Source organism: Rhizomicrobium sp. (assembly GCA_037200985.1).
In the GTDB taxonomy this organism is placed as follows: domain Bacteria; phylum Pseudomonadota; class Alphaproteobacteria; order Micropepsales; family Micropepsaceae; genus Rhizomicrobium.
Genome location: JBBCGJ010000001.1, coordinates 2257965 through 2313217 on the forward strand (window position 1 = coordinate 2257965; position 55253 = coordinate 2313217).

The following is a 55253-nucleotide window of genomic DNA, read 5'->3' on the forward strand; positions in this document are numbered from 1 at the left end:
GCACGCTGCGCCAGCCCCTGCGCTACGGCGAGAACCCCCACCAGGAGGCGGCGTTCTACGTCACCGGCGATCCGCGCCCAGGCGTCGCCTCCGCGACCCAGCTCCAGGGCAAGGAGCTCTCCTACAACAACATCAACGACACCGACGCGGCCTATGAGCTCGTCGCCGAGTTCGCGCCCGAGGCGTCGGCGGCCTGCGCCATCATCAAGCACGCCAATCCCTGCGGCGTCGCGCTCGCGCCGACGCTCGCCGAGGCGTACCGGCGCGCGCTGGCCTGCGATCCGGTCAGCGCCTTCGGTGGCGTCCTCGCCTTCAACCGCGCGCTCGACGGCGAAACCGCGGAGGAGATCGCCAAGCTCTTCACCGAAGTGATCATCGCGCCCGAGGCCGACGCGGATGCGCGCAAGATTCTCGGCGCGAAAAAGAACCTCCGCCTGCTGATCGCCGGCGGCCTGCCCGATCCCGACAGCGCCGGCCTCACCTTCCGCTCGGTCTCCGGCGGCTTCCTCGTGCAGACGCGCGACAACGGCCGCGTCGGGCGCGAGCAGTTGAAGGTCGTCACCAAGCGCCAGCCGACCGAACGGGAAATCACCGACATGCTGCTCGCCTTCACCATCGGCAAGCATGTGAAGTCCAATGCGGTCGTCTATGTGAAGGACGGCGTCACCGCCGCGATCGGCGCCGGCCAGATGTCCAGGGTCGATTCCGCGCGCATCGCCGCGATCAAGGCGCGAGACGCGGCAAAGCAGGCGGGTTGGCCCGAGCCGATGACGAAAGGCTCCTCGGCCGCGTCGGAAGCGTTCTTCCCGTTTCCCGACGGATTGCTCGCCGTCGCCGAGGCGGGTGCCACGGCGGTGATTCAACCGGGCGGCTCGATCGGTGATCAAAAAGTAGTCGATGCTGCCGACGAAGCGGGCCTTGCCATGGTTTTCACGGGAATGCGCCACTTTCGGCACTGAGCGATTCGCGTTAACCGTAAAATATTCACAGCCCGAGGAACAAAAGTTGCAACCGGCGCTCTGTCGGAGCGTTCCAGTTAACGATAAGCTGTTCCCGTATCAAAACTATCAGCCATTCGTTGGGTCTTACGGTCGGGGGATATGGCCGTGTCAATGTCAGGCGTCCGCCGCGCGATTTGTCGTGCGGCCCTAGCGGTATTTCTCGCCGCGGGCATCGCGCCCGCCGCCCTTGCCGCCGACTATGCGGACGGCAATTACGCGTTCAATCACATCAGCCTGGAAGCTGCGGTGAAGGTCTGGCGCCAGGCTGCCTGGCAGTTCGACGATTTCCTCGCACAGGTCCGGCTCGGCGACGTCTATTCGAATTCCTCCGACAGCCGCTACTACGATCCGGTCGAGGCGTATGTCTGGTACTACCTCGCGAGCAAGAACCGCATGGGCCGCGGCCGCATGTGGGACGACGAAGTGGCCGACGTGGTCCGCGGCCGCCGCGGCATCGCGATCGCCAAGCAGCAGGAGCTCCTCCTCGAACTGTCGACCGACCAGCGCACCGAAGCGCGCGAGCGCATCACCTATATCCTCTCCTGCCACGGCGCCAACGGATACCTGCTGCTCGGCCGCATCAGCGAAACGCCGCATGCCCGCGACGACGACGAGGACGACGACTATGGCCGCCGCTATAACCGGCGCGGCGACAGGCGGGGCTACCGCCCGCCGGCCTATGGCCCCCCGCCCTCGGTGATGTCGCCCAACGATTCCGACGCGCTGGTCTATTTCCACATCGCCGACGCGATGGGCAATCCCCTGGGCCGCGGCTATCTCAACACCGTCGAAAGCTCGCTGCGCGGCAGCTATTTCGGCGCCCGCCTTGTCGAGAAGCAGGCCAAGGCCTTCCACTACTGGTTTCCGCCCTTCGAGTTCTATCCGACCGGCACCTCGGCCGGCGGCGTGCCGCTGACCGACGAATGCGTGCCGACGCTGGAGCGCCAGCGCGCCCTCGCCATGGCCGCCGCGATCCCGGCGGAGGCGGTGCGCCACGCGCTCTTCTTCCTCGGCTGGAAGGGCCCGCAGGCCGTCATCCAGTACCAGGCCTCGATCCCCGACGAGTCGACCGGCCGGCTCACCGCCGGCCAGCTCGTGCGGGCCATTCAGACCGCGGCGGTGAACGGCGACGCCGCCTCGCAGAACACCCTGGGCGTGATGTACGCCAAGGGGCTGGGCGTGGTGACGAACTACGCGCGCGCCGAGTACTGGTTCGCCAAGGCCGCCGACCAGCGCTTCCCGGCGGCGCTTTATCACCTGGGCGTGCTCTACAAGGTCGGCCCGCCCGGCATCGATCAGGACCTGCACAAATCCAACGACTACATCACGAGTTCGGCCATCGCCGGCTTCCGGCCGACGATGAACCAGCTCGGCTCGCTCCTGAATGCCGCGGCGAACGAGCCGTCGCATCCCGGCCAGAATTGAAAGGTGCTCCGATGAACGTCATCACCCTTGCACGCTCCACGCTCCTGGGCGCACTCGGCCTGGTCCTTGCGGCGATCGCCGCGCCCGCCCAGGCGGGCGTCGCGACCTCGGGCGCGGTGCTGCTCGATCCCTTCGATCCGGTGCCGGAGATCCAGTTCCACCATTTCGGCGGCTATGGCTGCACGTACGGCTGCGGCTATGGCTGCGACTATGGCTGCGGCGCGGGCTATCGCGGCTGCGGCGAGGTCTGCGGCCGCGGCTGTTACGACGGCTGTCGCCGTCACTATTACCGCCGCCATCGCGATTGCGACGACGGATGCCGGCGCTATGTCCGCGACGATTGCGACCGCGACTGCGGCCGTCGCGACGACTGCCGCGACGATTGCAGGCGTTATGTGCGCGACGACTGCGACCACGATTGCGACCGCCATGACGAGCACGACGGACATGACGGCCCGGTCGCGCCGCCCTGCACGAGCGATCATTGCTACAACGCGGAGCATTATGAGCGCCGCTGGCGCGACGGCGACCATGTCGGCCAGGAATGGCTCGATCGCGGCACGCGCGAGCGCACCATGCGGGACTCCGACTATGGCTGGTACGGCCGCGGCGATCCGGTCTGGCACGACGACGGCCCGCCCCCGTCGCCGCCGTCCGACCATGATCATGATCATGACCACGATCACGACCATCATTAACGGCGCAAACACCTCTCGGGAGGTGTAATCGATCCTTCATTTGCCCCTGGCGGGGCCGGCCACTAGGTTGCCGGCCTCGCGAAAGGGACCGCGCATGCGTTTTCGTCTTCCATTGTTGGCGCTGCTTGTCTGGACGGCATCGTTCGAACTCGCGCTCGCCTGGGGCCAGGAAGGCCATTCCGTCGTCGCCGAGATCGCCCAGCGCCGGCTGAGCCCCGCCGCGGCGGCGGCCGTGGAGGCCATTCTCGGCAAGGGTCATTCGCTCGCCTCGGTATCGAGTTGGGCCGACGACCAGCGCACCGCCCATCCCGACACCTACAACTGGCATTTCGTCGACATCCCGCTCGCCGACCAGACCTACGATCCGGCGACCGAGTGCAAGCCCGATCCCAAGGGCGATTGTTCCATCGCCGCGCTCGAACGCCTCAAGCAGCAGCTCCGCTGCGGCGACGCGGCCGCGCGGCTCGACGCGCTGCGTTTCGCGGTCCACATCGTCGGCGACATCCACCAGCCGCTGCACACGGTGGCCGAAGCGCGCGGCGGCAACGACATTCCCGTCAAGGTCACCTTCAAGGGCGCGGTCTGCTCCAAGAACTGCGACCTCGACACGAATTTCCACGCCGTGTGGGATTCGACCCTCATCCAGCGCACCGTGTGGAACTGGGGCTCTTATGTCGACCGGCTCGAAGCCGGCTGGCTGGCCACGCCCGAGGCCGCCGATCCCGCCGCCGTCGCCGGCACCCCGACCGACTGGGTGCTGCAGACCCACGCCGCGGCGCAGATCGTGTGGAACGACAAGCCGGCGAACGACGTGCTCGACGAAGCCTACTACCGGCAGGTGTCGCCCATCCTCGAAAAACAGCTCGGCCTCGGCGGCCTGCGCCTCGCGGCATGGCTGAACGACGCCTTCGCGTCGACGGAGTGCACGCCCGCCAGCTAGAGCGTGATGAAGTTAGGTTACTCATACCCCGAGTTCTCGAAGTAGTTTTTGCATTCTGTCGGCGTGACGGTGTCGAGGACGTGGCCGATGGCGTTGCAGACGGCATCTTGAGAACGGCGCGCGGCCTTTCGCAACCAGTGCTTGAGCTTTGAGAAGAACTGCTCGATGGGGTTCAGATCGGGGGAGTATTTGGGCAGGAAGAAGAGCTTTGCGCCTGCCGCTCGGATGGCGGCGCGTACGGCTTTGCTTCGGTGTGATCCGAGATTGTCCATGACGACGATATCGCCGGGCTTGAGAGTGGGGACGAGCACCTTCTCGACATAAAGCAGGAAGCGCACGCCGTTGATCGGCCCGTCGATGAGCCAGGGCGCATCGAGGCGATCCTGGCGCAAGGCGGCGAGGAAGGTCATGGTCTTCCAGCGCTTGTGCGGAACCTTGGCGCGCAGCCTTTCGCCGACCGGCGCCCAGCCCCGCAACGGCGCCATATTGGTCTTGGTCCAAGTCTCGTCGATGAACACCAGACGGGAGGGATCGACCCAGCCGCGGTACTTCGCCCACTGGGTACGCCGGCGCGCCACGTCCGGGCGATCCTGCTCGGCGGCGATCAGCGTCTTTTTTTGTGACTGAGCTTCTCGGCGTGGACGAACGCCCACACCGAGCGATAGTCCACCTTCAGGCCGCGCTCGCCCAGTTCCGCCACCAGCCCGCGCAGCGTGAAGTCGCCAGACCGGCAGCGCTGTACAAGCCAGTCCCGCCAAGCACCGGAAAGCGTCTTTGGCTTGTGGCCGCCCATCTGACCGGGAGCGAAGCTGCCCGTGGCATCAACCCGCTTCAGCCAGGCGATCACGGCACTGTAGCTGACGCCAAAGCGCGCCGCGGCCTGGCGCCGCGAAAGTCCCTCGCGCTCAACCGCCGCAACAACCCGTTCGCGAAGATCCATCGAATAAGGCTTGCCCATCCATGCCGGCCTCCTTCCCAGCCAGCATCTTGAATCAGACTCGCGACCCCGTGGGAATCCCAAATCCGACTCAGCCTGATGTCATCCCGCTCTAGCCTCTTCCGCCAATCCTACCACTGTCATGGCCCGCGAATGCGGGCCACCCAGTTGGAGCAGTGCTCGATGACGGACGAGTCGGCTGTTCTCAACCTGAAGCACGGACGCGAAGTGTCGCCTGGATGGCCCGCATCGCGGGCCATGACAATCGCTTTTGATGCAGCCGCCAATGCAGAACGCTTTCGAGAGATATTTTTCCCGCAACAAAATATCGTTCGCCGCACCGCACCGAAAAAACTTATCCACGCAGCAAATCCGAATTCCCCGCGTCCTCCGCGGCTCCGCGTGAATCCTTCGTCGGACAACCGCCTCTAAACGCGCCGCGAGAAAAATTTTCCGCGGGCCCTTGAACCGAGTCGGTCCACGCACCAAATCCCTCATATCCCCACAATTGCGAATAGAGGAATTCAAGCGGGTGCGCCGCGCGCGTCTCAGATCGCTTCCGCGCGTTCCTCACGCACGAAGCAGAGCCACACCAGCCCGCCGATCAGGAAGAGCGTGATCGCGACCATGCCGCCGCGCTGGCTCGCGGTCCAGGCGGTCATGAACGTCACCGAGACATTGGCGAGAAAGGTCGTCGACGTGCCCGACAGCGACATCAGTCCGAAGAACTCCGTCATCTTCTCCGGCGGCGCCAGCCGCGTCATCATCGTGCGCGCATTCGCGTAGCCGGCGGTGATGAACATCGCGACGCCGTTGACCGTCATCAGATAGATCACTTCCGGCCAGGTGTTGAAGAACGGCAGTCCGTTGATCCGCGCCGCGTGAAGATCGTAGGGAATGACCCAGAAGATCCGGTCGGGCGCCATCGTCAGGCCCAGGATGAAGAAGAACAGCGTGCCGCCGACGCTCACGAACAAGGCCCGCTTGGATCCGAAGCGGTTGTCGAGCCAGCCGCCGAAGAAGCCGCCCACGACCGCGAACACGCTGAGCTCCAGCCCGTATACGATCATCGTCAGCGCGCCCCAATGGAACGTGCCCGCCGCATAGATGCCGCCGAAGGTGAGGACCGCCGTCATGCCGTCGTTGAACAGCATCCGCGCTCCCAGATAGTGGCCGACATTGCGGTAGTGGCGGAGACTTTTGACCGTCCGCCACACCGAGCGCGCGCCGCTCTTCACGGCCTGGCCGACGCCGAGGCCGACGCTCGGCCGGTCGGGCGTGAACAGGAACAGGGGAATGCAGAACAAAAGCAGCCAGCCGCCCGAGATCGGCCCCGCGAGCCGCTCGGGCTCGTGCGCCGCCTGGTTCACGCCGAACAGCGTATGCGCCGGCACGAAGCTCCAGTCGACGAGGCCGGGCAGCGCGAAGAAGATCATCATGAAGCAGAGCATCAGGATGCCGGCGAGATTGCCCAGCGCGAGTCCGAGGCCCGACAAGGGGCCCACGCGTTCATGCGGCGCGATGGTCGGCAGCATGGCGCTGTGGAACACGGTGGAGAATTCATAGCCGAAATTGGCGACCGCGATCAGCACGCCGGTGAGCAGGATGCCGTTCCACGACGCGTGCGGCTCGGCGCTCCACATCGCGAACATCGCGCCCGCCATCAGGATCGTATAGAAAGCGATCCACGGCTTGCGCCGTCCGCCGACATCGGCGACCGCGCCCAGGAACGGCGCCGCGATCGCGACCGCGAAGCCGCCATAGGACGAGAACGCCGCCCACAATTCCTGGCCCTTCACCGCGTCGCCGACGACCTGCGTGGTGAAATAGGGCGCGAAGAGATAGATCGTGACGAGGAGCACATAGGGGATGCGGGCCCATTCGAACACCGCCCAGGCGATCTGGCCCAGCCGGCTCGCGATCGGCCCGCCGGTGGCGGATGTGCCGGCCGGCCGGTGCAGCCAGGCGGCGAGGCCGGTCGCGGCGATCGCCGCCGAAGATGCGGGATCGCCGGACTCACCCGCGGTCGCCGCTTCATCGTCCACCATACGCGACGCGGATTGCGCGTCATTGGAAGACTTCACTCGACTCCACTCCCCAGATGTTGCGCTTGTCGACCCAGCCTTCCGTTCCGGAGGCTTGCACTTCGCAGGCGGCAAGCTCGCATGCCTTGAGCCATGCGACAACGCCGGGCGCCGCATAGGCGACAATCTTGCTCTTCGGATCGCTGTCGGCGCGAAGCGCTGACTTTGTAAATCCAACGAACAGCACGCTGCGCCGGTCGCTCAATTGCGTGCGATGCATCCAGCCGACGGAACCGTCGACGTCCTTGACGCGGCGCCATGCATCGAAGCTCGCCAGGATCTTCACCGGATAGTCCTTGCGCTTGTAGATCCACAGGATGCGATGCGCATAGGACGGGCCCTGCCGCAGGAAGGCCTGGTCGCGGCGGATGCTGGCGAAATGCGGCTGCACCGCGATCGCCTCCGGCGCCGCGGCGGCCGACACGCACAACGCGCAGAGCAGCGCCAGGGCGGGAAGAAGGAACCGCGAATCGAACATCCCGCGCATCATACGAAGCGCGTCCGGCTTTTCGAGGGCGGATCGGCGCGCATTGACGCGGCGCAGCAAACCGACCTAGGTTCCCGGCACGCGCTTGGTTTTGGGAACGCGGTTCAATACCGCGGCTGCCCCCGCAACTGTAACCGGCGAGCGGACCGTCCAACGGCCACTGGGATTTCGATCCCGGGAAGGCGGACGGGAAGCGTTCGAGCCGGGAGCCAGGAGACCTGCCTCGCGCCGTCGTCCTGTTTCCGCACGGGGTGTTGGCGGGGACTGCGGGGGAAACCGCCGTGGCGACAGTTGGAGTCGCGCGGGGTCCCGTCTTATGGGGAATTGTATTTTCACGTCGGTACGCCGAGCGCGGCTCCTGAACCCTCAGGAGAACGCCATGACCAGATCCATTCTGCTTTCCACCGCGGCCTTTGCCGCATTGTGCCTTCCCGCATCCGTCAGGGCCGAAACCGCCATGACCTCGACCGAAACCGTTGTCGTCAGTGCAACCCGCACCGCGCAGCCGCTGGACGTCACCGGTGCGTCGGTCACCGTGATCGACGCCCAGGACCTTCAGGCGCAGCAGACCGTGGTGCTGACCGACATTCTCAGGCAGGTGCCGTCGCTCGTGGTGACCCGCACCGGCGGCGTCGGCCAGACCACGACCGTCTCGCTGCGCGGCGCCGAGCAGGGCCAGACCGTGGGACTGATCGACGGCATCCGCATCAACGACCCCTCCGACGTCTCGGAAGGCGCGATCTTCGGCGACGTGCTGGCCAACAACATCAACCGGGTCGAGGTCCTGCGCGGGCCGCAATCGACGCTCTATGGCAGCGATGCCATCGGCGGCGTGGTCGACATCATCACCAATCGCGGCGGCGACACGCCCATCGCGCTCAATGCGACGGCGGAAGGCGGCTCCTTCGGCACCTTTCACGTCAATGCCGCGGCGAACGGCACGACGGGCGATCTCGAATACGGCGCCGCGCTCAATCTCTTCACCGAAACCGGCACGCCGGCGGCCGATGTGCGCAACGGCAACCCGGAAAACGACGGCTACACCAATTTCGGCGCCAGCCTGAACACCCGCTACCACATCAGCGACACGGTCAGCGCCGATCTGCGCGGCTACTACACCCATGGCCATGCCGATTTCGACGACAATTTCGGCGGCCCGCCGCTGTTCGCCGTCGCCGATTCCGGCGCCAACAACACCAATGAGCTGAAGGCCGGCTATCTCGGCATCAACGCCGACTTTTTCGGCGGCATGTTCCACAACCGTCTGGCCGTGATCGCCACCGCCGGAGCGCGTCAGTTCTTCGACAGCGCCTTCGACACGATCCATCTGAACTCCGACGATTTCGGCAATGCCGTGCGTGTCGAATACCAGGGCATCGTCGACATCGACCCCGAGGATCAGGTCACCTTCGGCATCGAAAGCCAGCGCAGCTCGTTCCGCGGCGACAGTTTCTCGTCCTTTTCGCCGCCGTCGGTCACCACCGGTTCCGACACCATCACCGGCTATTACCTGCAGGGCCAGACCACGCTGTTCGAACAGCTCACCCTCACCGGCGGCGTCCGGCTGGACGACGACGACGCATTCGGCACGCACACGTCCTACAAGTTCAACGCGGCGTGGCAGATTCCATGGCTGGACGCGACGCTGCGCGGCAATGTCGGCAACGGCTTCAAGGCGCCGAGCCTGTTCCAGCTCTTCTCGGCCAATTCCAACCCCGTCGACACGCTCAAGCCCGAGACCGCGACCGGCTGGGAAGTCGGCTTCGACAAGGCGTTCTGGGACGGCCGCGCCAAGGGCTCGCTGACCTATTTCGAGCGCGACACCCACAACCAGATCGACTTCCAGAACTGCTTCTCGCCGACCGACGCGCCGGGCTGTCCGTTCCGCCTTGCCGCTTTCGGCTACTATATCAACCTCGACAAGACGCGCGCCCGCGGCGTCGAAGCCGCGTTCGAGGTCAAGCCGACCGACGATCTCGACATCAGCTTGAACTACACCAACATGTCCGCGATCAACACCGTCACCCGGCTCGCCCTGGCGCGCCGGCCGCAGGACCTCGCGAGCGCCGTGGTCACCTGGCTGCCTTTCGCGGGAACCAGCCTCGGCGCCTCCGTCACCTATGAAGGGCCGCGCTTCAACGACACCGGCAACTTCACCCGGCTGACCTCGAGCACGCTGGTCAACCTGTTCGGTTCCTACGACCTGACCGAGCGGTGGCAGCTCTTCGGCCGCGTCGACAACCTCTTCAACGATCGCACCGAGCAGGTTTCCGGCTATGGCGTGCCGGGCATCGGCGCCTTCGGCGGCGTCCGGGTCACTTTGTAAGCCTCGGACGGCCATGGCAGTGTTCGGGGATCGCCATCCCCGGACACCGCCCATGAGCTTCGACAGCATACTGATCGCCAATCGCGGCGAGATCGCCGTGCGCATTGCGCGCGCGGCGGGCGATCTGGGGCTGCGCAGCGTCGCGATCTATTCCGACGACGATGCGACGTCGGCACATGTGAAGGCTGCGGATGCGGCGCAGGCGCTGGGCGCCAGCGGACCCGCCGCCTATCTCGACATCGCCCGCGTCATCGCCACCGCCAAGGCCGCCAAATGCCAGGCGATCCATCCCGGCTACGGCTTCCTGAGCGAGAACGCCGAATTCGCCGCCGATTGCGAGAAGGTGGGGCTGGTCTTCATCGGCCCCTCGCCGCATGTGCTGTCGATCTTCGGCGACAAGGCGCGCGCCCGCGCCCTGGCCGAGCGCTTCGGCGTGCCGGTCCTTCCGGGCACGCCGGGGCCGGCGACGCTGGAACAGGTCCGCGAATTCCTCCGCGCGACGCGCGGCCCGATCGTCATCAAGGCCATCGCCGGCGGCGGCGGCCGCGGCATGCGCATCGTGGCGCGCGACGCCGAACTCGAAACCGCCTATCTGCGCTGCCGGTCCGAGGCCCGTGCCTCCTTCGGCAACGACGCGGTCTATGCCGAGGCCCTGATGCCCGATGCGCGCCATATCGAAGTCCAGGTCGCCGGTGACGGACGCTCGGCGAGCCATGTCTGGGAGCGCGATTGCACCTTGCAGCGCCGCCACCAGAAGATCGTGGAGATCGCGCCCGCGCCGCGGCTCGATCCGCAGCTTCGCCGCCAGCTCTGCGACGCCGCGGTCTGGCTTGCGGACGACGTGAACCTGAAAGGCCTCGCCACCTTCGAGTTCCTGATCGACCCGCATCCGGCGCGCCACGCCTCCGCCTTCGCCTTCATCGAGGCCAATCCGCGCCTGCAGGTCGAGCACACCGTTACGGAGGAAGTCACCGGCATCGATCTCGTCGGCGTGCAGATCGAGCTCGCGCGCGGCCGCACCCTGCGCGACATCGGCCTCACCCAGGACGTCGTGCCGGCGCCGCGCGGCTTCGCCGTGCAGCTGCGCATCAACATGGAGAAGATCGAGAGCGACGGCACGATCAAGCCCTCGGGCGGAACGCTCAGCGCCTTCGCTCCGCCGTCCGGCCCCGGCGTGCGCGTCGACACGTTCGGCTATGAGGGTTACGCGACCAATCCGGCCTTCGACCCGCTGCTCGCCAAGCTGATCGTGCACGGCCCCGACTACGCCACGGCGATGACCCGCGCGTCGCGCGCGCTGAACGAATTCGTCATCGGCGGCGTCGCCACCAATCTGGCCTTCCTGCACGAATTGATCGGGCGCGCCGATGTTCTCAAGGGGCGCGCCCATACGCGCTATGTCGAAGAGCACACCGCCGATCTCGTCGCCGCGGCGGCGGATTGGCACCCGCAACACGCCGGAGCGGTCGCCGCGCCGCAAACCGCAGACGCTGCGCCGACGACCGTCGTCGCGCCGGCCGGCACGGTCGCGGTGACCGCGCCCATGCAGGGCAAGATCGTCTCCGTCGACGTGAAACCGGGCGATGCCGTGCGCCGGGGTGCATCCGTCGCCGTGCTGGAAGCGATGAAGATGGAGCACCTTGTCGCCGCCCCCGTGTCGGGCCGCATACATTCCCTGGCGCGGGCGCCGGGCACGGTGGTGTTCGAGGGCGATCCTCTGCTCTTCCTGGCGCCGCAGGAGGTCGCGGGCACCGAAGAAACGCGGGCGGTCGAAGCAGATCCGGATTTCATCCGGCCGGACCTGGCCGAATCCAATGCGCGCCACGCCTTCGGCTACGACGCCAGCCGCCCCGAGGCCGTGGCCCGGCGGCGCGGAACCAACCAGCGCACGGTGCGCGAAAATATCGCACAGCTCTGCGATCCCGGCAGTTTCATCGAATACGGCGCGCTCGCCTTTGCGGCCCAGCGCCGCCGCCGCGAGCTCGACGACCTGATCGCGAACACGCCCGGCGACGGGATCGTCACCGGGCTGGGCACCGTCAACGCGAAGCACTTCGGCGAGGCCAAGGCGCGCTGCGCCGTCATGGCCTATGACTACACCGTGCTCGCCGGTACCCAGGGCGCGATGAACCATCGCAAGAAGGACCGCCTGCTGACGGTCGCCGAGGAGTGGAAACTGCCTGTCGTCTGCTTCACCGAAGGCGGCGGCGGCCGGCCGGGCGATACGGATTTCCCCAGCGTCGCCGGCCTCGACACGCCGACCTTCCGCCAATACGCCAGGCTCTCCGGCCTGGTGCCGCGCATCGGCGTCAATTCGGGCCGCTGCTTCGCGGGCAATGCCGCACTGCTCGGCTGCTCCGACGTCGTCATCGCGACCGCGAATTCGAATATCGGCATGGGCGGCCCGGCGATGATCGAAGGCGGCGGGCTCGGCGTCTTCAGGCCCAGGGATGTCGGGCCGATGTCGGTTCAGGTGCCCAATGGCGTGGTCGACGTCGCGGTCGCGGACGAGATCGAGGCAATAGACGTGGCCAAGAAATATCTCGCCTATTTCCAGGGTCCGGTCGCGGCCTGGGACTGCGCCAACCAGAAGGAACTGCGCCATCTCATTCCGGAGAACCGGCTGCGCATCTATGAGAGCCGCAAGGTCATCGAGACGCTGGCCGACACGGGCTCGGTGCTCGAATTGCGCCGGGACTTCGCGCCGGGCCTGATCACCGCCCTGGTACGGATCGAGGGCGCGCCGTTCGGCCTCATCGCCAACAATCCGATGTTCATCGCCGGCGCGATCGACGCGCCTTGCGCCGACAAGGCAGCGCGCTTCCTGCAGCTCTGCGACGCCTTCGGCCTTCCCATCCTGTCGCTCTGCGACACGCCGGGTTTCATGGTAGGCCCGGACGCGGAAAAAACAGCGCTGGTGCGCCGCGTCAGCCGCATGTTCGTGGTCGGCGGCGCGCTCAGCGTGCCGATCTTCACGATCGTCCTGCGCAAGGGTTACGGCCTCGGCGCCCAGGCGATGGCGGGCGGCAGCTTCCACGCGCCGTTCTTCATCGTCTCCTGGCCGACCGGCGAATTCGGCGGCATGGGCCTGGAAGGCGCCGCCCGGCTCGGCTATCGCCGGGAGCTCGAAGCCGAACCGACGCCGGAGGCCCGCGAGGCGCTGCTCAAGAAGCTCGCGGCGCAGTCCTACGCCCGCGGCAAGGCCATCAACATGGCGGCCTATCTGGAGATCGACGACGTCATCGATCCGGCCGACACGCGCCGCTGGATCATGCGCGGCTACCGCTCGCTGCCGCCCTGGGACGCAAGCAAGCGGCGGACTTTTATCGATACCTGGTGATCAGCCCGTCGCGGCGAACCGCTGCGCCGCGGCCTTGCCTTTGACGAAGATGCCCGGCGCGTGGTCGACCGGCACGAAGACGCTCGACAGCCCGCGCACCGATTCGGCATGGCCCAGCACCAGCGCGCCGTCCGGCACCAGGACGTCGGCGATCTTGTCGAGCACGTCGATCTTGGTCTTGCGCTCGAAATAGATCAGCACGTTGCGGCAGAACACGATGTCGAGGTCGTCTAGCCAGCCATAGGAATCGAGCAGGTTGAAGGCACGGAACGTCACCATGCGGCGCAGGTTCTCGTGGATGCGCCAGCTCCCGCCCTCCTGGGCGAAATGCGAGACGAGGCGGCGGATCGCAAGCCCGCGCTGGACCTCGAAATGGGTGTAGAGGCCCTCCTCGGCGCGCGCGATCATCTCGGTGCTGAGGTCGGTGGCGATCAGGTCGATGTTCCAGCCTTTCGACACCAGCTTGGCGTCATCGAGCAGCATGGCGATGGAATAGGGTTCCTGGCCCGCGGCGCAGGCGGCGCACCAGATGCGCAGGCGCTTTGTCTGGGCGCGGTCCTCGATGAGGCGCGGCAGGATGAGGTCGCGGAAATGCTCGAACGCGGCCTTGTCGCGGAAAAAGGAGGATTCGTTGGTCGTCATTGCCTCGGTGACGGCGCGCGCCAGCGTATCGCGCCCGTGGCGGAGTTCCGCCATCAGGCCGTCGATCGAGCGGAAGCCGAAGCGGCGCATCACGGGGCTGAGCTGGCCCGCGACGAAGCGCGTCTTGGTCGGCGGCAGGATGAGACCCGACCGCCGGCGTACGATCCGCGAGAGAAAATCCAGGTCGTCTTCCGTCATCTTGCGTTACATCAAGCCCACTTCGGCGAGCTTGGCCTCGATGATGCCCCGGTCGAAAGGCTTCATGATGTATTCGTTGGCGCCGGCGCCCAGCGCCTCGGTGATGTGGGCCACGTCGTTCTCGGTGGTGCAGAACACGACGATGGGGCGGGCGCCGTCGCGCTCGCGGCGCAGCGTCTTGAGGAATTCGATGCCGTTCATGTTCGGCATGTTCCAGTCGAGCAGGATGAGTTCGGGCATCCGGGCGCGGCAGGCGACCAGCGCGGAGAGGCCGTCATCGGCCTCTCCGGTCTCGAACTGCAGATCCTGCAGGATGCGGCAGGCCACCTTGCGGATCACGCGGCTGTCGTCGACGACGAGGCAACTTCTCATGGCTCGGTTGTCCAAAAAGCGGCCGCAAGGACGCAGCGGCCCACACTCGATTCCGGACAGAGCCTAGGACGAACGTGTGAATGAGGGGTTTAGAGGGTTAACCCGCGACCAGTTCGACGGCGCCCTCGCGCGCGGTCAGCGTCAGCCCGGCGTTCAGATCGCGCGACAGCTTGTGGGCGAGATAAGGCTGGATGCCGCGGGCGTCGAGATGGGTTTCCTCGCCGCGCACCGCGTTCGCGACGTCGTCCAGCACGCGGGCATAGGGGCTGGTCGCGACGATCTTGAAGGCGGGCGCGGCCGGATCCGCACCGACCATGACGGAAAGCTGGCCGCCGCGCGGCAGGCAATCCGCGCCCAGAAGCGCCGCGTTCATCAGGAGTTTCGCCCAGTTCTTGGGCCAGTTCACATGACCGCCCTGCCAGTTGAGCTGGACCTTGCCGCCCTCCAGCAGGCCGGCGACCAGCCGCCCGATCTCGCCGACGTCGAGTTCCGCGCCGGCGGAACCCGCCGCGCCGAAGGCAATGCGCATGAATTGGAGCCGGGCCAGCGCCTGCAGGGCGCTCGACGTGACGATTTTCAGCGCGTCGGCGCGCATTGCCGCGTCGCGCTCGTCCTCCATCACTTCGAGGCCGTTGACGACCGCGCCGAGGGGGCCGACCAGGTCGTGGCAGACCCGGCTGACCAGGAATGCGGCAAATTCGATGTCATCCATGGCCGGGCGGTCTCCGCTGGGGACGAATGGTTTGCGAACGGTAACCATGCGGACCGCCTCTTAAGGAATGCTTAAGGGTGGCGCAACCGCAATCGCCGGAAGGCTCAGTTGCCCGAAGCAATGTTCGCGCGGAGCTGGTCCATATAGGCGGACAGCGCCGGAACGCCCCCGCCGTTGCGGCCGAGGAAGGCCACGAATTCGTCGTGCTCCGCCGGCGCCAGCCAGATGCCGGCGACGCTGAAATCCACGATGACCGGCTTGCCGATATCGGACCGCACGCGGAAATCGACCTCCAGCGGCCTGCCCGACTGTTCCTTGGGATCGACCAGCAGCGTCGTGACGATATCGTCGGCCGGCCCGTTCACGCGCGACCCGGTGACCTTGAGCGTCTGGCCGGAATAGCGCTGGAAATAGGACTGGTAGACCGTGACCGCGTAGCGCTGGAAGGCGGCGGCGAAGGCGTCGCGATCGGCCGGGGTCGCTTTGACGGCATAGTCGCCCAGGGTGAAGACGGCGACACGCTTGAGATCGGTGATGCCGAGCAGGAAGTCCTCGAACGCCGCGCGCCGCTGGTCCTGGGTCAGATGGACGTCGTTGAGAATCTCAAGGCCCTTGTGGATGTTGTTTGCGACAAGGTCTTCGGCGGGGGTCGCTGCGGCGGCGGGCGAGACGATGGCGAATGCGAGAACGGCGAGCGCCGCGGTCACAACGCGACGGATGGCTGCAAGGCGCATGGGGTTCCCTTCTGTCGAGCTTGTCCGCTCTCGCCCTTGCGGAATGGGCCGCGCCGTGACGCCGCATCGCGGCGCCGATAGGCTATGACACGGTTCTATCGCCGGAACGAGTTGAATCATGCGCAGTCGCTTTCGCGCCGTTTGTTGTGCTACGGGAACTTTGCCGCAAATCGCGGCTTTCCGCGGGGTTTGTCCGAGATGCCGTCACCCTCTCATCACCTGATCGCGCTCGCCGCTCTCGCGCACGAGGCCGGCGTCATCGTGATGCGCCATTACGAGGCGGGCACTGCGGCGCGCAAGAAGGCCGACCACTCGCCGGTGACCGACGCGGACGAAGAGGCGGAAGCCCATATCCTGCGGGGCCTGCGCGACGCGGCGCCCGACGTGCCGGTGATCGCGGAAGAAGAAGTTGCCGCCGGCCGGTTGCCGGCGATCGGGAACCATTTTTTCCTTGTCGATCCGCTCGACGGCACGAAGGAATTCATCAACCGCAACGGCGAGTTCACCGTGAACATCGCCGAAGTGCAGAACGGCATCGCGATCCGCGGCGTGGTCTATGCGCCGGCCAAGCATCGCCTGTTTCTCGGCGAGACGCCCGGCGGCGCCTTCGAAACCGAAACCGCGGTGGACGTGCCGCCGGACATCGCGCTGGCCAAGCCGATTCATGTCCGCAAGGCTCCGGCGGACGGCCTTATCGCCGTCGCCAGCCGCTCGCACCGCGACAAGAAGACGGAGGAATATCTCGCCGCCTATCCGGTGAAGGACTTCATCACCGCCGGCTCTTCGCTGAAATTCTGCCTGGTCGCCGCCGGCGAGGCAGACATTTATCCGCGCCACGGAACGACGATGGAATGGGACACCGCGGCCGGCCACGCGGTTCTCGTCGCGGCGGGTGGAACCGTCACGAAGCTCGACGGTTCGCCGTTTCTCTACGGTCGTGCAGCGGAAGGTTTTACCAACCCGCATTTCGTCGCGCGGGGCGGCCGTTAACTACCGGTCGTAGTCGTGCCGGCTGGAATAGAACATCAGGGCCATCAGCCCGCCGCCGACCGCGATGGTGAGCAGCGAACCCGCGACCAGCGCGAACCATCCGAAAGCGCTCATACGGACCGCGCCAAGCGTTCCCCAGGTGTAAGCTGCGTACCAGATCGAAACCCCGAGAAACCCGAGGAGAATCACCAAGGCAAGCCACCCCGCCCGCGAAAGGTGGGCGTGGTTGTCGTCGTCGCTGTTGCTCATGAAACCATCGCTCATGGATGCGATAACGCGAAAGGGCGCGGCTCGTTCATCTTTCGGTCGCGCCCTCGCGCCGCACCCTCGCAGAACCTAGGTCGCCGCCGCGCCGAGTATCGGGGAACCCGGGGGCAAGCTGGACCTTCAATTCCGCGCCATCCGCGCCGGAAACCCGCAGCATGTCACCCTTGATCGGAGACGAGCCGTCGACTGTGTTGGCGCACCAGCGGGTGTCGTCGACCCGCACCGCGCCGCGGCCATTGACGAAATTTTCCTCCGCCCTGACCATGCGCCCGACATACTGCGCGCTGCGGTCGTTGAGATTTGTGTGTGTGTTGCGTTCGGCGCGGCCCCAGGCCGACCGTTTCCAGACGGCGGTCGCCACCACCGCGATCACCGCGAACAGGAACACCGCCAGCCGCCCGTCGAGCGACGGCACCAGGAATTTCAGCACGCCGACCAGCAGCGCCGCGATCCCCGGCCACAGCAGATACTGAGTCGTGCTTGCGATCTCGAGCGCAAGCAGCACCGCGCCCAGCGCCCACCAATGCCAGGCGGCCTGGTTGTTCAGGAACTGAGTGATCGCATCCATGGCGTCCTCCTCAGGTACCGGCGGGCCGCGTCGGCGGCGCCACGTTCGGCACGGTGCCGGCGGCGTTCTGGCCGCGCGCCCGCGGCGCGGCGGCGGTGGCGACCTGGGTCGTGATCGCCTCGCGAGTCATCTCGGCGATACCGGCGATGGAGCCGAGCAGGCCCGCCGACTCCATCGGCACGACGACGAATTTCTGGTTCGGCGCATTGGCGAGCTGCGCGAAGGCGTCGACATATTTCTGGCCGAGGAAGTAGTTGAGGGCGTTGACGTTGCCGGCCTCGATCGAATCCGAGACCATCTGCGTCGCCTTGGCCTCCGCCTGCGCCAGCCGCTCGCGCGCCTCGGCATCGCGGAAGGCGGCTTCCTTGCGGCCTTCCGCCTGGAGAATGGCGGACTGCTTGGCGCCCTCGGCGCGCAGGATCGCGCCCTGCTTCTCGCCATCGGCCTGGGTGACTTCGGCCCGGCGGAAACGCTCTGCCTTCATCTGCCGCGCCATTGCTTCGGTAATATCGGTCGGCGGCGACAGATCCTTGATCTCGATGCGGGTGACTTTCACGCCCCAGGGACTGGTCGCCTGGTCGACGACGGAAAGCAGCCGCTGGTTGATCTCGTCGCGCTTGGACAGGACCTCGTCGAGGTCCATCGCACCGATCACGGTGCGCGCATTGGTGAGGCAAAGATTGGTGATACCGGCTTGCAGGTTGGCGACCTCATAGGCCGCCTTGGCTGCGTCGACCACCTGATAGAAGGCGATGGCGTCGGCGGTCACGGTGGCGTTGTCGCGCGTGATGACCACCTGGCTCGGGATCGTCAGGACCTCTTCCATCATCGAAAGCTTGCGCCCGATGCGGTCCACATAGGGGACGATCAGGTTGAGGCCCGGCTTGAGCACCTTGGTGAAACGGCCGAAGCGCTCGACCGTCCATTCGCGGCCCTGCGGCACGCTCTTGACGCCCGAGAAGATGGTGACGAGCGCGAGAACCAGCAGCGCGAGCACGAAAATCGTTGCGCCATCCATGGACGTTCTCCCCTTGCCGACCGTTGGCCGGCCGACGCTGCGAAACGTAATCCTCTTGGCCGGTCATCAAAAGGCCTTGAAAGGCCGAAAATGTCCCCTACGCCCCCTTTGTCGTGGCCGCTCCGATGGGGCATTGATGGCGCTCGCGGGGATGACGTGATTCGCTTGGGAGAATGACATGCGACATTTCCGGATTCTCGGCGCTCTGTTCGCCGCCCTTGCCGCGCTGGCGCTCTCGGTGGCCCCCACGGCCGCCGACGACCGCAATGCAAACGACGACACTTTCTCGCCGAACGAGATCGTACAGGCGGGATCGGACTTCTTCGGCGTCACCACAGAGGTGATGGCCAAGGCCGTGCAGCGCGTGACCGAGGATCTCGGCCTGCCCGACGGCTACATCAAGGGCGACGAAGGCTCAGGCGCCTTCATCCTCGGCGTGCGCTACGGCTCGGGCTGGCTGATCCGCAAGGGCATGGAGCCCACGAAGGTCTATTGGAAAGGCCCCTCGATCGGCTTCGATGTCGGCGGCAACGGCTCCAAGGTCTTCACCCTGGTCTACAATCTCAAGGAGGAGCGGCGCCTCTATCAGCGCTTTCCGGGCGTGGAGGGCAGCATCTATTTCATCGCCGGCATCGGCGTGAACTATCTGCGCTCGGGCGGCGTGACGCTGGCGCCGATGCGCACCGGCGTCGGCCTGCGCGCCGGCGTCAACGCGCATTACATGGTCTACAGCGACCGGCGGGACTGGTTCCCGCTCTAGGACCTAGGCGCTGGCGTCCGACGTCTCCGTCGCGATATTGCCGGCCGGCGCCGGCAGATAGAGCAGCAGCGCGGCCGCGACATAGATCGAAGAGAACGTGCCGACCACGATGCCGAACAGGATCGCGGCGGAGAAATCGAACAGCGACGGCCCGCCATAGAGCAGCAGCGGAATGATCGAGACCCCGGTCGCGACGCTGGTCAGGATGGTTCGCGTCAGCATCTGGTTGGTCGAAAGATTTATGAGGTCCGGCAGCGGCATGCGCTTGTATTTGCGGCGGTTCTCCCGAATCCGGTCGAACACGACGACGGTGTCGTTGATCGAATAGCCGGCAAGGGTAAGCAGCGCCGCGATGCTTGTCAGCGTGAAATCCAGATGCAGGATCGAGAACAGGCCGGCCGTCACCAGCACGTCATGGCCGGTCGCCAGCGCGGCGCTGACACCGTATTGCCATTCGAAGCGGAACGCGACCCACAACGCGATGGCGAGGACCGCCAGCAGCGTCGCCAGGATGCCGGCGTGGAACAGCTCCGCGCTGACCTGGGGCCCCACCACGTCGGTATTGCGGATCGTATAGGCGGTACCCAGCTTCGCCTTGATGGTCTGCGCCACGGCCTGGTTGGCTTCGTCGCTTTGCGGCTGCACGCGAATGAGGGCGCAGGAATTCGCGGGCGTATCGCACTGGCCGCCGCCGAAATAGGTGACCTGGACCTCCTTGAACCCCAGATTGCCGATGTCGGCGCGCATCTGGCCGATATCGATCGTCTGGGCGTACTTCACTTCGATCGCAACGCCGCCGGTGAAGTCGATGCCGAGGTTGAAACCGTGGACGGCGATTGAGATGATCGACGCCAGCAACAGCAGGCCGTCGATGGCAAAGGCGAAATAGCGCGCCCTGACGAAATTGATCTTGGTGGCTTCGGGCAGGAATCGCAAAAGGGGCATGGCGGGGTCCGAAAAGGCCCGGCAGACATATAGGTTGCGCCCGCGCCCGACAAGATAACCCGCCGATTTGCATAATTCCCTGTTTTTGCGACACTTTCATCCGAGAAAGGAGGACCCCGCCATGGCCGCCGCCCTGCATGGCCCGCCCGACGCGCCGAAAGTCGCGTCCGGCGAGACGGGTTTGCGCGAGACCGCCTATGCCTCGGTCGTCGCCGCCGTCGTGGTCTGCCTGATCTATTTCGGCCGGCCGCTGCTCGTGCCGCTGGCCCTGTCGATCCTGATGGCCTTCGCGCTGGCGCCGGTGGTCGAATTCCTGCGGCGGCTGCGGGTCGGCCGCATCGCCGGCGTGATCCTGACCGTGACGGCCGCGGTCCTGCTGATCAGCGGCATCGCCGCCTTCATCGGCACCCAGCTTGCCTGGCTCGCCGTCGGCATGCCGCAGTACCAGCAAAACATCGTCCACAAGATACAGTCGGTGGAGGGCTCGGCCGCAAACAACGGCATGGTGAAGAGCGCCGTTGCCTTCTTCGACAATCTGAACGAGCAGATCGCGAATGTGCCGCTCGCGCCGACAAACAACGAGCAGCTCCAGTCCAAGACCACGGCCCAGGTCAACACCGCCGCCGTGCCGGTCGTCATCCAGGAGCCGCCGGCCGATCCACTGACGCTGATGAAGAACGTCGCCGGACCGCTGCTGGAGCCACTCGCCAATCTGACGATCGTGATCATCTTCGTGATTTTCATCCTGCTGCAAAAGGAGGATCTTCGGGACCGCTTCATCATGCTGGCGGGGCCGCGCGACCTGCAGCGCACCACGCTGGCCATCGACGACGGCGCCGAGCGGCTGAGCCGCTACCTGCTGCTCCAGACCGCGGTCAACACGGCCTTCGGCCTCCTGGTCGGAGTCGGGCTATGGGCGGCGGGCGTGCCCAATCCGGCGTTGTGGGGATTGATCGCGGCGATGTTCCGCTTCGTCCCCTATATCGGCGTTCCGATCGCGGCGCTCTTTCCGCTGGCGCTTTCGATCGCCATCGATCCCGGCTGGACGGTGACGTTCTGGACGCTCGGCGTCTTCATCGTGCTGGAATCGATCACCGGGCAGGCAGTCGAGCCCTGGCTCTACGGCCGCAATATGGGACTGTCGGCGCTGGCCGTCGTCGTCGCGGCGGGCTTTTGGACTTTCGTGTGGGGTCCCGTCGGGCTCTTGCTGTCGACGCCGCTGACCATGATCCTGGTGGTGATCGGCCGCCACGTCGACCAGCTTCGCTTTCTCGACGTGATGCTAGGCGACGCGCCGCCCATGGCGCCGGAGGAAAGCTTCTACCTGCGCATGCTGGCTGGCAATTCCGATGAAGCGGCCGAGCAGGCCGAGTTGTTCCTCTCCGACCATTCGCTGCCGGCCTATTTCGACGAAGTCGCGGTGCGCGGCCTCGCCCTGGCGCAGCTCGACGTCAACCGCGGGGCGCTGACCGAGGAGGGACGCAAGCGCGTCGCCAGGACGGTCGAGGTCTTCGTCGACAATCTGGCGATGCATGAGGACCCGGAAGCCAGGGCGGCCGGCAACGTCTCCGCCGAGGTGCCGTCCGACTGGCATCGAAAGCCGGTCTTGTGCGTCGCCGGGCGCAGCGTGCTCGACCACGCCGCGGCGAACCTGCTCGCCCATCTGCTGGAGCGCCAGGGCATCGGCGCGCGGATCGCCTCCTTCGAAGAGGTTTCGCCGTCGAGCATCCACGACCTCACCGTCGATGGCGTTCGCGCGATCTGCGTGTCGTATCTGGAGCCGGGCAATCCGAAGAACGCCCGCTATCTCGCGCGCCGCTTACGCAAACGGATGCCCGGCCTGCCGCTCATCGCCGGCTTCTGGAGCGTCATCGAGGACGACACCCATTACCTCGACAGCTTCGAGGCGACGGAGTGCGACTTCCTCGCCAACAATCTGCGCCAGGCAGTCGAACAGATCATCACGCTGATGCGCCGGACCGACGGCCATTTCGTCAGCACGGTGGAACAGATCGAGGAAGAGGCAGTGACGGACTGACGGCGGTTAGCCGAAACCGCGCTGCGTAATCGTCACGCTATAGCCTTGCGCGCCGGTTTTGACCTGTACCGTCGCGTCCATCTGGCGGGCCAGCGACTCGACGATGCTCGTTCCCAGACCGGTGATTTGCTTTTGGCCGCCGGCCGAGGACGCGCCGCCGCCATTGTCCCGCACAGAGAGGCGCCAGCCCGCGGCGCCGGCCTCGTAGAGGACCTCGATTCGGCAATCCTCGTCGTCCGTCGCAAAGGCATGTTTGAGGGCGTTGATGACCAGTTCCGTCACGATCAGGCCTATGCTGGCCGCATGTTCCGCGCAAATCGCGCCGCGCTCGGCGCTGGCGCGCAGGGAAATGGGCCGCATGCCATCGATCAGCGTCGCATCGAGACTTTCGCAGAGGTCGGCGAGGTAAGGCCCGACGTCGACCTGCTCCCCGCTCTCCGAGACCTGAAGCCGTTTCTGGATCGCGGCGATCGACAACACCCGGCCATGCGCATCGCGCAGGTGACGGCGCGCCTCCTCCGACTGCACCATGCGCGCCTTCATAAGAAGGATGCTGGCCACGATCTGCAGGCTGTTTGCCACACGGTGCTGCATTTCCCGCAGCAAGATGTCTTTCTGGCGCAGCTGCTGAACCATGTCGCGTTCCGGAGGTGAAAGCGGGTCCATGGCCGCATGGGCGAGCCTTGCGCAATGACTGGCGCGGGCGAGACTGCTGTCCATTGAACCCCTCCAACGGTCGAACCAGATCGTGTGCGTCTACCAGTATTCGGGCGGCGAATTCTTCAAGGCGTGATTTTCGACCGACAATTGGGCGAGCACGTGCCGGAGCCGGTAGTTCTCCCGCGCGAGTTCCGATGCCGACTCGGCCGCCCGCCTTCGCTTGCCGTGGCCGGCGTTGCCCTTGCTGGCACGCCACATGAGCAGCCCGATCACAAGGAACCCGATGATCCAGAATATAGGAGCCATTTATTCACCCCGCACGCGTGTCGGATTGGGACACTTTGTCGGCTAACTGCGTTGTCTGTCCGCTAGCCGACATAGAACGCTACGCAGTATTCGGTCGAACGTCTGTTCAATATTGCTCATTACATGGGTTTTTTGGACTGTTCCGTCGAATGACCAATTTTCGTTTCTGGACGGTTGTTTGAAAGTCGAAGGGATCTGTGAAGAGAAAGAAAGCCGCCGCGAAAGCCGGCGGCAAGCAAGCGTTCGACCCCCGTGCCTTTCTCGCCGAGGCCGGCATCGGCCGCATGGTGTCGAAATATCGCAAGAACGAGATCCTGTTCTCGCAAGGCGATCCGGCGGACTCCGTCTTCTACATCCAAAAGGGCAAGGTGAAGCTTGCCGTCGTGTCCGCACAGGGCAAGGAGGCGGTCGTCTCGATCCTGGGTTCGGACGAGTTCTGCGGCGAAGCCTGCCTGACCGGACAGACGCGGCGCATGGCGACCGCTTCGGCCCTCACCGAGTGCGAGATCATGCGGCTGGAAAAAGCGGCCATCGTCCGCGTGATCCATCAAGAGCTGGCATTTTCGGAGATGTTCGTTTCGCACATCTTGATTCACTCGCTGCGCGTCGAGGAAGATCTGATCGACCAGCTTTTCAATTCGAGCGAGAAGCGTCTGGCGCGCGCGTTGCTGCTGCTCGCGAATTTCGGCAAGGAAGGAAAACCCGAGCCCATCATCGCCAAGGTCAGCCAGGCGACGCTGGCGGAAATGATCGGAACGACGCGCTCCCGCGTGAGCTTTTTCATGAACAAGTTCAGGAAGCTCGGATTCATCAAGTATAACGGCCATCTGGAGGTTCACAGTTCGCTGCTGAGCGTCGTGCTGAACGAGCACGCGCCGCGCGATCCCGGATAAGACCGGCCGGGTTCTACGGCGCGGTGCGCTTCAGCGGGACGGGCACGCCGCAGATGTCGAGCACCGGCGGCGGCTTGTGGAGATAGAACGGCGAGGTCGGATGTCGCCGCGCCTCAACCGCGTCCGCGAAGGATTGGGACTCGGTGCGCATGACCTGGAACGCCGGGCGCTCCGCCGCCGGCACGTCCACGGCCAGCCGGACACGGACGATCGGATCGCGCTTCGATGCATCGCCGATCACGCCGCTGTCGACATCGGGATCGCCGCGCTCCAGCTTCTGGATATATTGCAGACCGCTCAGCACCCGGCCGAAGGCGGTGAGATTGCGGTCGAGACGTCGCGGCGCCTGCCCGATCACGATGTAAAACTCCGTCGTCGCGGTGTCGGGATCGTTGGCGCGCGCGAAGGCAAAGGTTCCTGGACAATGGATCAGCCATTCGCGTCCGTCCTTGGGGTCGCGCGCGACCGGAAAGCCGTCCTCGAACCCGACCTCCGGTGCCACCGGATCGGCATTGCCGAGCGGGGTGAACGCCGGCGTCGCCGCCGAGACCCGGTCGAACTCCGCCTTGAGCGGCGGCCACTGTTTCTGATCTTTCGCACCCACGGCTTGGTCCTTTGTCGGACCCGTCTCCTCGCCGATGCCGCCCTGCGCCACGAAGCCGTCGATGACGCGATAGAAGGAAAGCCCGTCATAGAAATGGGCGCGGATCAGGGCGCGGACCCGTTCGGCGTGGTTCGGCGCGAATTCCGGCGCCAGTTCGACCGCCACCTGGCCGTAGCGGGTGTCGATCAGGACAAGGTTCTGCGGATCGACGTCGCGCCAGGCTTCGGGCGGCGGATCCGCCGCGGAAGCCGCCGTGACGGAAAGCAATGCAACCAGTGCCAGACGGGTTTTCATGAAATCTTCCCCCATGCGACCGGACGCACCTTGCCCGGCGCGGCGGTGTCACTATTAAGAGCCTACCGCCATGACCACCGACAAGCCCGACCGTTCCGCCGCGCAAGTCTCGCCGGCCGCCCTGCCGACGCTGCTTTCGGTGATGTTCATCAACCTCTTGGGCTTCGGCATCATCGTGCCGCTGCTGCCGTTCTACGCCAAGTCGTTCCAGGCATCGACCTGGCAGGTCGCCCTGATCTTCTCGGCCTATGCCATCGGTTCCTTCTTCGGCGAGCCGTTCTGGGGCCGGCTGTCGGATACGGTCGGCCGCAAGCCGATCCTGATCAGCACGGTGACCGGCAACTGCCTGTGCTATCTCGCGCTCGCCTTCGCGCCCAATATCTATGTCGCGTTCTTCGTGCGCCTGCTCGGCGGCATGGCCAGCGGCAACGGCGCGGTGATCCAGGGCTATATCGCCGATGTGACGCCGCCGGAGGAACGCTCCGGCAAGATGTCGTGGCTGGGCGCGGCCTACAATATCGGCTTCATCGTCGGGCCGGCGCTCGGCGGCCTGCTGGCGAACCCGGCCGCCGGCCATGCCGGCTTCCGCATTCCGCTCCTGATCGCGTCGAGCCTCTCGGCGATCTGTGTCGTCGGACTGGCGGTGTTCCTCAAGGAAAGCCGCGTGCGGCGACGCATCGGCCACAAGCCGAGTCGCTGGGTGGTCGTCGCCCATGCCGCCACCAATCCAGTGATCAGCCGTCTCATGCTGGTCACGCTGCTGGCCGGCTGCGCCTTCAACGGCATCGAATCGGTGTTCGGCCTGTGGACCCAGGCGCGCTTCGACTGGAACCCGTGGGATGTCGGCCTCGCCTTTGCCGTCACCGGCATCGTGGCCGCGTTTTGCCAGATATTCATCGCCGGCCCCGCCTCGAAGCGTTTCGGCGAAGCGCGAACGCTCGCCTTCGGCATGCTGCTCACCACGATCTGCGCCTCCCTGCAGCCATTCTCGTCGGGCGGGTTCATGATCGTGACGCTTTTGTCGATCTCCGCCTTCGGCCAGTCGGTGGCCTGGCCGAACGTCTCCGCGCTTCTGTCGCGCAGCGTCGATCTCGACCATCAGGGGCAGTATCTCGGACTGAACAATGCCGTCGCCGGCCTGGCGCGCCTGGTCGGCCCGCAAATCGCGGCCCTGACCTTCTCCAATATCGGCGTCGACGCGCCGTTCTATTCCGCGGGCCTGCTGGTCCTGCCGGCGATCTTCTTCGCCTGGTACGCCGCCACGCACAAGAGCCGCAGCACGTCGCCTCCCGAGGTCGAGGCGCCGGCCCTTCCCGAAAACTGACCGGGCGCGGGCTTATTTATGCACGGTCGCCTTGAGGTCGGCGGCCAGCCTCGCGTCCTTCAGATAGGGCGCGATTTCCGCCGGCGACAGCGTCAGCGGCGTCGCGCACGCCGCGATGACATGCGGAAAGTCCGGCTGCAGCACGACGCCGCCTTTGGCATCGAGCCAGACGATCGGCGCGCCGGAGAACGGGTCCTGGTCGTTGATCGCCTGGCGGCAGTCGGCATCGTCCTTGGCCTTGCTGTAGCGCGCCCGATAGAGCTTGGTGAGCGCGGACGGCGGCGTATGCTCGTCCGCGGTGTCCAGCGGCAGGAAGCCAGGCTTGAACATCGTGCTCCAGTCGATCTGGGCGCCGGCCGTCAGGTCGAAGGTCATCGGCGTTTCGGCGCCGTTGGTCGGATAGGCACCGGCGCAATAGTAGTTGGTGACGACTTCCACGCTGAAATAGTGCGCCGACAGATAGCGGACCGTGATGTCCTCAAAATAGCTGTCCTTGTCCGGCGTCATCTTCGCTTCTTTGAGCTGCGAAAGGCAGTCGGTATAGGACCCGCGATCCGTCTTCTCCTGCGCTGCGAGCAGGGCGTTGACGCGCGCCATCGCCCTGGCGTCGGCAAGGCCGGAAAGTCGCGGATACACCGCCTTCACGCCGGACGTGTGCAGCGGCGCGGCGGTCGGCGCGGCCGCCAGCCCCGAAATCCGCAGTCCCGCCAAAATCACGCCGAGCGCGGCGGACCCCAGGACTCTCGCGACCAGATTCATTTCAACGCTCCCTGCCACGTCATGTATCGACGCCCTTGTTTCTACGGCGCCGACATGGGTTCGTCCAGGAACCGTAGCGAAGGCGACGCGCCCTATGCCCTCGCCGTAACAATCCAGACGGCCGCGTTCAGCGCGACTTGGCCTTCGACGATCCTTGTTGCCAAAGCGGCGCGAAGGCGGCGCTCGACCGATTCCCGAATCTCCGGGTTCTCCCGGACGATTTTCCCGACGACTCCCACCTTCAGCAGAACCGTCACCATGGCCTCCAAGCCCCCGCTCGAAACGGTCCGGTCATAGGGCTGGACGACGATCTGCCCGAAACCGGCGGCGTTCAAGACGGTGCGTATGACCTTCGGATCTTCGAAGCTGAAGGGCGCCCGGTCGGCGCGTTCTTCCAATCCCGCTGCGCGAAGGGGCATGACATCCAATTCGTTCTCTTCCAACGAGCGCCAGCAGACGAACGCCAATCTGCCGGACGGCCGCATCAGCCGGTGGAAGTTGGAGAACGCGGCAACAGGGTCCGCAAATGCCATCACACCGAACCGGGAGAAGATCGCATCAACACTTCTGTCTGGAAGACGGAGCTGCGAAGCATCGCACGCGATAAAATTCGCCTGCCGCAGGCCGACGGCCCGCAATCGGGCACGGTCCAGCAGGAGCGGCGCGATATCGACGCCAACGACCTGCCCCTCGGGTCCAAGCCGTTCCGCGAGTTGCAGCACGGTCTGGCCGGCCCCGCAACCGACATCGACGATCACCTCCGATGGCCTGGGCGCGAGCGCATCCATGGCGCGCAGGCCAAGCGGAGAAAGCTGGAGGTCCACCAGATCGCAGACATCGAGCCAGGCCTCCGCCGCGAGCGCTCTCGCCTCCATCGAGGACCGGTCCGACACTGCCACCAAGCCCTTCCCAGACAACGCCGGCAACAGTGCATCACTTTCCAGTGCAAATTGGAAACCTTGCGGCGGTCCGGAAAGACCGGCGATCGAATCGTGACCACCAATATCGTCGTGACCCGGTCGAACGGTTCAGAGCACAGGCAGGAGACGCGGATGGGAAGACTGAGCGGAAAGGTCGCCGTGATAACGGGCGGCAGCAGCGGGATCGGGCTCGCCGCCGCAAGATCCTTCGTCCGGGAAGGCGCCTTTGTTTTCATCACCGGCCGCCGCCAGAACGAGCTGGATGCGGCGGTGGCCGCCATCGGCGCCAACACAATCGGCGTCCAAGGGGATATCGCGAACCTGGCCGACCTGGACCGGCTGTTCGCGCATGTAGAGGCCGTCAAGGGCCGCGTCGACATCCTGTTCGCGAACGCCGGACTGGGGGAATTCCTGCCTTTGGGCGCGATAACGGAGGCGCATTACGACAAGACCTTCGACGTCAATGTGAAAGGCACCCTATTCACGGTTCAGAAGGCGCTTGCACTGATGCCCAGGGGCGCGTCGATCATCCTCAACGGGTCCATCGCCTCCATCAAGGGACTTCCCGCTTTCAGCGTCTATAGCGGTACAAAGGCCGCGCTGCGATGTTTCGCCCGGGGATGGGCGGTGGACTTGAAGGATCGCGGAATCCGCGTGAATGTGCTCTGCCCCGGCACAGTCGTCACGCCCGCCTATGACAATCTCGGCCTCACGCCCGCGCAAATGGAGCGCTTCCTCGCCGAGCAGACCGCCGCGATACCGCTGGGCCGTTTGGGCACCACCGAAGATATCGCCCGGGCAGCCCTGTTCCTGGCATCCGACGACAGCGGCTATGTCAACGGCATCGAGCTCTTCGTCGACGGCGGACTGGCACAAATCTGACACGCGGGCTCACGCGCGGGGACGGCCTTTTCCCCTCGCCTGCGATAGCAGGAATGCATAGGTGTCGGCGGCTTCGCGATCCTGCTGGGCGCGCGTGGAGCCGATGCCGTGGCCGGCGTCGTAGTCCACGCGAAGAAGGACCGGCAGGCCCGAACTCGTCGCCGCCTGGAGACGCGCCGTCATCTTGGCCGCATGGAAGGGCGCGACCCGCGGATCGGTCACACCGGTCGTCAGGAGGACGGCGGGATAGGCCGTGCCGTCCTTCACCGCCTGATAGCTGTCGATGCTCTTGAGCGCGCGGTAACCCGCCTCGTCCGAGATCGCGCCCCATTCGGGCTCTTCGCCATAGCCGTTCTGCTCGACCACATAGCGCAGCGGATTGGACCAGCCGACGCCGTCAATGACAGCCGCGAAGAGATCAGGCCGCTCGGTCATGGCACGGCCGACCGTGATGCCGCCGGCGGAGCGTCCGCCGATGGCAAGATGCGCCGGGGACGTGACGCGCTTTGCGCGGAGGTCTTCGCAGACATCGATCAGATCGCGCCAGGTGTTCGGCTTGTTGGCGAGCTGGCCCGCCTTGTGCCATTCGCGGCCATACTCGCCGCCGCCGCGCACATTGGCGTAGCCGACGACGAAGCCCTGATCCATCAGCGCGAACAGCCGCTGCTGGAAACTGGGCGTGTAGGCCGCGGCGCCATAGGAGCCATAGGCGGAAATGAAGGCCGGTGCGGTGCCGTCGAGCTTAAGCCCCTTCCGGTAGATGAGGCTGTAGGGGACCTTGGTTCCGTCGCGCGCGGTCGCGAAAAACCGCTTGGCCTCATAAGCGCTCACATCGATGGCCGGTCGCGGCGTCAGCCCGGTATCGGCGACACGGCCGGCCGGATCGACAGACCACACCCCTGTCGGCGTCAGCCAGCCCGAGAGCTGCAACAAGACGCCCGAGGCGCGGGCATCGGCGAATACCGCGCCGATCGTGCCGTCGAAGGGGAGCGCGATCTCCGTCACCGTGCCGTCCGGCGCCAAGCGGCGAAGCCGGCTGATGCCGCCGTCCATGATCTGGAGATAAAGACCGTCCTTGGCGCGGTCGATGTCCTCGATCACCTGTTCGCCCTGCGGCACCACCACCGTGGCGGCGGCGATGCTGGGCGCGGCCAGCGGGGTCTGTACGATCCGGCCGCGCGGCGTGCCCTTGTTGACCAGAAGATAGAGGTCGCCGCCGTCGATATCGGCCCCCGTGACTTCGTCGGCGAAGTCGGCGACGGCGGTCCATGTCGCCTTGCCTGCGAGCACGTCGGCGACCGGAGCGACGAACATGCGCGATTCCGGGCGCACATCGGACAGCGCCAGCAACACATGATCGGCACCCTCGAATGTGAAGATGTAGGGCGCCTGGATCTTCTCGAAGGCGATTGCGGCCACGAGTCCCCGCTTCATCAGAACGGGATCGGCGGCCGGGTCGCTGCCCAGGCGGTGGAAACGTGCCTGGCTGTCGAGGAAGCGGTCGGGTGTATCGACGGCGCCCGTCAGCTGATTGTAGAAAAATCCGCTGCCGTCATCGAGCCATTGCGGATTGGCGCCCTGGGTATTGGGGATCGTCTCCGACAGGTTGCTGCCGTCCGCGACGACGAGAATGTGCAGGAGCGAATCCTCGCTGCCGTCTTTCGAAACCCCGTAGACGACGTGGCTGCCGTCGGGGGAAGCCCGCCACCAGTCGAGTGAATAGTGACCGATGCCGGCGGCGCTCATCGCCGTCGGATCGATAAGCACCCGATCGTGCCCGTCCTCGCGGACGAGGAGCTTGTAATTGTCCGCGCCCAGCGGCCGCTGCTGGTAGAAGGTACGATCACCGATCCTTTGGACCCGCGCGGTCAGGACGATGTCGCCCGAGAGCTGTTGGATGCGCGTCAGAAGTTCATCGCGATGCGGCAGATTATCGAGGATCGCGCGCGCATGCTCGTTCTGCGCCTTCAGGTAGGGCAGCCAGTCCGGGTCCTTGTCGTTTTCCATCCAGCGGTAGGGATCGCTCAGCGTCTCGCCGAAATAGGTGTCGTGAACGACGGCAACGCGCGCCACGGGCGCCGGCGGAATGGCCGTCGTCATGTCCGCCGCGCGCGCAATAGGAGAGAGAAAAGACAAACCAACGAGAGCGCCTCCATGGCCGAGCAACTGCCTTCGATCCACATTCTGCATCATAGCGCGCGCTTCCAGCATTCAGCGATCCCGAGCTTATTCGCGCCGGGCCAAACCGCCAACCGGAAGCGGCCGGCGGATGCGGGATTGAAGCGTCTGAAAATCGGCCGCACGTCGACGGAATGCGACCGGAATTGCCCTACATTTGGGAAATGGCGCTCCCACCGGGAATCGAACCCGGGTTTCAGCCTTGAGAGGGCCGCGTCCTAACCGCTAGACGATGGGAGCATGCGGTCGAGGCGGCGCTTATACCCTCAGGCCGCGCGTGGGATCAAGCGAGGCGCCGTCCGAAAACGCGAGCGGCACAAACGCATTCCCGTCAAAGATATAAGCCGCAATCGCGGCGCTGCCGCCGGCCGAAATAGCGGCGATGAGCCAGACGAAGCCGGTCTCGCCGGCGCCCGCGCGATCGTGCGCCGAGGGTTCGGACCGGCCACCGGGATGGGAGTGGTAGCAACCCACGACCTCGCTGCCCCGCCCCCGCGCCGCGCGCAGGATACGGAACTGATCGGCCGGATCGATCTCGAAGCGGTCGGGACAATCCGACAGGTTCCGCGCGGCATGGGCCGCCGCGACGACGACATGCGCGCCGTCCGTCGAGCCTTCGAGAAGGCCGCAACACTCGTTCGGATAGGCCAGGCGCGCTTCCCGCACGATCTGCTCCCGCAAGCCCCGAGGCAGGTGCAGCGCGGTCATTGCCGCGTTGCGATCCGCGCGATCAGGTGGCCGTCCTCGAGGCTGACGATGTCGACCTCCTCGCCCTTTTCCGTGCGCAGTTGGAGGACGAGGCGGTTGGGCGCGGTCTGGACGCTCAGGACCCGGGCGCCGGGCGGCAGCACGAACGCCGCGCCGCCCGCCGACGCGCTTCCGGGCGAATGTCCCGAGAACTTCAGGGCCATGCCGACGACTAGCCCCACGAGCGCCAGGATGATAAGCGCGGACAGCACGATGACGGCGAGCTTTGCCGCGCGATAGCTCATCGTGCTCTTGGGATCGACCGGCGCGTCTATGTCTGACACCAAATCCTCCGAGGAAGCTCCGCGCCGCGCCCTGGTCGGCGAGGATCAGGCGGGCTGGCGGCTGGACCGGTTCCTGGCCGCGTCGCTTGGCGATATCAGCCGCTCGCGCCTTCAGCAACTGATAGACGGCGGCGCCGTCACCCACACCCGGAAAACGATAAGAGACGCCAACCACAGGGTCAAACAGGGCGAGGCCTATACGGTTGCGGTGCCGCCGCCCCAGCCCGCGAAACCGCAGGGTCAGGACATCCCGCTCGACGTCGTCTACGAGGATCAGGACCTGATCGTGATCGACAAGCCGGCGGGCCTCGTGGTCCATCCGGCGGCCGGCAATCCCGACGGCACGCTGGTGAACGCTCTGATCGCGCATTGCGGCGCGTCACTGCAGGGCGTCGGCGGGGAGGCGCGGCCGGGCATCGTGCACCGCCTGGACAAGGATACGAGCGGGCTGCTGGTCGCGGCGAAGAACCAGCGCGCGATGACCAGCCTTGCCAAGCAATTCGCCAACCACACGATCGAGCGGGCCTATCATGCCGTCGTCTGGGGCGCGCCGCGGGCCGGCGAAGGCATGGTGGAAGGTCAGATCGGGCGCAACCCGTTCGACCGCAAACGCATGGCGGTGCTGCGCGGCGGCGGCAAGCTGGCGCGGACGCGCTATCGGGTAATCGAAACCTTCGGCGATCCGGCGCGGCCCTTCGCCAGCCTGATCGAGTGCCGGCTGGAAACCGGACGCACCCATCAAATCCGCGTGCATCTGACCCATCTCGGGCACCCGCTGATTGGCGACCCGTCCTATGGCAGGGCGCGGCTGGCGCCCCGGCCAAAAACCCCTGCCGAAGACGTGGCTTTCGCGGCAGCCGCGGGCTTTCCGCGCCAGGCGCTGCACGCCTATATTCTGGGTTTTCAGCATCCCAGCCTGCACAAGACCTTACGGTTCGAGTCGCCTTGGCCGCCCGACCTGGCGGCGCTGGTGGAGGCCCTGCGCGGCTTGAAAAAGTCTTAATCATTCCCATTTGTTTCGGGGGCGCGACCTTTCCAAAGGGTCGCATTGTCCAACTGCGGGCTCAGACGTTGTAGAGTGGGTCAGCAGCCGCCGAACGATGCGCTTGGGTATCGGGCTGGCGGAGGAAAGGGGTTCGTACATGAGCAGCCGCGGCCTGCCGGTCCTTCAAGGCGAAGGCGGCCTGTCCCGATATCTCTCCGAAATCCGGAAGTTCCCGCTTCTGGAGCCGGAAGAAGAATACATGCTGGCCAAGCGCTGGAAGGAACACGAGGATCCCAGCGCCGCGCGCAAGCTCGTCACCAGCCATCTGCGCCTCGTCGCCAAGATCGCCATGGGCTATCGCGGCTACGGCCTTCCCGTTTCCGAGATCGTCGCGGAGGGCAATGTCGGCTTGATGCAGGCGGTCAAGCGGTTCGAGCCCGACAAGGGCTTCCGCCTCGCCACCTATGCCATGTGGTGGATCCGCGCCGCGATCCAGGAATACATCCTGCGATCCTGGAGCCTGGTGAAGCTCGGCACAACGGCCAACCAGAAGAAGCTGTTCTTCAACCTGCGCAAGGCCAAGAACAAGATCGGCGCCATCGAGGAAGGCGATCTGACGAGCGAGCATATCGCGACTTTGTCCGACCAGCTCGGCGTATCGGCGCAGGAAGTGACGGACATGAACCGGCGCCTGTCGGGTCCGGATTCTTCGCTCAACGCGCCGCTGCGCTCGGATTCCGAGAGCGAGTGGCAGGACTGGCTGGCGGACGAGACGCTGGATCAGGAAACCCGCATGGCGGATCGCGAGGAGCTCGGCGAGCGGCACGCGCTGCTGACCGGCGCGCTGGGCGAACTAACCGAGCGCGAGCGCGACATCATCCAGGCGCGGCGCCTGCAGGACGAGCCGGCGACGCTGGAAGAGCTGTCGCAGAAATACGGCATCTCCCGCGAGCGGGTGCGCCAGATCGAGGTGCGCGCCTTCGAGAAGCTGCAGAAGCAAATGAAGAGCTCGCTCAACGACCGCCGGCCGGTGGTCGTCGAGGCCACGTCCTAGACATATCCGTTATGCGCCGCGATGCATTTCGCGGGGCGGCGTCGCGCGTCTAGCGTGGGCGCCTTCTCGAGGGGGCGTTCAATGACTCTCAAGCTCTGGCAGGTCGATGCGTTCTCGGACAAACCGTTCGGCGGAAATCCGGCGGCGATCGTGCCGCTCGACGCCTGGATCGACGATGCGCTGATGCAGAAGATCGCCAACGAGAACAACCTCGCCGAGACCGCGTTCTTCGCGCCGAAGGGCGAAGGCCGGTATCACCTGCGCTGGTTCACCCCGGAAGCCGAAGTAGAACTTTGCGGCCATGCGACGCTCGCCAGCGCCTGGCTGTTGTTCGACCGTCTTGCGCCGGACTTGAAGCGGATCGATTTCGAGACGCGCTCCGGCACGCTGACGGTGGAGCGCGGCCGCGATGGCCGGCATGTCATGTCGCTGCCCTCCGATGTCATTGCGCCGTTCGAGGTGCCCGGCCTGGCAAAGCAGATCGCCGAGGCGCTGGGCGTGCCCCAGCCGTCGTCGATCCTGAAAGGCCGCTATGCCGTCGCGGTGTTCGACGATGCCGCGATTGTGCGGACCATCGCCGGACCGGGCGACATCCAGAGGGTGCTGCATGCGCTGGGGCTCTGGGGCCTGATCGTCACGGCGCCGGGCGATCAGGGCTATGACTTCGTCTCGCGCTTCTTCGCGCCGGAGAAGGGCGTCCCGGAGGACCCGGTGACCGGCTCGGCGCATTGCGCGCTGACGCCCTATTGGTCCAAACGGCTGGGCAAGACGACGCTGAAAGCGCGCCAGGTCAGCCCGCGCGGCGGCGATCTGGTTTGCACCGACGACGGTACGCGGACCATACTGTCCGGACCTTGCGCGCTCTACATGACGGCGGAGATCGAAGTCTGATCCGAATAAGACCCGGAACGCGCGGCGACGACGAGGCGATCTGGAGGATCCTGGAGCCGACCTTGCGGGCCGCCGAGACCTATCCCCAGCCGCGCGACATTACGCGCGAACAGGCGCTCGCCTATTGGTGGAAGCCCGAGCACGCGATCTTCGTCGCCGAAGACGAGAGCGGACAGCTGGTCGGCACCTACTATCTGAAGGCTAACTCTACGGGGCCGGCGGCGCATGTCGCCAATTGCGGATACTTGACGTTGCCGCAGGCCTGGGGCCACGGCGTCGGCCGCGCGTTGTGCCTGCATTCGCTGGACGAAGCGCGCCGGCGCGGCTATCGGGCGATGCAGTTCAATCTTGTGATCGCCACCAACGCCCGCGCGGTGCATCTGTGGCAGGCTTGCGGTTTCGCGATTGTCGGCCGGCTGCCCGGTGCGTTCGAGCACCCGACTTTGGGTTTCGTGGACGCACTGATCCTCTACCAGACGCTCTAAAAAGTTCCTCGCCACGCTCGCGTTAACCGCGTTCGAACGCTTCATTGGCGATGCTGGAATGCACCATGCAGAACATCTGTGTGGCCGAGCGTTGCGTTCCGGCTTCCGACGATGGGCCGAGCACGTGGCTAAGACCCGTCGTCGACTTTTCTTAAGCGTTGTCGGTGTCCGGCGTCGTATCCCGCGTGTCGTCCATGTCCACGACGGATTCGCCGAAGGCGTCGAGGCCTTCCTCGAGATAATCGCCGAGCAGCGGCATTTCCATCAGGTAGTGCGCGGGACGATGGCCGTGCTCCTGCTGCGCCGTATCGAGCGCTTCCTTCCATTCCGCGAGGTCGTAGGTGCCGCGGCCGACCCAGGCCAGCGCGATCAGCTCGATACGCTGGTCGGCGTTGAGCGAACGGATGGCGTCGTATAGTTCCTGCCGCGTCGAATCGCCGGCCCCGTCTTCCAGAACGTCCGCCGAACCGTCATCGGTCGGGTTCGATCCGGAATCCGGGTCGCTGTCGCCCTCCTTGACGTCGTATTCCCGCGCCTTCTCGATGATGAAGCCGAGCTTGTCGGTCGGAATGCTCAGCGAGGGCGGTGTCGGCACGTCAACGATCTTGTTCGTCATAGCAGAGCCCCTTTTGGTTCCCGGTGGAAACGCCTCGCGCACCCGCGCCGTTCCCAGCCCTATTGCTTGCCGTCCCACCCATATTTGAGCTGAATCGAGAGGACCCACGGGTCGCCCAGCAGCGAGCGGACGTCGTCCAGCTTCCAGCCCTTCGCCGTCTTCTCGAAGTAGAAATGGATTTCGTTGGGCGTCTGCTCGTTCTTGAATTTCGCAACGACGATCAGGCGGCCGGGCGCGTTGTCGACGTCGATCTTGGAGATCTTGACGCCGCTGACCGTGCCGTCCTGGCCGTTCATCCAGAAATCGAAATCGACGCGGCCGACCTCGCCATGCGCCTCCTTGTTGTCGAGGCCCCAGAGCGCCTTGAGCCGGTCGCTATAGATGTCGTCAGGCTCCGGCTTCCTGCCGACGGCCGTCGCATAGAGCTGCGTCACGAACTTCACCGGATCGTCGATCCGTGTCGCCGCCCGGGCGGGAGAAAGCGCGAACGCGAGGGAAAGCGAAAGAATTGCGAATAGCGTCGAACGCATGTCGTGGCCCCAATGTGTCGCAGGCGGATGCTACGGAATTGACGGACGCGATGCGAATCCGTACATAGGGACCGGGCCACGCCTCCCCAACGAGGTGCGATCATTCTGAAAGGAATGAACATGACCGGGAATATGCCGGCCGTGCGACCCGCACGGCCTTTTTTTTCGTCCGGACCCTGCGCCAAACGGCCGGGTTGGACACCTGAAGCGCTGAACGGCGCGTTGCTGGGACGGTCGCACCGTTCCAAGCCGGGCAAAGCCAAGCTCAAAAACGCCATCGACCGCACCAAATCGCTGCTGGGCATCCCGGCGGATTATCGCGTCGGCATCGTGCCGGCGTCGGATACCGGCGCCGTCGAGATGGCGCTGTGGTCGATGCTGGGGCCGCGCCCCGTCGACTGCTTTGCCTGGGAAAGCTTCGGCGAGGATTGGGTCACCGACACGATCAAGCAGCTCAAGATCAAGGACAGCCGCATCTTCAAGGCGGCCTATGGCGAATTGCCCGACCTGACGAAGGCCGATCCGACGCATGACGTCGTGTTCCTGTGGAACGGCACGACCAGCGGCGTGCGCGTGCCGGATGCGGATTGGATTTCGAACGACCGCGAAGGCCTGACGATCTGCGACGCGACCAGCGCCGCCTTCGCGATGGACCTGCCTTGGGACAAGCTCGATGTCGCGACGTTCTCCTGGCAGAAGGTGCTGGGCGGCGAGGCGGCGCATGGCATGCTGGTGCTGTCGCCGCGTGCGGTGACGCGGCTCGAAAGCTACACGCCGCCCTGGCCGATGCCGAAGATCTTCCGCATGACCAAGGGCGGCAAGATCGTCGACGGCATCTTCGAAGGCGAGACCATCAACACGCCGTCCATGCTGGCGCTCGAGGACTATCTCGACGCCCTGACCTGGGCGGAAGGCATCGGCGGGCTGAAGGCGCTGATCGGCCGCAGCCAAGCCAATCTCGGTGTGCTGGACCGCTGGACCCGCGAGACCGGCTGGGCGGATTTCCTCGCCCGCGAGCAGGGCGCGCGCTCGAACACCAGTGTGTGCCTGAAGATCGTCGATCCGTGGTTCCAAGCCTTGAGCGAAGACGCCCAGGCCGACGCGGCCAAGAAGATCGCTTCGCTGCTGGAGAAAGAAGGCGTCGCCTATGACATCGGCGGCTACCGCTCGGCACCGCCCGGCCTGCGCATCTGGTGCGGCGCGACCGTCGACAAATCCGATCTCGAGGCATTGACGCCCTGGCTCGACTGGGCCTGGGGCCAAGTGAAGAAAGTCTAAGGCCATGCCCAAAGTCCTTATCGCCGACAAGCTGTCGCCCGCCGCCGTCGCCATCTTCAAGGAACGCGGCGTCGAAGCCGATGTGAAGACCGGCCTTGCGAAAGACGAGCTGCTCAAGATCGTCGATCAATATGACGGCATCGCCATCCGCTCCGCGACCAAGGTCACGGCCGAGGTCATCAAGGCGGCCAAGAACCTGAAGGTCGTCGGCCGCGCCGGCATCGGCGTCGACAATGTCGACATCCCGGCCGCGACCGCCGCGGGCGTCATCGTGATGAACACGCCGTTCGGCAATTCGATCACCACCGCCGAACACGCCATCTCGCTGATGCTGGCGCTGGCGCGGGAGCTTCCCGCCGCCAACGCCTCCACCCAGGCGGGCAAGTGGGAGAAGAACCGCTTCATGGGCGTCGAGATCACCGGCAAGGTGCTCGGCCTGATCGGCGCCGGCAATATCGGCTCCATCGTCGCCGACCGGGCGCGCGGCCTGAAGATGCGTGTCGTCGCCTACGATCCCTATCTCTCGCCCGAGCGGGCGCAGGATCTGGACGTGGAGAAGGTCGAACTCGCGGACCTTCTGGCGCGCGCCGATTTCATCACGCTGCATGTGCCTTTGACGGCCGAGACCAGGAATATCCTGTCGGCGGACGCGATCAACAAGACGAAGAAGGGCGTGCGGATCATCAACTGCGCGCGCGGCGGGTTGATCGACGAGGCGGCGCTGAAGGTGGCGTTGGATTCCGGACATGTGGCGGGCGCGGCGCTCGACGTGTTCGAGGAGGAACCGGCCAAATCCAATATCCTGTTCGGCAACGAGAAGGTCATCGCGACGCCGCATCTCGGCGCCTCGACCAGCGAGGCGCAGGAAAATGTCGCGTTGCAGGTGGCAGAGCAGATTTCCGACTATCTGCTGACCGGTGCGATCACCAATGCGCTCAACATGCCGGCGATCACGGCGGCGGAGGCGCAGAAGGTGCGTCCGTGGATTTCGCTCGCCGAAAAGCTCGGCTCGTTCTGCGGCCAGGTGACGGAGACCAGCATCCTGGGCGTGGAAATCCTCTACGAAGGCATCGCCGCGGAGCTGAACCAGCGCGCGCTGACCCAGGCCGTGCTCGCCGGACTGCTCAAGCCGACCCTGTCGGGCGTGAACATGGTCAACGCGCCCGTGGTCGCGAAGGAACGCGGCATCGTGATCACCGAATCGCGCCGACCGCGACAGGGCATCTATGAAGGCTATATCCGGGTGGCGGTGGACCTGGGCGGCACGAAGCGGCGCGTCGCCGGCACGGTGTTCTCCGCCGGACAGCCGCGCTTCATCCAGATCAAGGACATCAATCTGGAAGCCGAGTTCGCACCGAACATGCTGTACGTCGTGAACGAGGACAAGCCGGGCTTCATCGGAAGGCTCGGCACGCTTCTGGGCGACGCCAAGGTCAATATCGCGAACTTCAACCTGGGGCGCGGCGAGCCCGGCGGCGAGTCGATCTGCCTGGTCGAGGTCGACGGGCCGGTCGACGAGAAAGTGCTGGCCGAGATCCGCAGGATTCCGCATGTGCGCCACGCCAAGGCCATTGCTTTCTGAGGTCGGACGCACCACCTCACGCAAAACGGAGGGGCGATGTCGATCAGGGTGCTGTTTTACGCCATCTGGGTCGCCTGGGCGGTGTCGTGGTTCGTCGCCGCGGCCTGGACGTCGCGCACGCAGAAGCGACCAGCCTTCAGCGTAACCTATCGCATCTTCACGCTGGTCGGCGCCATACTGCTGCTGGACATCGTACCCCTACCCCGGGTGACGCTGTGGCTCGCGCCCAACGGCGTCGTGCTGGCGCTCGCGGCGGTGACTGCGGCGGGGTTCGCCTTCTCCTGGTGGGCGCGAATCCATCTCGGCCGGCTGTGGTCCGGCGCCATCACGCGCAAGGAAAACCACCGGGTCGTCGACACGGGGCCTTATCGCATCGTGCGGCACCCGATCTACACAGGCATCATCGTCGCGAGCTACGCCACGGCCGCGGCGCAAGGCACGTTGGCGGTTTTCGCCGGCGCGACACTCATGGCGCTCGGCTGGTACATCAAGGCGCGGCTCGAAGAGCGATTCCTGCGCACGGAATTGGGCGCCGAGGCGTATGACGCCTATGCGCGCAAGACCGCGATGCTGGTGCCGTTCGCGAGATTCTAGACCGTCTCGAGAATCTGGATTTCGGGCCGGCCCGTCATGACGGGGCCCATGTTCACGCCGATCATCTTGAAGTGCTCGGAATTGCGGTGCGCTTCCACCGCCGCCTGGTCGGCATAGACCTCCATCACGACATAGGTCGTGGGATCGGCCTTGCAGAACTGGTAGAACAGGTTGCCCGGCTCCTTGGCGCGCACCGCAGCCATCAGGTCCTTCGCCACGGCCTCGAACGCCGCGTTCGTGCCTTCCTTGATCTTGATCGTCGCGATCACGCCGATAGCCATGCAATCCTCCAATGATTGACCGGGCAGGACGGTAAACCGGCCGTTAGCCAAGCGCAAAGCGCCTTTAGTCCAATTTAACCTGCCCTGCCCCATCTTTACCGCGTCACGCCTTCCGGGGAAGGGATGTCCGCGAGTCCGCCGAGCACGAGTACCGGCGCGCGCGAGCAAAAGCTCGCGCTGGATCAACTCGGCCTGGCGTTGCGCAATCTCCAACCCAATGCGTGGATGATGCCGGCGCTCGCCGCCGTGATCTGCATCCTGTTCCGTCAGTGGTTGCCGGCAGGGCAGCTTGTCCTATGGTTCGCCGTCGTGGCGGTGGCCGGAATCCCGATCGCGCTGGTGTCGCGGCGCTATGGCGCAGGGATGCCGGCCGAAGGCGGCCGGCCCCTGCTGATCGCCACGGCCGCCTATTTCGTGTTCGCCGTCGGATGGGCATCGCTCGGCTTCTTCCTCTGGGTGCCGCATAACGACCTCGCCTGCCTGATCGTCATCATGCTGCTGGCCTGCACGGTCGCGGGAAACGGAGCGCTGGTCGGCGCGAGCCGGGCGCTGACGATCGTGTCCTATGGCTGCTATGGCCTTTCGCTGGTGCTGGCGCCGCTGCAGAGCGGCGGCACGGTCTATAACGGGCTGGCGCTGCTGGCGGTGCTCTACATCGCTTATATGATCTACATGTCGCGTCAGATATTCCTGACGGCGCGCGACATGCTGCTGCTGCGGTACGAGAAGAACGATCTCATCGACGCGCTGGCGCGCTCCAAGGCGGAATCGGACGCCGCCCGCGAGCACGCGGAGGCCGCGAGCCGCGCCAAGTCCCAGTTCCTCGCCAATATGAGCCACGAGCTGCGCACGCCGCTCAACGCCATACTGGGCTTTTCCGAGATGATCACGTCGCGGGTGTTCGCGGAAAAGCCGAACAAGCACTATGAATATGCCGGCCTTATCCACGATTCCGGCCATCACCTGCTGACGCTGATCAACGACATCCTCGACCTCGCCAAGATCGAGGCGGGGAGCTGGACGTTGCGCGAATCCGAATTCGACCTGGCGGCGATCGCGGTCGAGACGACGGCGATGGTGCGGCCCCGCGCCGAAGCCAATGGCAGCAGCCTCGAAACCCGGATCGAGCAAGGCCTGCCGCGCCTGCGTTGCGACGAGCGCGCCCTCAAGCAGATCCTGCTGAACCTCATGTCCAACGCGATCAAATTCACCCCGCAAGGGGGCCGCGTGACCGTGTTCGCGCGAGCCGGCCGGGACGGCGGCGTCGTGTTCGGCGTGAGCGATACGGGCGTCGGCATCGCGCGCGAAGACCAGGAGCGCGTATTCCAGAATTTCGGTCAGGGCCGTCACGACGTCGTCATCGCCGACAAGGGCACCGGCCTCGGGCTTCCGATCGTCAAGGGCCTGGTCGAGGCACATGACGGCCGCATCGAGCTGTTGAGCACGGTCGGCGAAGGCACGACCGTGATCGTGCACCTGCCCGCCGCCCGCGTCGTCGCGGCCAAGGCGATGGCCGTCGCGGTTTAGGGCCTTACTGCCCCTTGTAGATGCCCTGGCGCTTTTCGAAGAAGGCGGAGACGGCCTCCTGATGATCCTCGGTCAGATGCGCCAGGGACTGATAGGCGGCGGACATCTCCATGATGATGTCGAAGCTGACGTTCTGCCCCTCGCGCATCATGCGCTTGGTCATGCGCAGGACATCCGGCGGCTGACGCACGATCCGGGCGGCCAGGGCGCGCGCCTCATCCATCAGCGTGGCCGCCGGCACGACACGGCTGACGAGGCCCCAGGCGAGCGCGGTCTGCGCGTCTACCGTGTCGCCGGTGAAGAACAGCTCGGCGGCGCGGGCATGGCCGATGGTGCGCGGCAGAATCCACGAGCCGCCATCACCCGGCACCAGGCCGATGCGCAGGAAGGTCGCGCCGAAGACCGCCGTGTCGGCGGCGAGCCGCATATCGGCAAGACAGGCGACGTCGTTGCCGAGGCCGATGGCGGGGCCGTTCACCGCCGCGATCAGGGGCACTTCGAGGTTCCACAGGCTCTTGACGATGCGATGGATACCGGTGCGGTAGCGCTCGCGAATGTGGATGCCGGCGCCGGCGAAGCTGCCGGAGCGCTCGCGCATCGCCTTCACATTGCCTCCGGCCGAGAAAGCGGAACCGGCGCCCGTCAGGATCGCGCAGCGCACTTCGCGGTCGTCATTGATCGCGGCGCAGGCCTCGGCGAAGAGCGGGCCATCGCCCTCCTCACCCAGGGGATTGCGGCTCTCCGGGCGGTTGATCGTGAGCGTGACGACGGTACCGTTCTTCTCGAGCAGCAAGGCGGGCATGAGTTTCTCTCCATATAGGGTAAAGACGAATTTACCATCCTTCAGGCGTGAGGGCGAAAAGCTCCATTAACGGGTGGCGGCGCATTCTGGCATCGAGAAGCATCGCGGAGCCGACGTTGATATCGATCGCCGCCTTGGGCGGGCAAGCCGTACGGACGATCGCGGATTTCCGCGCCGACATCCTGCGCTCGCTGTTCCCCTCGACGCCGACCGAACTGAGGCTGGTCGACGACCAGCTTGCCATGGCGCACAAGGGGACATGGGCCAACATGTTCGTCGCGCCCCTGGCGGCGGCCCTGCTCTCGCTCGCCGAATATCACCTGCTGCCGCTTCGGCATCTCGTCTTCTGGCCGTGCGCGCTCGCCCTCGGCTATACCGCCGGCACGCTTTACTATCGCAGGCTTCTGGCGACAGCGGACCATTCGCAGGCCGACATCCGGCGGCGTTCGCGCGCTTTCGCTCGTCTCACCATCGTCCTGGGCGGCCTCTGGTGCGGCATGTGCTACGACCTTCTGGTGCCGGGCAATATCGAGAGCGAAGCCATGATGTTCACGGCTCTCGCCTGTTCGCTGTCGGCCTGGAGCTCGATCGGGGCGTATCATCTGGCCTCGGCGGCGGGGGCGATGCCGGGATACTTCGCCACGCTGCTGGCCATTCCGCTGGCCGATAGCCGGACCGGCGGCTTCCTGCTCGCGGGCCTGGCGATCGGCTACTGGATATTGATGCGCGCCCATCTGATGATGAACTATACCACGCGCGAGCGCATGCTGCTTCTGGAGTATGAGCGTTCCGGGCTGATCGACAATCTGAAAGCGGCCAAGGATGAATCCGATGCTGCGCGCTACAAGGCCGAACAAGCGAGCATGGCGAAGTCCGCCTTTCTCGCCAATATGAGCCACGAGCTGCGCACGCCGCTGAACGCGATCCTCGGCTTTTCCGAAATCATCGCGACAAAGGCGATGGGACCGGGAGCGATCGCGCAATACGCGGAATACGGAGGCTATATCCACGGATCGGGCGAGCACCTGCTCTCGCTGATCAACGACATCCTGGACCTCGCCAAGATCGAAGCCGGCCGCCTCAGCCTGCGCGAGGCCGAACTCGACCTGCGCGTCTCGATGGACGAGGTCGCGCAGATGATGAGGGCGCGCGCGGTCGCCGGCGGCCTGACGCTGGCCGTGCATGTCGAGCGGGCTTTCCCGAACGTGTTCGCCGACGAGCGGGCGGTGCGTCAGATCCTCGTCAACTTGGCGTCCAACGCGATCAAGTTCACCCAGCCCGGCGGTCGCGTGACGGCGTTCGCGAACGTACTCCGGGACGGCACGCTGGCCTTCGGCATCGCCGACAACGGGGTCGGCATCCCGCCGGAGGAGCACGCCAAGGTGTTCGAGAGCTTCGGACAGGGCCGTCACGACGCCATCCTGGCGGACAAGGGCACGGGATTGGGCCTTCCCATCGTCAAGGGGCTGGCCGAGGCGCATGGCGGCCGCGTCACGCTGCAGAGCGCCCGGAACGAAGGCACGCGCGTCACCGTCGTCCTGCCGCGCGAGCGGGCGCGCATGAAGCTGCGGGCGGCGAGCTAGCCCAGCGCGGCGAAGCGCTTCAAGTGGTGGTCGGTGTTGCCGAACAGCGTGTCGATCAGGGTCAGCCGCTTGAAATAGTGGCCGACATTGAGCTCGTCGGTCATGCCGATGCCGCCATGGACCTGGACCGCCTGCTGGCCGACATAGCGACCGGCCTTGCCGACCGTCACCTTCGCCGCCGAAGCCGCCTTGGCGCGTTCCACCTCGCTCTCGCCGAGCTTGAGCGTGACCATGAGCGTGATCGAAACCGACTGCTCGTACTGCACGAACATGTCGACCATGCGATGCTGGAGCACCTGGAACTTGCCGATCGGCACGCCGAACTGCTTGCGGGTCTTCGAATATTCGACCGTGGTGTCGACCAGCACCTTCATCGCGCCGGTCGCCTCGGCGCAGATCGCGGCGATGGCCTCGTCGACTGCCTTCTCGACCAGCGGCAGGCCGCCATCGGCCGGGCCGATCAGCGCTGCGGCGGGCACCTCGACATTCTCGAAGGTGATCTCGGAGGCGCGATAGGAATCGACCGTCGGATAGTCCCGCGTGGTGATGCCCTTGGCCTTCTTGTCGACGACGAAGACGCTGACACCGCTACGTTCGCGCTGGCCGCCCGCGGTGCGCGCGGTAACGATCAAATGATCGGCCCAGGGCGCGCCGAGCACCACGGCCTTCTGGCCGTTCAGCACATAGCCCGAGCCCTGCTTCTTCGCCGTGGTCGTGAGATCGGCGAGATTGTAGCGGCCCTTGGGCTCGGCGAAGGCGAAGGCGAGCAGCGTCTCGCCGGCGGCGATCTTGCCCAGCCATTCGGACTTCTGCGCCTCGCTGCCGCCGGCATTCACGAGGCCGCCGCCGATCACGACCGTCGGCACATAGGGCTCGACCACCAGCGCCTTGCCGAACTCCTCCATGATCACGAGGTTGTCGACCGCGCCGCCGCCCAGTCCGCCATATGCCTCCGGCAGCGCCGCCGCGAACAGGCCGAGCTCGGCGAACTGCTTCCAGTGGTTGGGATCGCGGCCCGTTTCGCCGCGCGTGAACTTGCGCCACTGCTCGAATTTGTAGTTGTCGGCCAGGTATTTCGAGACCGAATTGCGCAGGAGCGTCTGCTCTTCGCTGAAGGAGAAATCCATTGTCGTTTCCTAACGTGTTTCCTCCCCCGCTGTTGCGGGGGAGGTGCCGAGCGGGGCGAGGCGGAGGGGGCCTCCTCCGTCACGGCTTCGCTGCGCTTCGCCGTGCCACCTCCCCCGCAACAGCGGGGGAGGAAATTCATCACAGTCCCAGCACCGCCTTGGCGATGATGTTGCGCTGGATCTCGTTCGAGCCGCCGTAGATCGAGGCCTTGCGCATGTTGAAGTAGTGGCCGGCCTCGCCCAGCGCATAGTCCGGGCCGATGAACTCGTTGCTGCCCAGCATGCGCTCATTGGGGTAGGCGAAGTAGCCGATCGCCTCCACCGTCAATTCCGTGATGCGCTGCTGGATCTCGGTGCCGCGGATCTTGAGGATCGAGCTTTCCGGACCCGCCATGTGGCCCTTGGCTTCCTGCGCGAGGGTGCGGAGCTCGGTGTATTCGAGCGCCGCGAGGTCAATCTCCAGATCGGCGATCTTGCGCGCGAAATCCTCGTCCTCGATCAGCGGCACGCCGTCCAGCGTCTCAGCGCGGGCGATGTCCTTCAGCCGCTGCGTCGCCTTCTTGGAGCGCGCGGTGCCGGCGATGCCGGAGCGCTCGTTGACGAGCAGGAATTTGGCGTAGGTCCAGCCCTTGTTCTCCTCGCCGACGCGGTTGGCGACCGGCACCTTGACGTTGTCGAAGAACACCTCGTTCACCTCATGCGCGCCGTCCAGCACGATGATCGGCTTGACGGTGATGCCGGGCGTCTTCATGTCGATGAGAAGGAAGGTGATGCCTTCCTGCTGTTTCACATTGGGATCGGTGCGCACGAGGCAGAAAATCCAGTCGGCATATTGCGCCAGCGTGGTCCAGGTCTTCTGGCCGTTGACGATGTAATAGTCGCCCTCGCGCACCGCCTTGGTGCGGAGCGAGGCGAGGTCGGAGCCCGAGCCCGGCTCGGAATAGCCCTGGCACCACCAATCCTCGCCGGAGAGGATGCGCGGCAGGTATTTCTGCTTCTGCTCGTCATTGCCGAAGGTGAAGATCACCGGCGCCACCATGTTGAGGCCGAAGGGCAGCGTGGTCGGCATCTCGGCGTTGGCGACTTCCTCGTTGAAAATGTAACGCTGCGTCACGTTCCAACCGGTTCCGCCATACTGCTTGGGCCAAAGCGGCGCGACCCAGCCCTTCTTGTAGAGAAGCTTGTGCCAGGCGAGGTAGTCGTCCTTGGAGCGCGTGCCGGCCTCCGGCGCGCCGATCGCGGCGGGCAGCTTGGGCTTGGCCTCGGCGATGAAGGCGCGGACCTCCTGGCGAAAGGCTTCTTCTTCGGGCGAAAAGGAAAGGTCCATAGGCGGCTCCCGCGGGGCTGGGCTTTTATTGTCGGGCCATGATAGCGACCGCGCGCCGCCCTTCAAGGGCGCGTCAGGAATGCTGCTGGCGGATCGCTTCGTGGTGGCGGATCACTTCGGTGACGATGAAATTGAGGAATTTCTCGGCGAAATCGGGATCGAGCTTGGCGCTATCGGCAAGCTGGCGCAGGCGCGCGATCTGCTGGGCTTCGCGCGCCGGGTCGGCCGGCGGAAGGCCGTGCGCCGCCTTGTATACGCCGACCGCCTGGGTGCAGCGGAAGCGTTCCGCCAGCATGTGGATCAGCGCGGCGTCGATATTGTCGATGCTGTCGCGCAGCCTGAGCAGTTCGGGATGTGGCGCGGCCATGGCGAAAGCCCTTAAATCCGGCCTTCCTCATAGCGACGGCAAGGTTTGACAGCAACTGCGCTTGTGTAAAACATCGCCGCCAACGCCATTTCGGAGAACCACGATGAAGGACCTTTTCTCGCTCGCCGGCAAGACGGCCCTGATCACCGGAGGCTCCCGCGGCATCGGCCGGATGATCGCCGAGGGCTTCCTGCACCAGGGGGCCAAGGTCTACATCTCGGCGCGCAAGGGCGGCCAGCTCGAGGAGACGGCCAAGGAGCTGTCGGCGATCGGGCCGTGCATCGCGATCACCTCGAACGCGTCCGGCGCGGACGGCGCCAAGGCGATGGCGGACGCCTATCTCAAATACGAGAACAAGCTCGACATCCTGGTGAACAATGCCGGCGCGGCCTGGGGCGCCGAGTTCGACGAATTCCCCGAGAGCGGCTGGGACAAGGTCATGGACCTGAACGTCAAGACGCCGTTCTTCCTGACGCAGGCGCTGCACCATGCGCTGCGCGCCGCCGGCGCCAGGGAACGGCTGGCCAAGGTGATCAACATCGCGTCCGTGGACGGCATCTCGGTGAACATGCAGGAGACCTATTCCTACGCGGCCTCGAAATCCGGCCTCATCCATCTCACCAAGCGCATGGCGATGCGGCTGATCCGCGACAATATCGCGGTGAGCGCGATCGCGCCGGGCGCCTTCGCCTCCGACATGAACCGCGAGGCGCGCGATCACGGCGACGCCGTCTCCAAGATGATCCCGGCGCGCCGCATCGGAACGACCGAGGACATGGCGGGCGCGGCGATCTTCCTCGCCAGCCGCGCCGGCGACTATGTCGTCGGCTCGACGATCATCGTCGACGGCGGCGTGACCTATACGCGGGGTTGAGATGTCCGCACCGGTTCGCGAGATCAGGCCGCATCCGCTCAACAAGGACTTCGCGTGGTCGATGCCGGCGCCGAAGGGTTTGCGGGCGCTGACGCCGGAGCAGTACGCGCAGTTCGACGACCAGGGCTTCGTCAGGCTCGAAGGTGTGTTCACGCCGGAAGAGGTCGCGGCCGTCGCCGCCGCGATCGATCCGCTGGAGGCCAAGGCGGAAGAGCAGCTCCGCAGCATGGGCGGGCGCATTTCGATCTCCGAGGCCGACGTCATCACCTTCACGATCCACATGGTGACCAAATCCGACGTGCTGAAGCGCTTCGCGGCGCATCCGAAAATCCAGGCGATCTGCCACGACCTGATCGGCGGCGCGGTGCGGCTCTATTGGGACCAGTCGGTCTACAAGAAGACCGGTAAGGCGCAGGAATTCCCCTGGCACCAGGACAACGGCTACACCTTTATCCAACCGCAGCAGTACCTGACGCTGTGGATTCCGCTGGTCGATGTCGACGCGGAGAACGGCTGTCCCTGGATCGCGCCGGGCGTGCACAAGCGCGGCACGCTGGCGCACTGGCTGACGCCGCTCGGATTCAAATGCCTGGAGACCGTACCGGACGCGGTGTGCGTGCCGGGCAAGGCGGGCGACGTGATCGCGTTCTCCTCGCTGGCGCCGCACCGCACGGGGCCCAATCTGGTCAAGGGGTCGGTGCGCAAGGCCTATATCCTGCAATACGCCCCCGACGGCGCCTATACGACGCGCAACGGCGTCAAGGCGCGGCAGGACGACGAGGCGCGGCAGTTCAGGATATCGTGATCACTCTTCGTCGAACTCGATCCACATCGCGTTCAGGACGGCGAAGGCGACCGCGAAACCCAGGCCCAGAATCCAGGCGAAGTACCACATTCCGGCGTCCTTCCGATTCAAATCCGATTGTCATTCCCGCGAAGGCAGGAATCCAAGGCAGCCGGCACGGCGTGTGGCCTGGATGCCCGCCTTCGCGGGCATGACAGTCTTATTGTTGAAAAAGCGATCATCTCAATACGCTCCGTGATCGCGGGCGATGTCCTCGGTGCGCACCGGACCGCGCATCACGCGGTAGACCCAGCCGCTGTAGGCCAGCACCAGGGGCAGGAAGAGCGCGACACAGCCGAGCATGATCGCAAGCGTCAACTTGCTGGACGACGCATCCCAGACGGTCAGGCTGGCGTTCGGCTCGCTCGACGAGGGCAACAGGAAGGGGAATAGCGCAAAACCGGCCGTGGCGACGGTCGCGGCGACGGCAAGACCCGACGACAGCAGGGCCAGCACCGGCCGCGGGCGCAGAACGATCGCGGCCAGCGCGCCGGCATTCGCCAGAAGCGGCGCCAGCCAGAGCGCGGGATGTGCCGCGTAATTGTCCAGCCAGTTCACCGGCGGATCGCGATAGACCAGCTTATGCAGCGGGTTCGATGGCCCGTCCGGCAGGACGACCGACGTGATCCGGTAACCGTCGATGACGCTGACCCACAGGCCCGACAGGTCGAACAGGACGATGAAGGCCAGCGCCGCGAACGGAACGATGCGGCGCGCTCGCAGTCCAACGGGACCATCAGCCTTCAGCGATAGCCAGGTCGCGCCGTGCAGCGTCAGCATGGCGAGGCTCACCAGTCCGAACGCCAGCGCGAAGGGCCTGAGCAGGCCGATAAGCGTTATCTCCGAATGAAACCGCAGCTCCGCGTCGAAGCCGAAGGGCACGCCGAGGAACAGATTGCCGAAGGCGACGCCGAAGATCAGCGCCGGCACTAAGCCGGTGACGAACAGCACGCCGTCCCACCAGGCACGCCAGCGGGTGTTCGCCAGCTTGCTGCGATAGACGATGGCGAGCGGCCGGAAGATCAGCGACGCCAGCACCGCGAACATCGCCAGATAGAGGCCGGAGAACGATGCCGCGTAGAGCGCGGGCCATGCGGCGAAGATCGCCCCGCCCCCGAGGACGAACCAGACCTGGTTGCCCTCCCAGAACGGGCCGATGGTGTTGATCACCTGGCGGCGTTCAAGATCGTTGCGCGCGACGAAAGGCGAAAGCATGGCGCTGCCGAGGTCGTAACCGTCGGTGACCGCGAAGCCGATCAGCAGAATGCCGAGCAGCGCCCACCAGATCAGGCGGAGAAGTTCGTACCTCATGCGACCACCTCCCCGCGCATGCCCGGCGCGGCGACGGGATGGCCGAGCGTCTCGTCGGGTCCGAGGCGGATGTATTTGACCATCAGATAGACGTCGGCGACGGCAAGACCGGAATAGAAGACGACGAAGCCCAGCAGGCTGAACAGCACGTTGTGCGCGTCGGTGCCCGAGACGCCGAGGAAGGTCGGCAGCACGCCCTCGATCACCCAGGGCTGGCGGCCATATTCCGCGACGATCCAGCCGAGCTCGGCGGCCAGCCAGGGCAGCGGCAGGCTGGCGAAGGCGGCGATGAGAAAGAGCCTATAGCGGTCGAGCCGGCGCGTCGCCGAGAGATAGAACGCACAGCCGAACAGGGCGATGAACCAGAAGCCGCAGGCGACCATCAGGCGGAAGGCCCAGAACAGCACCGGCACGTTGGGGATCGTCGTTTCCGCGGCGCGGGCGATGTCGGCGTCGGTTGCGTGTTCGATATCCGGGCGGAAGCGCTTGAGCAGCAGCGCATAGCCGAGATCGGCGACATGGGCGTCCAACTGCGCGCGCAATTGGACGTTGCCGCGGTCGGCGCGGAGCTTTGCCAGCGTGTCATAGGCGATCAGGCCATTTCGGATGCGTGTCGCCGCGAGCTTCACCAGATCGTTGATGCCGGGCACGACGGTGTCGGTCGACCTGGTGGTGATGAGGCCTAGGACCCAGGGGATTTTCACCGCGTAGTCGGTGCGCCTGCCGGCCAGATCTGGGATGCCGATCAGCGTGAAGGAGGCCGGCGCGGGCTCGGTCTCCCACATCGATTCGATGGCGGCGATCTTCATCTTCTGGTTGGCGGAGGCGGTATAGCCGCTCTCGTCCCCCAGCACGACGACGCAGAGGGCGCTCGCCAGGCCGAAGCTGGCGGCGACCGTCATCGAACGCAGCGCCAGGGCGCGGTGACGGTTCTGCAGGAGATACAGCGCCGAGATCGCCAGGACGAAGACCGATCCGGTGACGTAGCCGGCCGCGACGGCGTGCACGAATTTCGCCTGCGCCACGGGATTGAACAGAACCGCGGTGAAATCCGTGACTTCCATGCGCATCGTGTCGGGGTTGAATTTCGCGCCGACCGGGAACTGCATCCAGCCATTGGCGATCAGGATCCAGAGCGCCGACAAATTGCTGCCGAGCGCCACGCCGGCCGTCACCACCAGATGACCGACCTTCGACATCCGGTTCCAGCCGAAGAAGAAAAGCCCGACCAGCGTCGATTCGAGGAAGAAGGCCATCAGGCCCTCCAGCGCGAGCGGCGTGCCGAACACGTCGCCGACATAGTGCGCGTAATAGGCCCAGTTGGTGCCGAACTGGAATTCCATGGTGATGCCGGTCGCGACGCCCATGGCGAAGTTGATGCCGAACAGCGTGCCCCAAAATTTCGTCATGTCGCGCCAGATCGTGCGGCCGGTCATGACATAGACGCACTCGGTGATGACCAGGATCAGGGAAAGACCCAGCGTCAGCGGCACGAACAGGAAATGATAGAGCGCGGTGATCGCGAATTGCAGGCGCGAGAGCAGGACGATGTCCATGGCTTACCTCGCCGTTCCGAGGACGCGCGCCGAAACCTGCGGCGCGTCGTTCGCGGTGGGATGGCTGAAGAACAACAGGAACAGGGCGGTCAGCAGAACGAGCTTGCCGAGCAGAACGGCAACGATCTCCCGTCTCAGCACGCGGCGCACCATGAGGCACCCCCGAATCCGCGCGGCATTGTCTGCTTTGCGGTGCCGGATACAATACGGGCCGGCGCCGCGCGGCCTTTCGCCCGAATCCCAGCCGAACTTCCCGTTTCGCGGCCGCCTGTCCGAAACCGCCGGACGGCGAATTGACGTAGCGTTACCGCCTTCGCTTCGGCGTGGCGGGCGAGCCGGGCGGCAGGCTACACTTGCCGAAAATACCGGGAGACGATTCATGTCGGACACCGCACCGATCACGGAAAGCGACGACGTCCTCAAAACGGCGCTCGAACAGGCGCATCTGCCCAGCCTGATCGCGGCCTTGGTGCACATCACCGGCGACGAGAGCCTGGTCACGGGCGAGATCAAGCCGGTCTACGACTTCTTCGGCGACGGACAGGGCGGCCTCACGCCGGAGCAGCGCGCCGCCACCAAGGCGCGGGCGCTCGACGCGCTGAGGGCCCTGCGCGGGGACGCGACGCTGCCGCCGCAGCCGTCCTCCGACACGGTGCGCAAGCTGATGAACTTCGTCGCCGGGGCCGACATTCCCGAACGCTACATCCCGTTCCTGCGCGAGGAACTGGCGCTGGAGGGCGAGGACCTCAAAGCGGTCCACAGCCTCGAACAGCTTCCCGCCAGCGCCAAGCGCGACTTCCAGGTGCTGATCATCGGCGCCGGCATGTCGGGTCTGCTGGCAGCGATCCGCCTTCAGCAGGCGGGGATTGCCTATACGGTGGTCGAGAAGAACAGCGATGTCGGCGGAACCTGGATGGTCAATTCCTATCCCGGCTGCCGCGTCGACAATCCGAACCATCTCTATTCCTACTCGTTCGAGCCGAACCACGACTGGCCCTATCATTTCTCGACCCAGCCGCTGCTGTGGAAATACTTCCAGGGCGTCGCGGACAAATACGCGCTGCGGCCGCATATTCGTTTCAAGACCGAAGTGATCGAGTCGGCTTATGACGAAGCGCGCGCCGTATGGAACACGCGGGTGCGCGGCGCCGATGGCAAAGAGGAAATACTGGTCTCCAATGCGGTGATCACGGCGGTGGGGCAGCTGTCGCGGCCTCGGTTGCCGGATATCGAAGGCAGAGAGCGGTTCGAAGGCCGATCTTTCCACTCAGCGACTTGGAATCATTCGGTAAATCTCAAGGATAAGCGGGTCGCGGTGATCGGCACCGGCGCCTCGGCCTTCCAGTTCGTGCCGGAGATCGCGCCCGAGGTGGCGCAGCTCACCGTCTTCCAGCGCAATGCGCCCTGGCTGGGCCCGACGCCGAACTATCACGACAAGGTCGACGAGGGGAAAAAGTGGCTGCTCAAGCACGTTCCCTTCTATGCCAGATGGTACCGCTTCTGGCTGTGGTGGATGCTGACCGACGGCATCTATGAATTCGTCAAGGCCGATCCGGACTGGAAGACGCGCCCGGATTCGGTCGGGGCGATGAACGACATGCTGCGCGAGATGCTGACGCAGTACACAAGGAGCCAGCTCGAAGGCCGGCCCGAACTCCAGGAGGCCGCGACGCCGAACTATCCGCCGGGCGGCAAGCGCAGCGTGCGCGACAACGGCGTGTGGCTCGCGGCCCTCAAGCGGCCGAATGTCGAAACCGTGACCGCGCCGGTCGCCGAGATCACGCCGACGGGCATCAGGACCAGGGACGGCCGCGAATTTCCCGTCGACGTCATCATCTACGGCACCGGCTTCACCGCGAGCGAGTTCCTGGAGCCGATGCGGTTCACGGGCAAGGGCGGCGTCGATCTCCATGAACAGTGGAGCGGCGACGCGCGCGCCTATCTCGGCGTCACGGTGCCCAATTTCCCGAACCTTTTCATCATGTACGGACCCAACACCAATATCGTGGTCAACGGCTCGATCATCTTCTTCTCCGAATGCGAGATGCGCTACATCCAGGGCCTGCTCGAACTGCTGCTGCGCTCCAACGCCAGCGCCATCGAGGTGAAGGCGGACGTGCACGACGCCTTCAACGAGAAGGTCGACGCGATGAACCGGCAGATGGCCTGGGGCGTGCCGCAGGTCACGAGCTGGTACAAGAACAAAAAGGGCCGCGTGTCGCAGAACTGGCCGTGGCCGCTGGTCGATTACTGGAGCGCGACGCGGGCGCCCAATCCGGACGACTACGATCTTTCCGGTGCGCCGGACGCGCGGGCCGCGGCGGAATAGGAGTCTCCTTCCCCTTGCATGTCATCGATGCCCTTCATGCGCGCAAATCCGTGCGCGCGTTCCGCCCCGATCCCGTGCCGCGGGCGCTGATCGAGGAGCTGCTGACGCTCGCCAGCCGCGCGCCGTCGGGGACGAACATCCAGCCCTGGAAAGTGCATGTCGTGGCCGGCGAGGTGCGCCGGCGCCTCGAAGCCGAGGTGCTGGCGCATCGCGAGACAAGGCCGGACGACGACCGCGCCGAATTCCCGCGCGCCGGCAAACGCAAGGAGCCTTACATCGGACGCATGCGCAAGCTCGGCAAGGACATGTACTCCCTGATCGGAATCCCGAAGGGCGATCCGGCGGCGAACTGGGCGCAATGGGGACGCAACTACAAATTCTTCGACGCGCCGGTCGGGCTGATCTTCACCGTCGACAAGGACCTCGATGCGATGAGCTTCGTGGACATCGGCATGTTCCTGCAGAGCTTCATGCTGGCGGCCAAGGTGCGCGGGCTCGATACCTGCGCCCAGGGCGCCTGGAACAATTACTGGACCGTGACGCGCCGGGTGCTGAACGTGCCGGAGGACGAGTACATCGTCGTCGGACTGTCGCTCGGCTATGCCGACGACAGCCATCCGGTGAACACGCTGGTGAGCGAACGCGAGCCGGTGGAGCGCTTCGCGACCTTCCACGGGTTCTAGCGGCAGGGAACAAATCGCCCGTCGACACCGTTTACATGCCGGGTTCCACCAGGCCGCGCCATGTCCGCTTTCGTGCTCTACATCGCAGGGTTCTTCGTGCTGCTGGGCGGTCTTATCTACGGCGCGCTGCTGCTGCACATCCCGCAGACCTGGATCGTCGTCGGCACGCTCATCGTGCTCGGCCTGGGCATCATGGCCGCGGTTTCGCACACCAAGCAGCGCGATCCGCCGAGCGAAGCACCCAAGCCCTGACGATCACCAGGTCTCCCCATAGGGCCTGATCTCGACATTGAA

58 protein-coding genes, 1 tRNA gene and 1 riboswitch (2 of these 60 cut by a window edge) are annotated in these 55253 nt (G+C 65.5%); of the genes, 27 read left to right on the plus strand and 32 right to left on the minus strand.

What is annotated here, in order from left to right; translation table 11 throughout:
* From purH to WDN01_11005, 4 genes are all read left to right on the plus strand, one after another.
* On the plus strand, window positions 1-959 hold the 3' portion of the coding sequence (gene purH, locus WDN01_10990) for a bifunctional phosphoribosylaminoimidazolecarboxamide formyltransferase/IMP cyclohydrolase (protein MEJ0026542.1). The gene continues 640 nt to the left of window position 1, outside the view; the window shows 959 of its 1599 coding nt (coding positions 641-1599); its start codon lies beyond the left edge, outside the window; the stop codon is at window positions 957-959.
* 153 nt (window positions 960-1112) lie between these two features.
* A complete protein-coding gene (locus tag WDN01_10995) occupies window positions 1113-2426 on the plus strand; it encodes a tetratricopeptide repeat protein (protein MEJ0026543.1) in 1314 nt (437 codons plus the stop codon).
* An 11-nt stretch (window positions 2427-2437) separates the two neighbouring features.
* The gene (locus WDN01_11000) at window positions 2438-3124 is read left to right on the plus strand and encodes a hypothetical protein (GenBank protein MEJ0026544.1); all 687 of its coding nucleotides are present in this window, start codon (window positions 2438-2440) and stop codon (window positions 3122-3124) included.
* A 94-nt stretch (window positions 3125-3218) separates the two neighbouring features.
* Window positions 3219-4064, plus strand: a complete 846-nt coding sequence (locus WDN01_11005; protein ID MEJ0026545.1) for a S1/P1 nuclease — start codon at window positions 3219-3221, stop codon at window positions 4062-4064.
* 17 nt (window positions 4065-4081) lie between these two features.
* Here WDN01_11005 and WDN01_11010 read toward each other — a convergent pair.
* Window positions 4082-5022, minus strand: a protein-coding gene (locus tag WDN01_11010; protein MEJ0026546.1) for an IS630 family transposase whose coding sequence is annotated in 2 segments (ribosomal slippage) — window positions 4082-4683 and window positions 4683-5022 — 942 coding nt in all. Because the reading frame shifts where the segments join, the coding sequence is not laid out codon by codon here.
* 162 nt (window positions 5023-5184) lie between these two features.
* Between WDN01_11010 and WDN01_11015 the strand changes: the two genes are divergently transcribed.
* Window positions 5185-5433 (plus strand): hypothetical protein, encoded by a 249-nt coding sequence (locus WDN01_11015; GenBank protein MEJ0026547.1) that lies wholly within the window; start codon window positions 5185-5187, stop codon window positions 5431-5433.
* A gap of 116 nt (window positions 5434-5549) precedes the next feature.
* Here the strand turns inward: WDN01_11015 and WDN01_11020 are convergent, their stop codons facing one another.
* Together WDN01_11020 and WDN01_11025 are read right to left on the minus strand one after the other, a co-directional pair.
* Window positions 5550-7085: an MFS transporter gene (locus WDN01_11020; GenBank protein MEJ0026548.1), complete on the minus strand. Its 1536-nt coding sequence runs from the start codon at window positions 7083-7085 to the stop codon at window positions 5550-5552.
* Window positions 7069-7563, minus strand: a complete 495-nt coding sequence (locus tag WDN01_11025) for an SH3 domain-containing protein (GenBank protein MEJ0026549.1) — start codon at window positions 7561-7563, stop codon at window positions 7069-7071. Before WDN01_11025 ends, WDN01_11020 begins: the two co-directional genes overlap by 17 nt.
* Window positions 7564-7623: 60 nt before the next feature.
* Window positions 7624-7813: riboswitch (cobalamin riboswitch) on the plus strand.
* Between the two features lie 138 nt (window positions 7814-7951).
* Between WDN01_11025 and WDN01_11030 the strand changes: the two genes are divergently transcribed.
* Together WDN01_11030 and WDN01_11035 are read left to right on the plus strand one after the other, a co-directional pair.
* The gene (locus WDN01_11030; GenBank protein MEJ0026550.1) at window positions 7952-9898 is read left to right on the plus strand and encodes a TonB-dependent receptor; all 1947 of its coding nucleotides are present in this window, start codon (window positions 7952-7954) and stop codon (window positions 9896-9898) included.
* Window positions 9899-9950: 52 nt separating this feature from the next.
* Window positions 9951-13238 (plus strand): carboxyl transferase domain-containing protein, encoded by a 3288-nt coding sequence (locus WDN01_11035; protein MEJ0026551.1) that lies wholly within the window; start codon window positions 9951-9953, stop codon window positions 13236-13238.
* Here the strand turns inward: WDN01_11035 and WDN01_11040 are convergent, their stop codons facing one another.
* From WDN01_11040 to WDN01_11055, 4 genes are all read right to left on the minus strand, one after another.
* Window positions 13239-14078: a protein-glutamate O-methyltransferase CheR gene (locus WDN01_11040; protein MEJ0026552.1), complete on the minus strand. Its 840-nt coding sequence runs from the start codon at window positions 14076-14078 to the stop codon at window positions 13239-13241. It abuts the gene before it with no gap.
* A gap of 6 nt (window positions 14079-14084) precedes the next feature.
* Complete coding sequence (locus WDN01_11045) at window positions 14085-14450, minus strand: response regulator (GenBank protein ID MEJ0026553.1); 366 nt, start codon at window positions 14448-14450, stop codon at window positions 14085-14087.
* A gap of 97 nt (window positions 14451-14547) precedes the next feature.
* Window positions 14548-15162: a histidine phosphotransferase family protein gene (locus WDN01_11050; protein ID MEJ0026554.1), complete on the minus strand. Its 615-nt coding sequence runs from the start codon at window positions 15160-15162 to the stop codon at window positions 14548-14550.
* 104 nt (window positions 15163-15266) lie between these two features.
* Window positions 15267-15896: an ABC transporter substrate-binding protein gene (locus tag WDN01_11055; GenBank protein ID MEJ0026555.1), complete on the minus strand. Its 630-nt coding sequence runs from the start codon at window positions 15894-15896 to the stop codon at window positions 15267-15269.
* A gap of 198 nt (window positions 15897-16094) precedes the next feature.
* Here WDN01_11055 and cysQ point away from each other — a divergent pair, with 198 nt between their 5' ends.
* On the plus strand, window positions 16095-16886 hold the full coding sequence (gene cysQ, locus WDN01_11060; protein ID MEJ0026556.1) for a 3'(2'),5'-bisphosphate nucleotidase CysQ: 792 nt from the start codon (window positions 16095-16097) through the stop codon (window positions 16884-16886).
* On the opposite strand, the gene WDN01_11065 is transcribed toward cysQ, so the two are convergent.
* The 3 genes from WDN01_11065 to WDN01_11075 are packed head-to-tail and all read right to left on the minus strand — an operon-like array spanning window position 16887 to window position 18739.
* Window positions 16887-17135, minus strand: coding sequence for a hypothetical protein (locus tag WDN01_11065; protein ID MEJ0026557.1), 249 nt, complete (start codon window positions 17133-17135; stop codon window positions 16887-16889).
* Between the two features lie 46 nt (window positions 17136-17181).
* The gene (locus tag WDN01_11070) at window positions 17182-17721 is read right to left on the minus strand and encodes an NfeD family protein (protein ID MEJ0026558.1); all 540 of its coding nucleotides are present in this window, start codon (window positions 17719-17721) and stop codon (window positions 17182-17184) included.
* 10 nt (window positions 17722-17731) lie between these two features.
* Window positions 17732-18739 carry an SPFH domain-containing protein gene (locus tag WDN01_11075; GenBank protein MEJ0026559.1) on the minus strand — a complete coding sequence of 336 codons (1008 nt, stop codon included), beginning with the start codon at window positions 18737-18739 and terminating at the stop codon, window positions 17732-17734.
* A gap of 178 nt (window positions 18740-18917) precedes the next feature.
* Here WDN01_11075 and WDN01_11080 point away from each other — a divergent pair, with 178 nt between their 5' ends.
* Window positions 18918-19499 (plus strand): EipA family protein, encoded by a 582-nt coding sequence (locus tag WDN01_11080; protein ID MEJ0026560.1) that lies wholly within the window; start codon window positions 18918-18920, stop codon window positions 19497-19499.
* 3 nt (window positions 19500-19502) lie between these two features.
* Here WDN01_11080 and secF read toward each other — a convergent pair whose 3' ends face one another.
* Entirely contained in the window at window positions 19503-20444 is a 942-nt protein-coding gene (gene secF, locus WDN01_11085; protein ID MEJ0026561.1) for a protein translocase subunit SecF, read from the minus strand.
* 121 nt (window positions 20445-20565) lie between these two features.
* Here secF and WDN01_11090 point away from each other — a divergent pair, with 121 nt between their 5' ends.
* A complete protein-coding gene (locus tag WDN01_11090) occupies window positions 20566-22482 on the plus strand; it encodes an AI-2E family transporter (GenBank protein MEJ0026562.1) in 1917 nt (638 codons plus the stop codon).
* A 6-nt stretch (window positions 22483-22488) separates the two neighbouring features.
* Here WDN01_11090 and WDN01_11095 read toward each other — a convergent pair whose 3' ends face one another.
* Together WDN01_11095 and WDN01_11100 are read right to left on the minus strand one after the other, a co-directional pair.
* Window positions 22489-23202, minus strand: a complete 714-nt coding sequence (locus WDN01_11095) for a sensor histidine kinase (protein MEJ0026563.1) — start codon at window positions 23200-23202, stop codon at window positions 22489-22491.
* A gap of 36 nt (window positions 23203-23238) precedes the next feature.
* Window positions 23239-23448: a hypothetical protein gene (locus tag WDN01_11100; protein MEJ0026564.1), complete on the minus strand. Its 210-nt coding sequence runs from the start codon at window positions 23446-23448 to the stop codon at window positions 23239-23241.
* Window positions 23449-23645: 197 nt separating this feature from the next.
* On the opposite strand from WDN01_11100, the gene WDN01_11105 reads away from it, so the two are divergent.
* Window positions 23646-24341 carry a Crp/Fnr family transcriptional regulator gene (locus WDN01_11105; protein ID MEJ0026565.1) on the plus strand — a complete coding sequence of 232 codons (696 nt, stop codon included), beginning with the start codon at window positions 23646-23648 and terminating at the stop codon, window positions 24339-24341.
* 13 nt (window positions 24342-24354) lie between these two features.
* Here the strand turns inward: WDN01_11105 and WDN01_11110 are convergent, their stop codons facing one another.
* Entirely contained in the window at window positions 24355-25239 is an 885-nt protein-coding gene (locus WDN01_11110; GenBank protein ID MEJ0026566.1) for a peptidylprolyl isomerase, read from the minus strand.
* A 70-nt stretch (window positions 25240-25309) separates the two neighbouring features.
* Here WDN01_11110 and WDN01_11115 point away from each other — a divergent pair, with 70 nt between their 5' ends.
* The gene (locus WDN01_11115) at window positions 25310-26563 is read left to right on the plus strand and encodes an MFS transporter (protein MEJ0026567.1); all 1254 of its coding nucleotides are present in this window, start codon (window positions 25310-25312) and stop codon (window positions 26561-26563) included.
* A 12-nt stretch (window positions 26564-26575) separates the two neighbouring features.
* Here the strand turns inward: WDN01_11115 and WDN01_11120 are convergent, their stop codons facing one another.
* On the minus strand, window positions 26576-27322 hold the full coding sequence (locus WDN01_11120) for a hypothetical protein (protein ID MEJ0026568.1): 747 nt from the start codon (window positions 27320-27322) through the stop codon (window positions 26576-26578).
* Window positions 27323-27414: 92 nt separating this feature from the next.
* Complete coding sequence (locus WDN01_11125) at window positions 27415-28221, minus strand: class I SAM-dependent methyltransferase (GenBank protein MEJ0026569.1); 807 nt, start codon at window positions 28219-28221, stop codon at window positions 27415-27417.
* Window positions 28222-28374: 153 nt separating this feature from the next.
* Between WDN01_11125 and WDN01_11130 the strand changes: the two genes are divergently transcribed.
* Window positions 28375-29124 carry an SDR family oxidoreductase gene (locus WDN01_11130; GenBank protein MEJ0026570.1) on the plus strand — a complete coding sequence of 250 codons (750 nt, stop codon included), beginning with the start codon at window positions 28375-28377 and terminating at the stop codon, window positions 29122-29124.
* Between the two features lie 9 nt (window positions 29125-29133).
* Here the strand turns inward: WDN01_11130 and WDN01_11135 are convergent, their stop codons facing one another.
* The 4 genes from WDN01_11135 to WDN01_11150 form a co-directional block, all read right to left on the minus strand.
* Complete coding sequence (locus WDN01_11135; protein MEJ0026571.1) at window positions 29134-31224, minus strand: prolyl oligopeptidase family serine peptidase; 2091 nt, start codon at window positions 31222-31224, stop codon at window positions 29134-29136.
* 243 nt (window positions 31225-31467) lie between these two features.
* Window positions 31468-31542 (minus strand) — tRNA-Glu (locus WDN01_11140).
* Window positions 31543-31560: 18 nt separating this feature from the next.
* A complete protein-coding gene (locus WDN01_11145) occupies window positions 31561-32010 on the minus strand; it encodes a M67 family metallopeptidase (GenBank protein MEJ0026572.1) in 450 nt (149 codons plus the stop codon).
* Window positions 32007-32333, minus strand: a complete 327-nt coding sequence (locus WDN01_11150) for a hypothetical protein (GenBank protein MEJ0026573.1) — start codon at window positions 32331-32333, stop codon at window positions 32007-32009. Before WDN01_11150 ends, WDN01_11145 begins: the two co-directional genes overlap by 4 nt.
* On the opposite strand from WDN01_11150, the gene WDN01_11155 reads away from it, so the two are divergent.
* The 4 genes from WDN01_11155 to WDN01_11170 all read left to right on the plus strand — a co-directional run bounded on the left by WDN01_11155 (window position 32323) and on the right by WDN01_11170 (window position 35748).
* Window positions 32323-33336, plus strand: coding sequence for an RluA family pseudouridine synthase (locus WDN01_11155; protein ID MEJ0026574.1), 1014 nt, complete (start codon window positions 32323-32325; stop codon window positions 33334-33336). The two genes, WDN01_11150 and WDN01_11155, sit on opposite strands and share 11 nt — an antisense overlap.
* 139 nt (window positions 33337-33475) lie before the next feature.
* Entirely contained in the window at window positions 33476-34372 is an 897-nt protein-coding gene (rpoH, locus tag WDN01_11160) for an RNA polymerase sigma factor RpoH (GenBank protein MEJ0026575.1), read from the plus strand.
* A gap of 81 nt (window positions 34373-34453) precedes the next feature.
* The gene (locus WDN01_11165) at window positions 34454-35263 is read left to right on the plus strand and encodes a PhzF family phenazine biosynthesis protein (protein ID MEJ0026576.1); all 810 of its coding nucleotides are present in this window, start codon (window positions 34454-34456) and stop codon (window positions 35261-35263) included.
* 62 nt (window positions 35264-35325) lie between these two features.
* Entirely contained in the window at window positions 35326-35748 is a 423-nt protein-coding gene (locus tag WDN01_11170) for a GNAT family N-acetyltransferase (protein ID MEJ0026577.1), read from the plus strand.
* Between the two features lie 151 nt (window positions 35749-35899).
* On the opposite strand, the gene WDN01_11175 is transcribed toward WDN01_11170, so the two are convergent.
* Window positions 35900-36364, minus strand: coding sequence for a DUF3775 domain-containing protein (locus tag WDN01_11175; protein ID MEJ0026578.1), 465 nt, complete (start codon window positions 36362-36364; stop codon window positions 35900-35902).
* Window positions 36365-36423: 59 nt separating this feature from the next.
* Window positions 36424-36894 carry a DUF3828 domain-containing protein gene (locus WDN01_11180; protein MEJ0026579.1) on the minus strand — a complete coding sequence of 157 codons (471 nt, stop codon included), beginning with the start codon at window positions 36892-36894 and terminating at the stop codon, window positions 36424-36426.
* Between the two features lie 132 nt (window positions 36895-37026).
* Here WDN01_11180 and WDN01_11185 point away from each other — a divergent pair, with 132 nt between their 5' ends.
* Genes WDN01_11185 through WDN01_11195 form a run of 3 tightly spaced genes read left to right on the plus strand, consistent with a single transcriptional unit; the run spans window position 37027 to window position 40348 of the window.
* Window positions 37027-38172, plus strand: coding sequence for a phosphoserine transaminase (locus WDN01_11185; GenBank protein MEJ0026580.1), 1146 nt, complete (start codon window positions 37027-37029; stop codon window positions 38170-38172).
* A gap of 4 nt (window positions 38173-38176) precedes the next feature.
* Window positions 38177-39754 carry a phosphoglycerate dehydrogenase gene (gene serA / locus WDN01_11190; GenBank protein MEJ0026581.1) on the plus strand — a complete coding sequence of 526 codons (1578 nt, stop codon included), beginning with the start codon at window positions 38177-38179 and terminating at the stop codon, window positions 39752-39754.
* 36 nt (window positions 39755-39790) lie between these two features.
* Complete coding sequence (locus WDN01_11195; GenBank protein ID MEJ0026582.1) at window positions 39791-40348, plus strand: isoprenylcysteine carboxylmethyltransferase family protein; 558 nt, start codon at window positions 39791-39793, stop codon at window positions 40346-40348.
* On the opposite strand, the gene WDN01_11200 is transcribed toward WDN01_11195, so the two are convergent.
* Complete coding sequence (locus tag WDN01_11200) at window positions 40345-40629, minus strand: putative quinol monooxygenase (protein ID MEJ0026583.1); 285 nt, start codon at window positions 40627-40629, stop codon at window positions 40345-40347. The genes WDN01_11195 and WDN01_11200 overlap by 4 nt on opposite strands.
* Before the next feature lie 123 nt (window positions 40630-40752).
* Here WDN01_11200 and WDN01_11205 point away from each other — a divergent pair, with 123 nt between their 5' ends.
* Window positions 40753-42156 carry a HAMP domain-containing sensor histidine kinase gene (locus tag WDN01_11205; protein MEJ0026584.1) on the plus strand — a complete coding sequence of 468 codons (1404 nt, stop codon included), beginning with the start codon at window positions 40753-40755 and terminating at the stop codon, window positions 42154-42156.
* A gap of 4 nt (window positions 42157-42160) precedes the next feature.
* Here WDN01_11205 and WDN01_11210 read toward each other — a convergent pair whose 3' ends face one another.
* Window positions 42161-42958 carry a crotonase/enoyl-CoA hydratase family protein gene (locus tag WDN01_11210; protein ID MEJ0026585.1) on the minus strand — a complete coding sequence of 266 codons (798 nt, stop codon included), beginning with the start codon at window positions 42956-42958 and terminating at the stop codon, window positions 42161-42163.
* A gap of 116 nt (window positions 42959-43074) precedes the next feature.
* Between WDN01_11210 and WDN01_11215 the strand changes: the two genes are divergently transcribed.
* Window positions 43075-44541: an ATP-binding protein gene (locus WDN01_11215; GenBank protein ID MEJ0026586.1), complete on the plus strand. Its 1467-nt coding sequence runs from the start codon at window positions 43075-43077 to the stop codon at window positions 44539-44541.
* On the opposite strand, the gene WDN01_11220 is transcribed toward WDN01_11215, so the two are convergent.
* The 3 genes from WDN01_11220 to WDN01_11230 form a co-directional block, all read right to left on the minus strand.
* Complete coding sequence (locus WDN01_11220) at window positions 44538-45668, minus strand: acyl-CoA dehydrogenase family protein (GenBank protein MEJ0026587.1); 1131 nt, start codon at window positions 45666-45668, stop codon at window positions 44538-44540. The two genes, WDN01_11215 and WDN01_11220, sit on opposite strands and share 4 nt — an antisense overlap.
* Window positions 45669-45807: 139 nt before the next feature.
* The gene (locus tag WDN01_11225; protein MEJ0026588.1) at window positions 45808-46995 is read right to left on the minus strand and encodes an acyl-CoA dehydrogenase family protein; all 1188 of its coding nucleotides are present in this window, start codon (window positions 46993-46995) and stop codon (window positions 45808-45810) included.
* A 73-nt stretch (window positions 46996-47068) separates the two neighbouring features.
* A complete protein-coding gene (locus WDN01_11230; protein ID MEJ0026589.1) occupies window positions 47069-47362 on the minus strand; it encodes a chorismate mutase in 294 nt (97 codons plus the stop codon).
* Window positions 47363-47465: 103 nt separating this feature from the next.
* On the opposite strand from WDN01_11230, the gene WDN01_11235 reads away from it, so the two are divergent.
* Both WDN01_11235 and WDN01_11240 read left to right on the plus strand, forming a co-directional pair.
* On the plus strand, window positions 47466-48236 hold the full coding sequence (locus WDN01_11235; protein MEJ0026590.1) for an SDR family oxidoreductase: 771 nt from the start codon (window positions 47466-47468) through the stop codon (window positions 48234-48236).
* Window position 48237: 1 nt separating this feature from the next.
* A complete protein-coding gene (locus WDN01_11240; protein MEJ0026591.1) occupies window positions 48238-49041 on the plus strand; it encodes a phytanoyl-CoA dioxygenase family protein in 804 nt (267 codons plus the stop codon).
* On the opposite strand, the gene cydX is transcribed toward WDN01_11240, so the two are convergent.
* The 4 genes from cydX to cydP form a co-directional block, all read right to left on the minus strand.
* Window positions 49042-49131: a cytochrome bd-I oxidase subunit CydX gene (gene cydX, locus WDN01_11245; GenBank protein MEJ0026592.1), complete on the minus strand. Its 90-nt coding sequence runs from the start codon at window positions 49129-49131 to the stop codon at window positions 49042-49044.
* Between the two features lie 132 nt (window positions 49132-49263).
* On the minus strand, window positions 49264-50391 hold the full coding sequence (cydB, locus tag WDN01_11250; GenBank protein MEJ0026593.1) for a cytochrome d ubiquinol oxidase subunit II: 1128 nt from the start codon (window positions 50389-50391) through the stop codon (window positions 49264-49266).
* Complete coding sequence (locus tag WDN01_11255; GenBank protein ID MEJ0026594.1) at window positions 50388-51947, minus strand: cytochrome ubiquinol oxidase subunit I; 1560 nt, start codon at window positions 51945-51947, stop codon at window positions 50388-50390. The genes cydB and WDN01_11255 overlap by 4 nt, the downstream gene beginning before the upstream one ends.
* A 3-nt stretch (window positions 51948-51950) precedes the next feature.
* Complete coding sequence (cydP, locus tag WDN01_11260; protein ID MEJ0026595.1) at window positions 51951-52100, minus strand: cytochrome oxidase putative small subunit CydP; 150 nt, start codon at window positions 52098-52100, stop codon at window positions 51951-51953.
* Between the two features lie 226 nt (window positions 52101-52326).
* Between cydP and WDN01_11265 the strand changes: the two genes are divergently transcribed.
* The 3 genes from WDN01_11265 to WDN01_11275 are packed head-to-tail and all read left to right on the plus strand — an operon-like array spanning window position 52327 to window position 55211.
* A complete protein-coding gene (locus tag WDN01_11265; GenBank protein MEJ0026596.1) occupies window positions 52327-54276 on the plus strand; it encodes an FAD-dependent oxidoreductase in 1950 nt (649 codons plus the stop codon).
* A gap of 14 nt (window positions 54277-54290) precedes the next feature.
* Window positions 54291-54959: a nitroreductase gene (locus WDN01_11270; protein MEJ0026597.1), complete on the plus strand. Its 669-nt coding sequence runs from the start codon at window positions 54291-54293 to the stop codon at window positions 54957-54959.
* Window positions 54960-55019: 60 nt separating this feature from the next.
* Entirely contained in the window at window positions 55020-55211 is a 192-nt protein-coding gene (locus tag WDN01_11275; protein MEJ0026598.1) for a hypothetical protein, read from the plus strand.
* 3 nt (window positions 55212-55214) lie between these two features.
* Here the strand turns inward: WDN01_11275 and WDN01_11280 are convergent, their stop codons facing one another.
* Window positions 55215-55253 carry the end of an SDR family NAD(P)-dependent oxidoreductase gene (locus WDN01_11280; protein ID MEJ0026599.1) on the minus strand. 663 nt of this gene lie beyond the right edge of the window, so the window shows 39 of its 702 coding nt (coding positions 664-702); the start codon falls outside the window, past its right edge — the gene reads right to left on this strand; the stop codon is at window positions 55215-55217.

Bases quoted from the DNA above. Each gene is read 5' to 3' on its own strand.
- WDN01_10995 (MEJ0026543.1), top strand. From the start codon at position 1,113: ATGTCAGGCGTCCGCCGCGCGATTTGTCGTGCGGCCCTAGCGGTATTT.
- WDN01_11000 (MEJ0026544.1), top strand. From the start codon at position 2,438: ATGAACGTCATCACCCTTGCACGCTCCACGCTCCTGGGCGCACTCGGC.
- WDN01_11005 (MEJ0026545.1), top strand. From the start codon at position 3,219: ATGCGTTTTCGTCTTCCATTGTTGGCGCTGCTTGTCTGGACGGCATCG.
- WDN01_11015 (MEJ0026547.1), top strand. From the start codon at position 5,185: ATGACGGACGAGTCGGCTGTTCTCAACCTGAAGCACGGACGCGAAGTG.
- WDN01_11025 (MEJ0026549.1), bottom strand. From the start codon at position 7,563: ATGTTCGATTCGCGGTTCCTTCTTCCCGCCCTGGCGCTGCTCTGCGCG.
- WDN01_11030 (MEJ0026550.1), top strand. From the start codon at position 7,952: ATGACCAGATCCATTCTGCTTTCCACCGCGGCCTTTGCCGCATTGTGC.
- WDN01_11035 (MEJ0026551.1), top strand. From the start codon at position 9,951: ATGAGCTTCGACAGCATACTGATCGCCAATCGCGGCGAGATCGCCGTG.
- WDN01_11040 (MEJ0026552.1), bottom strand. From the start codon at position 14,078: ATGACGGAAGACGACCTGGATTTTCTCTCGCGGATCGTACGCCGGCGG.
- WDN01_11045 (MEJ0026553.1), bottom strand. From the start codon at position 14,450: ATGAGAAGTTGCCTCGTCGTCGACGACAGCCGCGTGATCCGCAAGGTG.
- WDN01_11050 (MEJ0026554.1), bottom strand. From the start codon at position 15,162: ATGGATGACATCGAATTTGCCGCATTCCTGGTCAGCCGGGTCTGCCAC.
- WDN01_11055 (MEJ0026555.1), bottom strand. From the start codon at position 15,896: ATGCGCCTTGCAGCCATCCGTCGCGTTGTGACCGCGGCGCTCGCCGTT.
- cysQ (MEJ0026556.1), top strand. From the start codon at position 16,095: ATGCCGTCACCCTCTCATCACCTGATCGCGCTCGCCGCTCTCGCGCAC.
- WDN01_11065 (MEJ0026557.1), bottom strand. From the start codon at position 17,135: ATGAGCAACAGCGACGACGACAACCACGCCCACCTTTCGCGGGCGGGG.
- WDN01_11070 (MEJ0026558.1), bottom strand. From the start codon at position 17,721: ATGGATGCGATCACTCAGTTCCTGAACAACCAGGCCGCCTGGCATTGG.
- WDN01_11075 (MEJ0026559.1), bottom strand. From the start codon at position 18,739: ATGGATGGCGCAACGATTTTCGTGCTCGCGCTGCTGGTTCTCGCGCTC.
- WDN01_11080 (MEJ0026560.1), top strand. From the start codon at position 18,918: ATGCGACATTTCCGGATTCTCGGCGCTCTGTTCGCCGCCCTTGCCGCG.
- secF (MEJ0026561.1), bottom strand. From the start codon at position 20,444: ATGCCCCTTTTGCGATTCCTGCCCGAAGCCACCAAGATCAATTTCGTC.
- WDN01_11090 (MEJ0026562.1), top strand. From the start codon at position 20,566: ATGGCCGCCGCCCTGCATGGCCCGCCCGACGCGCCGAAAGTCGCGTCC.
- WDN01_11095 (MEJ0026563.1), bottom strand. From the start codon at position 23,202: ATGGACAGCAGTCTCGCCCGCGCCAGTCATTGCGCAAGGCTCGCCCAT.
- WDN01_11100 (MEJ0026564.1), bottom strand. From the start codon at position 23,448: ATGGCTCCTATATTCTGGATCATCGGGTTCCTTGTGATCGGGCTGCTC.
- WDN01_11110 (MEJ0026566.1), bottom strand. From the start codon at position 25,239: ATGAAAACCCGTCTGGCACTGGTTGCATTGCTTTCCGTCACGGCGGCT.
- WDN01_11115 (MEJ0026567.1), top strand. From the start codon at position 25,310: ATGACCACCGACAAGCCCGACCGTTCCGCCGCGCAAGTCTCGCCGGCC.
- WDN01_11120 (MEJ0026568.1), bottom strand. From the start codon at position 27,322: ATGAATCTGGTCGCGAGAGTCCTGGGGTCCGCCGCGCTCGGCGTGATT.
- WDN01_11130 (MEJ0026570.1), top strand. From the start codon at position 28,375: ATGGGAAGACTGAGCGGAAAGGTCGCCGTGATAACGGGCGGCAGCAGC.
- WDN01_11135 (MEJ0026571.1), bottom strand. From the start codon at position 31,224: ATGACGACGGCCATTCCGCCGGCGCCCGTGGCGCGCGTTGCCGTCGTT.
- WDN01_11145 (MEJ0026572.1), bottom strand. From the start codon at position 32,010: ATGACCGCGCTGCACCTGCCTCGGGGCTTGCGGGAGCAGATCGTGCGG.
- WDN01_11155 (MEJ0026574.1), top strand. From the start codon at position 32,323: ATGTCTGACACCAAATCCTCCGAGGAAGCTCCGCGCCGCGCCCTGGTC.
- rpoH (MEJ0026575.1), top strand. From the start codon at position 33,476: ATGAGCAGCCGCGGCCTGCCGGTCCTTCAAGGCGAAGGCGGCCTGTCC.
- WDN01_11165 (MEJ0026576.1), top strand. From the start codon at position 34,454: ATGACTCTCAAGCTCTGGCAGGTCGATGCGTTCTCGGACAAACCGTTC.
- WDN01_11175 (MEJ0026578.1), bottom strand. From the start codon at position 36,364: ATGACGAACAAGATCGTTGACGTGCCGACACCGCCCTCGCTGAGCATT.
- WDN01_11180 (MEJ0026579.1), bottom strand. From the start codon at position 36,894: ATGCGTTCGACGCTATTCGCAATTCTTTCGCTTTCCCTCGCGTTCGCG.
- WDN01_11185 (MEJ0026580.1), top strand. From the start codon at position 37,027: ATGCCGGCCGTGCGACCCGCACGGCCTTTTTTTTCGTCCGGACCCTGC.
- serA (MEJ0026581.1), top strand. From the start codon at position 38,177: ATGCCCAAAGTCCTTATCGCCGACAAGCTGTCGCCCGCCGCCGTCGCC.
- WDN01_11195 (MEJ0026582.1), top strand. From the start codon at position 39,791: ATGTCGATCAGGGTGCTGTTTTACGCCATCTGGGTCGCCTGGGCGGTG.
- WDN01_11200 (MEJ0026583.1), bottom strand. From the start codon at position 40,629: ATGGCTATCGGCGTGATCGCGACGATCAAGATCAAGGAAGGCACGAAC.
- WDN01_11205 (MEJ0026584.1), top strand. From the start codon at position 40,753: ATGTCCGCGAGTCCGCCGAGCACGAGTACCGGCGCGCGCGAGCAAAAG.
- WDN01_11210 (MEJ0026585.1), bottom strand. From the start codon at position 42,958: ATGCCCGCCTTGCTGCTCGAGAAGAACGGTACCGTCGTCACGCTCACG.
- WDN01_11220 (MEJ0026587.1), bottom strand. From the start codon at position 45,668: ATGGATTTCTCCTTCAGCGAAGAGCAGACGCTCCTGCGCAATTCGGTC.
- WDN01_11225 (MEJ0026588.1), bottom strand. From the start codon at position 46,995: ATGGACCTTTCCTTTTCGCCCGAAGAAGAAGCCTTTCGCCAGGAGGTC.
- WDN01_11230 (MEJ0026589.1), bottom strand. From the start codon at position 47,362: ATGGCCGCGCCACATCCCGAACTGCTCAGGCTGCGCGACAGCATCGAC.
- WDN01_11235 (MEJ0026590.1), top strand. From the start codon at position 47,466: ATGAAGGACCTTTTCTCGCTCGCCGGCAAGACGGCCCTGATCACCGGA.
- WDN01_11240 (MEJ0026591.1), top strand. From the start codon at position 48,238: ATGTCCGCACCGGTTCGCGAGATCAGGCCGCATCCGCTCAACAAGGAC.
- cydX (MEJ0026592.1), bottom strand. From the start codon at position 49,131: ATGTGGTACTTCGCCTGGATTCTGGGCCTGGGTTTCGCGGTCGCCTTC.
- cydB (MEJ0026593.1), bottom strand. From the start codon at position 50,391: ATGAGGTACGAACTTCTCCGCCTGATCTGGTGGGCGCTGCTCGGCATT.
- WDN01_11255 (MEJ0026594.1), bottom strand. From the start codon at position 51,947: ATGGACATCGTCCTGCTCTCGCGCCTGCAATTCGCGATCACCGCGCTC.
- cydP (MEJ0026595.1), bottom strand. From the start codon at position 52,100: ATGGTGCGCCGCGTGCTGAGACGGGAGATCGTTGCCGTTCTGCTCGGC.
- WDN01_11265 (MEJ0026596.1), top strand. From the start codon at position 52,327: ATGTCGGACACCGCACCGATCACGGAAAGCGACGACGTCCTCAAAACG.
- WDN01_11275 (MEJ0026598.1), top strand. From the start codon at position 55,020: ATGTCCGCTTTCGTGCTCTACATCGCAGGGTTCTTCGTGCTGCTGGGC.